At 70.4% G+C, this 57,671-nt stretch carries 44 protein-coding genes (1 of these 44 only partly in view); 20 read left to right on the top strand and 24 right to left on the bottom strand.

What is annotated here, in order from left to right; genetic code table 11:
• The 5 genes from ACIA6A_RS09300 to ACIA6A_RS09280 all read left to right on the top strand — a co-directional run.
• Positions 1–1,021 carry the 3' portion of a LamG-like jellyroll fold domain-containing protein gene (locus ACIA6A_RS09300; protein ID WP_396096997.1) on the top strand. It extends 935 nt beyond the left edge of the window, so the window shows 1,021 of its 1,956 coding nt (coding positions 936–1,956); its start codon lies off the left edge, out of view; the stop codon is at positions 1,019–1,021.
• Between the two features lie 156 nt (positions 1,022–1,177).
• Positions 1,178–2,938: a protein kinase gene (locus ACIA6A_RS09295; RefSeq protein ID WP_396096996.1), complete on the top strand. Its 1,761-nt coding sequence runs from the start codon at positions 1,178–1,180 to the stop codon at positions 2,936–2,938.
• Positions 2,939–2,989: 51 nt separating this feature from the next.
• On the top strand, positions 2,990–4,762 hold the full coding sequence (locus ACIA6A_RS09290) for a hypothetical protein (RefSeq protein WP_396096995.1): 1,773 nt from the start codon (positions 2,990–2,992) through the stop codon (positions 4,760–4,762).
• A 71-nt stretch (positions 4,763–4,833) separates the two neighbouring features.
• Entirely contained in the window at positions 4,834–5,493 is a 660-nt protein-coding gene (locus ACIA6A_RS09285; RefSeq protein WP_396096994.1) for a response regulator transcription factor, read from the top strand.
• Between the two features lie 2 nt (positions 5,494–5,495).
• Positions 5,496–6,560, top strand: coding sequence for an ATP-binding protein (locus tag ACIA6A_RS09280; RefSeq protein ID WP_396096993.1), 1,065 nt, complete (start codon positions 5,496–5,498; stop codon positions 6,558–6,560).
• 46 nt (positions 6,561–6,606) lie between these two features.
• Here ACIA6A_RS09280 and ACIA6A_RS09275 read toward each other — a convergent pair whose 3' ends face one another.
• From ACIA6A_RS09275 to ACIA6A_RS09265, 3 genes are all read right to left on the bottom strand, one after another.
• Positions 6,607–7,374 (bottom strand): hypothetical protein, encoded by a 768-nt coding sequence (locus tag ACIA6A_RS09275; protein ID WP_396096992.1) that lies wholly within the window; start codon positions 7,372–7,374, stop codon positions 6,607–6,609.
• An 89-nt stretch (positions 7,375–7,463) separates the two neighbouring features.
• Complete coding sequence (locus ACIA6A_RS09270) at positions 7,464–9,542, bottom strand: PQQ-dependent sugar dehydrogenase (protein WP_396096991.1); 2,079 nt, start codon at positions 9,540–9,542, stop codon at positions 7,464–7,466.
• 9 nt (positions 9,543–9,551) lie between these two features.
• Positions 9,552–10,493, bottom strand: coding sequence for a sugar phosphate isomerase/epimerase family protein (locus ACIA6A_RS09265; RefSeq protein WP_396096990.1), 942 nt, complete (start codon positions 10,491–10,493; stop codon positions 9,552–9,554).
• Positions 10,494–10,744: 251 nt separating this feature from the next.
• Here ACIA6A_RS09265 and ACIA6A_RS09260 point away from each other — a divergent pair, with 251 nt between their 5' ends.
• A complete protein-coding gene (locus tag ACIA6A_RS09260; protein ID WP_396096989.1) occupies positions 10,745–10,879 on the top strand; it encodes a hypothetical protein in 135 nt (44 codons plus the stop codon).
• Here ACIA6A_RS09260 and ACIA6A_RS09255 read toward each other — a convergent pair.
• Positions 10,857–13,205 carry a putative bifunctional diguanylate cyclase/phosphodiesterase gene (locus ACIA6A_RS09255; RefSeq protein WP_396096988.1) on the bottom strand — a complete coding sequence of 783 codons (2,349 nt, stop codon included), beginning with the start codon at positions 13,203–13,205 and terminating at the stop codon, positions 10,857–10,859. The two genes, ACIA6A_RS09260 and ACIA6A_RS09255, sit on opposite strands and share 23 nt — an antisense overlap.
• Before the next feature lie 780 nt (positions 13,206–13,985).
• Between ACIA6A_RS09255 and ACIA6A_RS09250 the strand changes: the two genes are divergently transcribed.
• A complete protein-coding gene (locus tag ACIA6A_RS09250; RefSeq protein ID WP_396096987.1) occupies positions 13,986–14,612 on the top strand; it encodes an HAAS signaling domain-containing protein in 627 nt (208 codons plus the stop codon).
• 197 nt (positions 14,613–14,809) lie between these two features.
• On the opposite strand, the gene ACIA6A_RS09245 is transcribed toward ACIA6A_RS09250, so the two are convergent.
• The 10 genes from ACIA6A_RS09245 to ACIA6A_RS09200 all read right to left on the bottom strand — a co-directional run bounded on the left by ACIA6A_RS09245 (position 14,810) and on the right by ACIA6A_RS09200 (position 26,260).
• Entirely contained in the window at positions 14,810–16,282 is a 1,473-nt protein-coding gene (locus ACIA6A_RS09245; RefSeq protein WP_396097617.1) for an ROK family protein, read from the bottom strand.
• Positions 16,283–16,602: 320 nt separating this feature from the next.
• On the bottom strand, positions 16,603–17,706 hold the full coding sequence (locus ACIA6A_RS09240; RefSeq protein WP_396096986.1) for a substrate-binding domain-containing protein: 1,104 nt from the start codon (positions 17,704–17,706) through the stop codon (positions 16,603–16,605).
• A 58-nt stretch (positions 17,707–17,764) separates the two neighbouring features.
• Positions 17,765–19,090, bottom strand: a complete 1,326-nt coding sequence (gene mmsB, locus ACIA6A_RS09235; protein ID WP_396096985.1) for a multiple monosaccharide ABC transporter permease — start codon at positions 19,088–19,090, stop codon at positions 17,765–17,767.
• The gene (mmsA, locus tag ACIA6A_RS09230; RefSeq protein WP_396096984.1) at positions 19,087–20,637 is read right to left on the bottom strand and encodes a multiple monosaccharide ABC transporter ATP-binding protein; all 1,551 of its coding nucleotides are present in this window, start codon (positions 20,635–20,637) and stop codon (positions 19,087–19,089) included. Before mmsA ends, mmsB begins: the two co-directional genes overlap by 4 nt.
• A 201-nt stretch (positions 20,638–20,838) precedes the next feature.
• The gene (locus tag ACIA6A_RS09225) at positions 20,839–23,004 is read right to left on the bottom strand and encodes an MMPL family transporter (RefSeq protein WP_396096983.1); all 2,166 of its coding nucleotides are present in this window, start codon (positions 23,002–23,004) and stop codon (positions 20,839–20,841) included.
• Position 23,005: 1 nt separating this feature from the next.
• Positions 23,006–23,554: a TetR/AcrR family transcriptional regulator gene (locus tag ACIA6A_RS09220; protein ID WP_396096982.1), complete on the bottom strand. Its 549-nt coding sequence runs from the start codon at positions 23,552–23,554 to the stop codon at positions 23,006–23,008.
• A 78-nt stretch (positions 23,555–23,632) separates the two neighbouring features.
• A complete protein-coding gene (locus ACIA6A_RS09215; protein WP_396096981.1) occupies positions 23,633–24,208 on the bottom strand; it encodes a styrene monooxygenase/indole monooxygenase family protein in 576 nt (191 codons plus the stop codon).
• 94 nt (positions 24,209–24,302) lie between these two features.
• The gene (locus ACIA6A_RS09210) at positions 24,303–24,581 is read right to left on the bottom strand and encodes an FAD-dependent oxidoreductase (RefSeq protein WP_396096979.1); all 279 of its coding nucleotides are present in this window, start codon (positions 24,579–24,581) and stop codon (positions 24,303–24,305) included.
• A gap of 10 nt (positions 24,582–24,591) precedes the next feature.
• Positions 24,592–25,335, bottom strand: a complete 744-nt coding sequence (locus tag ACIA6A_RS09205; protein ID WP_396096978.1) for a phosphatase PAP2 family protein — start codon at positions 25,333–25,335, stop codon at positions 24,592–24,594.
• A gap of 517 nt (positions 25,336–25,852) precedes the next feature.
• Positions 25,853–26,260 (bottom strand): MarR family winged helix-turn-helix transcriptional regulator, encoded by a 408-nt coding sequence (locus ACIA6A_RS09200; RefSeq protein ID WP_396096977.1) that lies wholly within the window; start codon positions 26,258–26,260, stop codon positions 25,853–25,855.
• Positions 26,261–26,391: 131 nt separating this feature from the next.
• Between ACIA6A_RS09200 and ACIA6A_RS09195 the strand changes: the two genes are divergently transcribed.
• Both ACIA6A_RS09195 and ACIA6A_RS09190 read left to right on the top strand, forming a co-directional pair.
• Positions 26,392–28,143, top strand: a complete 1,752-nt coding sequence (locus tag ACIA6A_RS09195; protein ID WP_396097616.1) for an ABC transporter ATP-binding protein — start codon at positions 26,392–26,394, stop codon at positions 28,141–28,143.
• A 69-nt stretch (positions 28,144–28,212) separates the two neighbouring features.
• Entirely contained in the window at positions 28,213–28,923 is a 711-nt protein-coding gene (locus ACIA6A_RS09190) for a response regulator transcription factor (RefSeq protein ID WP_396096976.1), read from the top strand.
• Here the strand turns inward: ACIA6A_RS09190 and ACIA6A_RS09185 are convergent.
• Positions 28,920–30,320: an NAD(P)/FAD-dependent oxidoreductase gene (locus ACIA6A_RS09185; RefSeq protein WP_396096975.1), complete on the bottom strand. Its 1,401-nt coding sequence runs from the start codon at positions 30,318–30,320 to the stop codon at positions 28,920–28,922. The genes ACIA6A_RS09190 and ACIA6A_RS09185 overlap by 4 nt on opposite strands.
• A gap of 194 nt (positions 30,321–30,514) precedes the next feature.
• On the opposite strand from ACIA6A_RS09185, the gene ACIA6A_RS09180 reads away from it, so the two are divergent.
• Positions 30,515–31,876: a class I SAM-dependent methyltransferase gene (locus tag ACIA6A_RS09180; protein WP_396096974.1), complete on the top strand. Its 1,362-nt coding sequence runs from the start codon at positions 30,515–30,517 to the stop codon at positions 31,874–31,876.
• Between the two features lie 169 nt (positions 31,877–32,045).
• Here ACIA6A_RS09180 and ACIA6A_RS09175 read toward each other — a convergent pair whose 3' ends face one another.
• Positions 32,046–32,804, bottom strand: coding sequence for an endonuclease/exonuclease/phosphatase family protein (locus ACIA6A_RS09175; RefSeq protein WP_396096973.1), 759 nt, complete (start codon positions 32,802–32,804; stop codon positions 32,046–32,048).
• Positions 32,805–33,277: 473 nt separating this feature from the next.
• Positions 33,278–34,537, bottom strand: coding sequence for an MFS transporter (locus ACIA6A_RS09170; protein WP_396096972.1), 1,260 nt, complete (start codon positions 34,535–34,537; stop codon positions 33,278–33,280).
• Between the two features lie 17 nt (positions 34,538–34,554).
• Here ACIA6A_RS09170 and ACIA6A_RS09165 point away from each other — a divergent pair, with 17 nt between their 5' ends.
• Positions 34,555–35,640 (top strand): LacI family DNA-binding transcriptional regulator, encoded by a 1,086-nt coding sequence (locus ACIA6A_RS09165; protein ID WP_396096971.1) that lies wholly within the window; start codon positions 34,555–34,557, stop codon positions 35,638–35,640.
• Positions 35,641–35,827: 187 nt separating this feature from the next.
• Here the strand turns inward: ACIA6A_RS09165 and pulA are convergent, their stop codons facing one another.
• Positions 35,828–41,179, bottom strand: coding sequence for a pullulanase-type alpha-1,6-glucosidase (gene pulA / locus ACIA6A_RS09160; RefSeq protein WP_396097615.1), 5,352 nt, complete (start codon positions 41,177–41,179; stop codon positions 35,828–35,830).
• Positions 41,180–41,331: 152 nt separating this feature from the next.
• Here pulA and ACIA6A_RS09155 point away from each other — a divergent pair, with 152 nt between their 5' ends.
• A complete protein-coding gene (locus ACIA6A_RS09155; protein WP_396096970.1) occupies positions 41,332–42,744 on the top strand; it encodes a dihydrolipoyl dehydrogenase family protein in 1,413 nt (470 codons plus the stop codon).
• Between the two features lie 22 nt (positions 42,745–42,766).
• Here the strand turns inward: ACIA6A_RS09155 and ACIA6A_RS09150 are convergent, their stop codons facing one another.
• Complete coding sequence (locus ACIA6A_RS09150) at positions 42,767–43,594, bottom strand: siderophore-interacting protein (protein ID WP_396096969.1); 828 nt, start codon at positions 43,592–43,594, stop codon at positions 42,767–42,769.
• A gap of 438 nt (positions 43,595–44,032) precedes the next feature.
• Here ACIA6A_RS09150 and ileS point away from each other — a divergent pair, with 438 nt between their 5' ends.
• Positions 44,033–47,146: an isoleucine--tRNA ligase gene (gene ileS, locus ACIA6A_RS09145; RefSeq protein WP_396096968.1), complete on the top strand. Its 3,114-nt coding sequence runs from the start codon at positions 44,033–44,035 to the stop codon at positions 47,144–47,146.
• 79 nt (positions 47,147–47,225) lie between these two features.
• Complete coding sequence (locus tag ACIA6A_RS09140) at positions 47,226–48,050, top strand: hypothetical protein (protein ID WP_396096966.1); 825 nt, start codon at positions 47,226–47,228, stop codon at positions 48,048–48,050.
• Between the two features lie 254 nt (positions 48,051–48,304).
• On the opposite strand, the gene ACIA6A_RS09135 is transcribed toward ACIA6A_RS09140, so the two are convergent.
• Complete coding sequence (locus tag ACIA6A_RS09135) at positions 48,305–48,919, bottom strand: SRPBCC family protein (protein WP_396096965.1); 615 nt, start codon at positions 48,917–48,919, stop codon at positions 48,305–48,307.
• Between the two features lie 84 nt (positions 48,920–49,003).
• Entirely contained in the window at positions 49,004–49,585 is a 582-nt protein-coding gene (locus tag ACIA6A_RS09130; protein ID WP_396096964.1) for an SMI1/KNR4 family protein, read from the bottom strand.
• A 100-nt stretch (positions 49,586–49,685) separates the two neighbouring features.
• On the opposite strand from ACIA6A_RS09130, the gene ACIA6A_RS09125 reads away from it, so the two are divergent.
• Positions 49,686–50,069, top strand: a complete 384-nt coding sequence (locus tag ACIA6A_RS09125; protein WP_396096963.1) for a VOC family protein — start codon at positions 49,686–49,688, stop codon at positions 50,067–50,069.
• Positions 50,070–50,184: 115 nt separating this feature from the next.
• On the opposite strand, the gene ACIA6A_RS09120 is transcribed toward ACIA6A_RS09125, so the two are convergent.
• Entirely contained in the window at positions 50,185–52,524 is a 2,340-nt protein-coding gene (locus tag ACIA6A_RS09120) for an FdhF/YdeP family oxidoreductase (protein WP_396096962.1), read from the bottom strand.
• A 133-nt stretch (positions 52,525–52,657) separates the two neighbouring features.
• On the opposite strand from ACIA6A_RS09120, the gene ACIA6A_RS09115 reads away from it, so the two are divergent.
• The 3 genes from ACIA6A_RS09115 to ACIA6A_RS09105 all read left to right on the top strand — a co-directional run bounded on the left by ACIA6A_RS09115 (position 52,658) and on the right by ACIA6A_RS09105 (position 55,412).
• Complete coding sequence (locus ACIA6A_RS09115; RefSeq protein WP_396096961.1) at positions 52,658–54,208, top strand: alpha-amylase family glycosyl hydrolase; 1,551 nt, start codon at positions 52,658–52,660, stop codon at positions 54,206–54,208.
• 255 nt (positions 54,209–54,463) lie between these two features.
• Positions 54,464–55,162 carry a hypothetical protein gene (locus ACIA6A_RS09110; RefSeq protein WP_396096960.1) on the top strand — a complete coding sequence of 233 codons (699 nt, stop codon included), beginning with the start codon at positions 54,464–54,466 and terminating at the stop codon, positions 55,160–55,162.
• Between the two features lie 16 nt (positions 55,163–55,178).
• Positions 55,179–55,412, top strand: a complete 234-nt coding sequence (locus tag ACIA6A_RS09105) for a zinc-ribbon domain-containing protein (protein ID WP_396096959.1) — start codon at positions 55,179–55,181, stop codon at positions 55,410–55,412.
• Between the two features lie 17 nt (positions 55,413–55,429).
• Here ACIA6A_RS09105 and ACIA6A_RS09100 read toward each other — a convergent pair whose 3' ends face one another.
• Positions 55,430–55,858 (bottom strand): class I SAM-dependent methyltransferase, encoded by a 429-nt coding sequence (locus tag ACIA6A_RS09100; protein ID WP_396096958.1) that lies wholly within the window; start codon positions 55,856–55,858, stop codon positions 55,430–55,432.
• A 12-nt stretch (positions 55,859–55,870) separates the two neighbouring features.
• Complete coding sequence (locus ACIA6A_RS09095) at positions 55,871–56,134, bottom strand: hypothetical protein (protein WP_396096957.1); 264 nt, start codon at positions 56,132–56,134, stop codon at positions 55,871–55,873.
• 130 nt (positions 56,135–56,264) lie between these two features.
• On the opposite strand from ACIA6A_RS09095, the gene ACIA6A_RS09090 reads away from it, so the two are divergent.
• Positions 56,265–56,432: a hypothetical protein gene (locus tag ACIA6A_RS09090; RefSeq protein ID WP_396096956.1), complete on the top strand. Its 168-nt coding sequence runs from the start codon at positions 56,265–56,267 to the stop codon at positions 56,430–56,432.
• Positions 56,433–56,439: 7 nt separating this feature from the next.
• The gene (locus ACIA6A_RS09085; RefSeq protein WP_396096955.1) at positions 56,440–57,510 is read left to right on the top strand and encodes a sialidase family protein; all 1,071 of its coding nucleotides are present in this window, start codon (positions 56,440–56,442) and stop codon (positions 57,508–57,510) included.
• Positions 57,511–57,671: the final 161 nt, after the last annotated feature.

The following is a 57,671-nucleotide window of genomic DNA, read 5'->3' as shown; positions in this document are numbered from 1 at the left end:
CTTCGGCCTCGGCGCCACCGGCGGTAACTGCCTCGCCGCCGCGTCCACCCCGGCGAACGGGGTGGCGGTGAAGACCAACCTCTGCGCGCCCGGTGCGCTGAACCAGGTCACCGTCACCGGCGGCCTGCTGATGATCGGTGGCCGGTGCCTCGACGTGCAGAGCTCGGGCCTGGTCCCGGGCACCCCGGTCCAGATGTACAACTGCAACGGCACCGGTGCCCAGCAGTGGCGGATCGAGTCCAACAGCTCCCTGGTCAACCCGCAGTCCGGCCTGTGCCTGTCCGCACAGAACAAGAACAAGCTGGTCGTCGACCACTGCACGAACGACAAGCACACGTACGAGGCCTGGTCGCCGCCCGCACCCCGGCAGGTCTCGGCCACCTGGCCGGTCGACGAGAAGGCCGGCACCGCTCTGCGGGACACCACCGGCGCCCACACGCTGACCTGCACCGGCGGCACCTCGTGGGCCGTGGACGGCGCACATCTCAACGGGCAGTACCAGGCCTGCTCGGCCGCCGATCCGATCATCACCACGACGTCGGCGTACACGGTCGCGGCGTGGGTGCGCCCGAACACCGCGCCCGGCTCCGTGGACTGGGCCGTCGCCGGGGTGGACGGCACGAACGTCAGCGCCTTCTACCTGGAGTACAACCATCTCTCCGGCACGTGGGCGATGAACCTCCCGGGCACCGACGCCACCACGGCGGTCTTCCGCAGCACCACGGGCGGGCCTGCGCCGAAGGCCGGCGACTGGACGTTGCTCACCGGCCGGGTCGAGCCGGCTACCGGCGCGGTGACGCTGTTCGTCGACGGGCTGCCCAAGACGTCGATGACCGTACCGACGTCGTCGTTCTGGAAGGCCGAGGGCAAGCTCTCCCTCGGGCGTGGACGCTGGGCCCGCGCGGACGCCACGTTCTTCCCGGGCCGGATCGGCGCCGCGAGGACGTGGAACCACGCCGCGGAGGACGCCGACATCCTGGCGTTCTACAACGCCACGAAGTCACGCTACGAGACCGCGTAGGCACCCGCTGGCGGGCCGGCCATGTTACTCACGGGTCGGCCCGCACCTGGTTCGGCGGATCGGGGCGCGGCCTGATATACCAGACGAATTCGCTGCCATGGATCATGACTGCCACAGCTCATGGCGGTGGCGTCGCCGACCCGGGGAGAAACACACGTGGACACCGCAGGTCGCGTTCGCCCGCTGACCCCGCTCGACCCGCGACAGCTCGGTGAGTACCAACTCCTCGGGCGGCTGGGCTCGGGCGGCATGGGCGTGGTCTACCTCGCCGAGAACGGCGACGGCACCCCGGTGGCGGTCAAGCTGGTGCACGCCGCGCTGATGGAGGAGGCCGAGTTCCGGGCCCGGTTCCGCAGCGAGGTCGAACGGGCCCGCGAGGTGCCGCCGTTCTGCACCGCCGAGGTCCTCGACGCCGACCTCGACCACGTGCCGCCCTATGTCGTGTTCGAGTACGTCGACGGCCCGGACCTCGCCGAGGTGGTGGAGAACCGCGGGCCGCTGCGGGCCGCCGCGCTGCAGTCGCTCGCGGTCGGGGTCGCGACCGCGCTGCGCGGCATCCACGGTGCCGGGGTCATCCACCGCGACCTCAAACCGGAGAACGTGCTGCTCGCGCTCGGCAGCCCCAAGGTCATCGACTTCGGCATCGCCCGCGCGTTCGACCCCACGAGCCGCTACACGGGTACGGACGACCTGGTCGGCACCGTGGCCTACATGGCTCCGGAACGGTTCACCGACGACCCGGACACCGACCCGGCGACCGCGGCGTCGGACGTGTTCGCCTGGGGCTGTGTGGTGACGTACGCGGGGCTCGGGCGTACCCCGTTCCGCGGTGACTCCCCCGCCGCGACAGCCGGCCGCATCCTGACCCAGGAACCCCAGCTCGACGGCCTGCCCCCGGCGCTGCGCGAGGTCGTGGCCCGGAGCCTCGACAAGGATCCCACCGCCCGGCCCAGTGCCCGCGCCCTGGTCGACATGCTGCTCGGCGACCACCCCGCACCCGCAGCCGTCGCACCCAGCCCTGTCTCCACGCCCGCCGCCGCCACTCCCGCCGCCGCCACGCCCGGCCCCGTCGCCGCACCCGGCGCACCCGCACCCGCCGCGCCGCCGCGGTCCGCCCGGCCGGCGCTCTCCCCGCCGGGCGGCCCGGTCGCGGCACCACCGGCCGCCGCCCCGGCACCCCGGCGCCCCGACCGGCCCGCGCGGCGCCGGCTGCTGGTCGGTGCCGTCGCCGTGGCCCTGGTCGGCGGTGCGGCCGGCACCGCGATCGCGGCCTCGCGCACCGACGAGACCACCGCCGGGAGCGCCACCGCAAGCACGGCCGGGACCATCGACGGCGGGCCCCTGACCAGCTCGGGATCACCGGTCGCGGAGCAGACCACGCTCTCGCCGGAACCGTCCCGCTCGGCCCGCCCGCCGGCCGCCGGGGACCGCCCGTCCGGCAAGCCCACCGCCTCGAGCGCCAAGCCGTCGAGCAAGAAGCCGTCCGCCGGCGCCTCGGCCAAGGCGGGCCCGGCCGCGTCGGCGAACCCGGGCGGGCGCAACCTCGCGCTGGACGCCACGGTCACCGCCTCCAGCTCGGAGGGCGACCCGTGGGCCCCGGCGAACGCCGTCGACGGCGACACCACCACCCGGTGGGGCAGCGGGTTCAGCGACCCGCAGTGGCTCATCGTCGACCTGGGCGCCCGCTGGCAGATCTCCGAGGTCCAGCTGCGCTGGGAGAACGCGTACGGGGTCGCCTACCGGGTCGAGGTGTCCGCCGACAAGAAGAAGTGGACCCCGGTCTACCGTACGACCGCCGGCACGGGTGGCACCGTGTCCATCGACGCGGACAAAGCGTCCGGCCGATATGTCCGGGTCTACGGCACGAAGCGGATCAATCAGTACGGGTACTCGCTGTACGAGGTCGAGATCCGCTGATCCCGGGGGCCTTATCGCGGCTTCACGCGAGGGTCCGTACCATGCGCGTGCATGACCTCCCCCCTGACTATCGAGCAGCCGACCGCCGGTGCCGGAACACCGCCGGCCCGGGAGCCGGGGCCCGGCCGTCCGTACCTCTGGCATGTGGTTGCCGGGATTGTCTACCTGGTCCTGGGGCTGGTGGTGATGGCGGGGTTCGTGGTGAACCCGAACGGCCGGATCTCCGGGCACCTGCCGATCGACAACACGTGGTTCGAGTGGCTGCTCTCGCACGGTGCCTACACCGTGCGGCACCTGGAGAACCCGTTCTTCTCGATGCGGCAGAACGTGCCCTACGGGGTGAACATGATGGCCAACACCTCGGTGCTCGGCGTGACGATCCCGCTGGCCCCGGTGACCATGTGGTTCGGGACCAAGGTCGCCTACCTGGTCTGGATGGTCGGCGCGCTGGCCGGCACCGCGTTCACGACCTACTGGGTGCTGCAGCGCTACGTCGTGCGGTCGCGGACCGCCGCGATCGTGGCCGGGGCGTTCGCCGGGTTCGCGCCGGGCTTCGTGCACCACGCGAACGGTCAGCCGAACTTCGTGTCGAACTTCCTGCTGCCGCTGATCGTGGCGCGGGTGCTGTTGCTGGGCTCGAACGGGCGCTGGATCCGCGACGGGCTGCTGCTCGGTGGTCTGATCACCTGGCAGGTGCTGATCAACGAGGAGATGCTGCTGGTCACCGCGCTGGGGTCCGCCACGGCGGTGCTCGTGTACGCGCTGATGCGTCCCTCGGTGGCGAAGCAGCGGGGGCTCGACTTCCTGCGCGCGATGGGCCTGACCGCCGCGGTGGCGGGGTCGCTCTGCGCGTACCCGCTGTGGTTCCAGTTCGCCGGCCCGCAGACCTTCCGCGGCATGCCGGCGTTCACCACCTGGGGCGAGGACCCGATCACCTGGCTGACGTTCTCCCGCGACACCCTGGCCGGCGGGGTCGACGACGAGATCCGGCAGGGCCTGACCGAGCAGAACAGCTGGTTCGGCTGGCCGCTGGTGCTGCTCACGCTCGTGCTCGCGGCGGTGTGCTGGCGCCGGTCGGTGCCGGCCCGGGTGGCCTCGGTGGTGGCGATCGTGTTCGCCGTGCTGTCGCTGGGCCCGGTGCTGCGCATCGGCGGGCTGCTCACCGAGCACAAGGGCCCGCTCGCGTTCATCCCCGAGCACACGCCGATCTTCAACCTGATGATGCCCGCGCGGCTGACGTTCGCGGTGGTCGGCGCGATCACGCTGCTGGTGGCGCTGGGCTGGGACCGGGCCGCCGCCAACGGCTGGGGATTCACCGGCGTCGTGCCGCGGATCGCCATCGCCGCGGCGCTGATCCCGATCATCCCCACCCCGGTCCCGGCGGTCGACGAACGCCCGCCGCCGGCGTTCATCACGGCCGGCACCTGGAAGGAGTACGTCCCCGCGGGCGGCACGCTCGTGTCCGTGCCGCTGCCGAGCAACTCCCTGGGCCGCGACCAGCTCGGGTGGAGCGCGTGGGCCGAGCACGAGTTCACGGTGCCGGAGGGCTACTTCCTCGGGCCCGACAAGGACGGCGCCGGCAAGATGGGGACCACCACCACCAGCCGCACCACGGTGCTGGTCGGCAAGACCCTCCGCGAAGGGGTGGCACCGGTGCTGACCCAGGCCGACAAGGACGCGATCCGGGCCGACGTCACCCGGTGGAACGGTTCCGTGGTGGTGATGCGGGCCGAGTCCGGCACCGACGCGCTGCGCGATCTGATCACCCAGGTGTACGGCCCGGGCACCCAGGTCGGTGACGTGTGGTTGTGGGATCAGCGCTGACAGCGACTTTATCCCGCGCTTACCCTCCTCTCTGACATGCTGGCCCGGACGTCAACCTGCCGGGAGTACGAGTGCGTGTGCTGGTCGCGGACGATGAGCGGCTGCTCGCCGACATGATCGCCGTGGGTCTCCGCCGGGAGTCCATGGCGGTCGACGTCTGCTACGACGGCGAGCAGGCGCTGGAGAAGCTCGGCGTCAACCCGTACGACGTGGCGGTCCTCGACCGCGACATGCCGGGCCGCACCGGCGACGACGTGTGCCGCTGGGTGAGCGGCGCGGGCCTGCCGACCCGGGTCCTGCTGCTCACCGCCGCGGCCGGCGTCTACGACCGGGTCGCCGGCCTGGGCCTGGGCGCCGACGACTACCTGACGAAACCGTTCGCGTTCGCCGAGCTGGTCGCCCGGGTCCAGGCCCTGGCCCGGCGCACCGCCCCCGCGCTGCCGCCGGTGCTGCGCCAGGAGGGCCTCGAACTCGACGTGGCCACCCGCACCGCCAGCCGCGACGGTCAGCCGCTGCCGCTCACCGCCAAGGAGTTCGGCCTGCTGCACGCGCTGATGCGGGCCCGCGGCCAGGCGGTCACCACCGAGGAGCTGCTCGACCAGGTCTGGGACGAGCACACCGACCCGTTCAGCAACGTGGTCCGGGTGACCGTGAGCACGCTGCGCCGCAAGATCGGCGAACCGCAGCTGGTGCTGACCGTGCCGCGCGCGGGCTACCGGATCGGCCGGTAACCGTGCGCATCAGGTCCCTGCGTGGCCGGGTGCTGGTGCTGCTCGTGCTGGCCATGACGTTCGGCATGGTGGTGGACCGCTTCTACGGCCAGCTCCCGATGTACGTCCTCGACCTGGAACCCGACTGTCTCACCACGTCCCAGCCGGTCGAGGATCCGTGCGACTTCGTCCGTACGCTGTCCCCGGTCTTCTCCACCGGCGCCTGGGCGCTGGGCGCCGTCCTCCTGGTCCTGCTGGCCCTGCCGGTCGCGAAGTGGCTGCTCGCGCCGATCGCCGACCTGGTGCCGGTGATCGACAAGGTGGGCCCGCAGAACCTCGGCTACCGGGTCCGCCCGGCCGGCCCGCGCCACGACGAACTGACCCGCCTCGGACACTCGCTCGACGACATGATGGACCGCATCTCGGCCGGCTACGAGGGGCAGCGCCGGTTCGCCGCCAACGCCTCCCACGAGCTGCGGACCCCGCTCGCGCTGCAACGCACCCTGATCGAGGTGGGCATGGCCGAGCCGCTCACCCCGGAACAGTCGGCTCTGCTGGCCAGTCAACTGCTGCAGACGAACGTACGCAACGAGCGGCTCGTCGAAGGTCTCCTGGTCCTGAGTCAGGCGGACCAGGGTCTGGCCGCCCGCACCCGGTGCCGCCTCGACACGATCGCCGCCGAGACGGTCACCGCCCACCAGGGCCTCGCCGCCGGCGCCGGGGTGACTCTGGCCACGGACCTGCACCCGTGCACCGTCCCGGGCGACGCGGTCCTGCTGGAACGCCTGGTCCGCAACCTCGTGCACAACGCGATCAAATACAACCACCCCGGCGGCACGGTGACCGTGCGGGCCGGCGGCACCCCCGCCCTGACGGTGACCAACACCGGCACCCCGGTCCCGGCCGAGGACGTGGCCCGCCTCTTCGAACCCTTCACCCGCCTCGCCACGGACCGCATCGACCACAGCGGCGGCAGCGGCCTGGGCCTGGCGATCGCCCGCTCCGTCGTCACCGCCCACCACGGCACCATCACCGCGACCCCGGCCCCCGGCGGCGGCCTCACCATCACCGTCGACCTCCCCACCTGATCGCTCACCCGCCGGGTGAGCGGTGCGGCTTACCCGCTGTCGGCGGTCAGAGCGAGCCCAGGCGGGCGGCCAGGGCCACCGCGTTGAGGTCGCCGTCGCGCAGGCGGGCGGCGGCCTCGGTCTCGCCGAGGCTGGCCAGGCGTTCCGCGGCCGTCGAGATCAGGCCCTGGTTGCCGGACAGCAGCTTGCGGGCCAGGTGGGCCTGGGTGGGACTGAGTTCCGCGTACGCGCACCGGTCCAGCGCCGCGACCGTGTCCTCGTCGAGCGTGCCGTCGAGGGCCTTCTCGGTCACCACCCGCAGCAGCCAGGTGGGCCACCAGCTGTAGCGGCCGATCAGGTGGCCGGAGCGGACCGCCTCGTGCGGGGTCTGGCCGCCGTCGAGCAGGCGCAGGGTGAGCGGGATGTCGAAGCGTTCGAGGCGCAGCGCGGTGACGAACAGCCGTTGCAGTTTCGCGGCGCCGACCAGCGGGGTGGCCGCCGCGGCCGCCGCGGCATAGTCGCCGCGCATGGCCAGCAGGATCATCTCGGCCTCGGTGGTGGAGATCGCCGAACCGGTCGAGCGGTCCTCGATACGGCGTAGCGTGCGGTTGAGGCGTTCGGTCGCGTCCCGGGCGTATTCCGCGCGCTCCTCGCTGGAGGGGCGTTCCAGGTATCGGATGACCGTGTCCAGCGCGATCTTGACCTCACGGCGCAGCAGCGGTGCCTGCACCCGGGGGGAGACCAGGTCGCCGTAGCCTTCCAGCAGGTAGGCGCGGTCGAACCGGTCGGACGCCTCGGGGAACTGCGCCCACCATGCCTCGCCGTGCGCCTCCACACCTCTCACATTGGCGGACGGGTGGCGTTCTTGAGTGAAAACGCCGCAGATCCCGGCCGGGCCCGGTGACGGACCCGGCCGGGGTGCGTTCAGCCCGCGGTGGGGGTCAGGACCACCTGGTCCGAACCGCTCTGCGGCGGGTTGCCGGTGTCGGTGTACTGCGCGACGAACACCGCTGTCAGGTTCCCCGCGCCGGCGTGGCCGGGGTCGAGGAACGTGGTGATGGAGCCGGAACAGCCGGACGCCGTGGTGAGCGGGTGCCCGTGCTGGTCGTGGCCCAGGATGTAGGTCACGGTGACCCGGGCGCAGTCGACCGGCTGGTCGTCCTCGACGGTGACCTGGAAGTCGACCGTGTCGCCGAACTGGAACGGCTGGCCCTCGGTGGGTGCGACGAGCGTGACCACCGGTGCCGCCGTGCCGACCGGGAGGATGACCTCGGCGGCGGCCCAGCGGCCGGTCGGGTCGGTCACCTTGAGGGTCGGACGGTAGTTCCCGTTCTGGGCGTACGTGTAGACCGCGTTGGCCTGACGTGAGTCGATCACGCCGTCGTTGTTGAAGTCCCACGCGTAGCGCAGCGTGTCACCGTCGGGGTCCGACGTGCCGGTGCTGGTGAACGTGACCGTCAGCGGCGCCGCACCGCTGGACGGGTTGGCCTGCACCGCGACGATCGGCGACCGGTTGCCGCGCACGTAGTCGATCCGGGCGAGCTGTGCTTCCGGGTTCTCGCTGAAGTAGCCGTCGCCGTACTCGAGGACGTAGAGCGCGCCGTCCGGGCCGAACTCGAGGTCCATCGGGTTGTCGAACGCGATCGACGGCAGCACCGATTCGATCTTCGTCACCTGGTTGTCGCTGTCGAGCGTCAGGGCCTTGACCCAGTCCCGGGTCCACTCGGCGAGCAGCGGCTTGCCGTCGTAGAACCGCGGCCACTTGGTCTGCGACGTGTTCTTCGCGTCGTACTTGTAGGTGGGACCACCCATCGGGCCGATCCCGCCGGTGCCGAGCTCGGGGAACTCCGCGCTGGCGCCGTACCCATAGATGATCTCGGCCTTCTCGACCGGCGGCAGCTTGCGCTTGCCGGTGTTGTTGGGCGAGTCGTTGACCGGGGCGGCGCAGTTGAACGGCGCGCCCGAGGTCTTGGTGGCGAAGTCGTAGTCGACGTAGGGCTGATCGGGGGCGACGCAGTACGGCCAGCCGTAGTTGGCGGGCTTGTCGATCGCCGCCCAGCGTCCCTGCCCGGCCGGGCCACGACCCGGGTTCGCCGTGTTCGCGTCCGGCGAGTAGTCACCGACGTAGACGACGCCGCTGGGCGAGACGGTGAAGCGGAACGGGTTGCGCAGGCCCATCGCGTAGATCTCGGGACGGGTCTTCGCGGTGCCCTTCTTGAACAGGTTGCCCTTCGGGATCGTGTAGGCGCCGTTGCCGGTCACCTTGATCCGCAGGATCTTGCCACGCAGGTCGTTGGTGTTGCCCGCGGTGCGCTGGGCGTCGAAGACCGGGTTGCGGTTGGCCCGCTCGTCGATCGGCGCGTACCCGTCGGACTGGAACGGGTTGCTGTCGTCGCCGGTGGACAGGTACAGGTTGCCGGCCCCGTCGAAGTCGATCTTGCCCCCGACGTGGCAGCACATACCGCGGTCGGTGGGCACGTCGAGGATCTTCTGCTCGGTGGTGAGCAAAAGTGAGTTGCCACTCAGCTTGAAGCGGGACAACCGCATCACGCCCTTGAAGCGCGCGAAGTCGGCGGCCGTACCCGTCTCGGGCGCGTCCCCCTCGTTGACGGTCGGCGTGGCCGGATCGTCGACCGGGGTGTTCAGCACCGGCGAGTAGTAGACGTAGACCCACTTGTTCGACGCGAAGTTCGGGTCGATCGCGATGCCCTGCACGCCCTCCTCGTCGTGCTGGTACACCGGGATCGTGGCGGCGAGCACGTTCTGGCCGGTCTTCGGGTCGTTGACGCGCACCTCCCCCTTGCGCTCGGTGTGCAGCACCCGCTTGTCGGGCAGCACCGCGAGGGCGATCGGCTCGCCGGGGAAGTCGTTGAGGGTGACCTTCTGGAAGTCGGAGTCGGGCGGCGGGGTGGCCGCGGGCGCGGCGGAGACCCCGCCGGACGGCACCATCAGGGCGGTCGCGACCAGCGCGAGCGCGGGTACGGCGGTCAGCAGACGTTTCATGGACTCTCCTCAGAACCGCAGGGTGTCGAGGAAACGGAATCCGACCTGCGCTGTGCTCAGCGCGTCGGCGGGGGTACGCGGCGGGCTGCCCGCGTCGTCACGCTCCACGATGTACTCGACGAGGCCGGCCTCGTGGGAGTGCTCGAAGATGCGGGCGAAGTCGATGAACCCGTCGCCCGGGTCGGCGAACGTGCCCGACGGTGCCAGGTCCTTGACGTGCACCTGACGGATCCGGCCCCGGTTGCGGCCGATCAGGTCGACCGGGTCGGCGGCACCGCGGTAGGCCCAGAACAGGTCCACCTCGAGGTGCACCAGGCCCGGGTCGGTCTCGCGGGTCAGCACGTCGAAGCCGGTGAGCTTGCCGCCGTCCTGGCGGGCGAACTCGTTGTGGTGGTTGTGGTACCCGAAGCTGAGACCGTGCTTGCGGGCCAGGGCCCCGGCCTTGTTCAGGTCCTTGGCGAACGCCTTCCAGACCGAGCTGTCGCGGATCGGCGCGCCGGTGGAGGTCGTCCCGAAGTACGGATGGACGATGTACTTGTTGCCCACGATCGCGGCGTCGGCGAGCGCGGCTTCCCAGGTGGCCGCGTTGAACGGCTGCGGGATCCCGACGTGCCCGGAGGTGGCACGCAGCCCGGCCCGGTTGAGCGCGGCCTTGAACTCTGCGGCTGTACGCCCCACGAAGCCGGCGTGCTCGACGCGCCGGTAACCGATGCGGGCGAGCTCGGCGAGGCTGGCGTCGAGGTCGATGGCGAGCTGGTTGCGCAGCGTGTAGAGCTGCACGCTGATCTGGTCACGGGGGACGCGGCTGAGTCTGCCGTGCCCGCCGTGACCGGGGCCGCCGGCCTGGGCGGGTGACCCGAGCAGCGCGGAGGTGCCGATCGCGGCGGCACCGGCGGTCACGGCCGCGGCGCCGAGGAGATTTCTGCGGCTGAGGTTGGACTCGTTCTGCATCGCTTGCACTGCCTCCCGATCGGTGGTGCGGGATGGACATGGGCGCACGGAATCGGCCGACGCGCGCCACGCCGGAGCACTTGGGGCATCGAGGTTGTTCGCTAGCTGATGTTAATCACAGGTTTCGGTGATGTGGCGGAAAGAATCTTCGAAATATGCAAAAGTTTCTCTCGCCCGGTGCATAAGTCCATGTCAACACGGACAGGCCGGACATCGACAGGCTCTGCCACTCCGGAGGCGTACTCCTGAGCGTGTCCTCTTTGGTGGTTTCGGTCCTCGCCCTGCTCGTCCGCGCCGGGGACCGGGTCGCCACGCCACCGCTCACCCACCTGGAGCACGTGCCCGGCAGCTGGAGCTTCGAGGTCACCCCGTACGTGCGGCCGTGACCTGTCCGGCGAGCAGTTTCGCGAGGTCCGCGGCCGGCATCGGCCGGGCCAGATGGAAGCCCTGACCAAGGGTGTAGCCCAGCGCCCGCAACAGCTCGGCCTGCTCCTCGTTCTCGATGCCCTCGGCGACCGCGTCCAGGCCCAGCGCCCCGGCCAGCTGGATCACCGCCCGGGCCACCGCCTGCCGCGCGTCACTGGCCGCCGGGTCCGCGTCGTCGATCTCGATACCGTCCACGAACGACTTGTCCAGCTTGACGATCGCGGCCGGGAACGCACGCAGCAGGCTCAGCGACGACTCACCGGTGCCGAAATCGTCGAGCGCGAGCTTGATCCCCCGCCCGTCGAGCTCGCGCAGGGCCCGCGACACCTGGTTGCCGCGCAGCACCGCCGACTCGGTCAGCTCCAGCACCAGCCGGGCGGCGGGCAGGCCGTTGTCGTCGAGCGCCGCCAGCACGTCCCCGACGAAACCGGGATCGTGCAACTGCCGCGCCGACACGTTCACGGCCACCTTCTGCAACGCGTCCGGACCGAATTCGGTCAGCCACGCCGACGCCTGCCGGCACGCCTCGCGCAGCACGAACCGGCCCAGCTCCACGATCAGCCCGGTCCGCTCGGCGGCGGGCACGAACTCGGCCGGCGAGACCATCCCCCGCTCCGGGTGCTGCCAGCGCACCAGCGCTTCGAGACCGATCACCCGGCCGTCACGCAGATCCATCACCGGCTGGTAGAAAAGCTCGAACTCCCGCTCGTCCAAGGCCCGCCGAAGCTCCCCGCCGAGCCGCATGTGCGCGAGGACCGGTTCGGCCATCTCCGGCAGAAAACGAACGTACGCGGCCTTGCCCCGCTGTTTCGCGGCGTACATCGCGACGTCGGCCTCACGCAGCACGCTGTCGACGGTCGCGCCGGGCCCAGCGGTGGCGATGCCGATACTCGCCTGCACGAGCAGCCGATGCGCACAGATCGGCGCGGTCAGCACCTCGAGGACACGCTGCGCGACGGTCTCCCCCACCGTCGTGCCCCCGGTCAGGAGCAGGGCAAACTCGTCACCCCCGATGCGTACGGGAACAGCCCCGCCCCCATCCCCCGACGCCGCACCGCCCCTCGGCGTCGCGGCTTCCCGCAGCGTCGCGCCGTCCCGCGGTGTCGCGCCGTCCCTCGGTGTCGCGCCGTCGCTCGGTGTCACTGCCTCCCGCAGCGTCGCGGCGAACGAGACCAGCAGTTCGTCGCCGACGTCGTGGCCGAGCGAGTCGTTGACCGTCTTGAAGTCGTCCAGGTCGACGAGCAGCACCGTCACGCCGCGCCCCGCGGCGAGATCCCCGGCGAGCCGCTCGCGGAACCACGCCCGGTTGCGCAGCCCGGTCAACCCGTCGTGCGTGGCCTCGTGCTGCAGGCGCACCTCCTGCGCGCGGACGCTGTCGAGCAGTCGCACATAATCCCGGAACGCCAGATATTGACGAATCGTCACCAGCACGCTGACCAGCACCGCCGCCACGACCGCCACCCGGCCCGGCCACTCCAGCCGGCCTGCCGCGACAGCGAGCAGCGGAAGGTCGACCGCGGCGATGGCAAAATACGCCAGCAACGACGACGACCGGCGCGAAGGCCTGCGGTGACCGAGCACGGCGTTCCACTGCGCCCGTACGGCGAGCACGATCAGCACCGGGGCCAGCGGCAGCACCACCGACTGGGCGGGGGCACCGCCGTCGTCGCCGAACGTTCCGGCGAGCACGGCCACCCCGGCGGCAGTCAGCCCGACCGCGGCGACCAGGCGGACCGCGGTCCGGTCGACCGGCCCGTCCCCCAGGTACGAGACCTTGGTGATCCCACCCAGTGACACCACGAGCGCCAGCGCGACCAGGGCCAGCGTCTGCGGGGCCCACCGCTCCTCGGCGGTGAGCATCGGCGCGAGCCCGAACTGCCACAGCAGCGTCGCGCACCCGAGGAACGCGATCGCCCGGTCGAGATACATTCGGCGGCGCTCCCGCGGCCCGGTGAGCGGCACCGGCACCCGCGCCACCGACACCATGATCAGCACGAATCCGAGGGCGACACAGACGGCGGCGGAGATCGGCATGTCCGGTGGCACGGAACCCACCGAGAACCGGAACGCGTTCCCGGCCATCAGCGCGAATCCCACGGTCATGACCACGGCCCCGGCTAGCAGCCCCAGCCAGAAGCGCCGGGCGACCGGATCCGCGCGCACCACGGCCCGCAGCCGGTACAGCGAGACGACCGCGACGACCCCACCGGCTGGCACGGCCAGATATGCGACCGCGACCGTCCCGGCCCCGGAAACGGCCCACACCGCGAACCAGAACCAGCTCACCACGGCCAGGCCACAGGCGGTCCACACATAGCGAACCGGCGCACGGCGATCCTGGGCCACGTCAGTCGCATCGGCCCCGACACCGGACGTCTGAGGAATTTCAAGATCCCCTGAGGTCACGACCCCACGTTGCCCGACGACCGAGGGTTCAGCCATCCGCGAAACGGACCATCGACGCCATCGATGCCCAGACCACCCCGGACCGCCCGCATCCTCCCTCCGCCCAACTGCCCAGCTGCTCAGCTCACCGTCCCGTCCGTCCCGTCCGTCCCGTCCCGTCCAGCCCGCCCAGCTGCCCAACCGCCCAGCCCGTCCAGCCCGCCCAGCTGCCCAACCGCCCAGCTGCCCAGCTGCCCAGCTCACCGTGTCTCTCCGCTACCCCCACCCCGCTCACCACCTCACCCCACCGCTTCCCACCCCGCCGGCTCACCGCATTCACCGGCCCGCCACCTCGCCGGTCCTACCGGGTCGCCGTGCGGACCAGCCCACCGGCCACAGATCCATCCGGCCCTTGTGCCTCGCCCGCCTTCCAGCGCCTTGCCTCGGACCGCTGGCAGCCGTCCTCGGCCGGCTCACCGCGATGCCGCCGAGAAGGGAACAGTCGGAAGCGGACAATCCGGAAGCGGATGGCCAGGGCGCGCCACTCAGCCTGGGCCGGCTCCGGGTCGGCCGAAAGGTGGAGGTGGTGCGGGCAAGGCCGGTCCGTGGCCGGATGCGGGGCCGATGCTCCGGTCGCGATGCTGAGAGCCGTTGTCAAATGGCGAATCTCAGGGGGAGTCGATGACGTCCGGTCCCGACAGTGCCACGCCGCTCGTGCACACCGATGTTCTCGTTCTGGACTATCTGGCCGCGCTCTGGGCCGCGTCCGACGATCTCGAGCCGGAGCTGCGCGACGAGCTCATGACGACGGTGGCCGACTACATCGCGTTGCGACGGCACACTCCCGGCGATCGCATCGACGACCCGGAGCCGATCCTGCGCCGGCTCGGACCGCCCGAGGCCCTGGCCGCGGCGGCACGGCGTGGCCGGATGCCCGTACACCTGCTGCGCCCGGACCGGCAGGTGATGGTCCCGGACCAGGGTAGTAATCATTCAATAGCATCCGAGTGCGCGGCCATGGCGCTGTTGACCGCGGGCGCCGTGGTCCTGCCCGGCGCCGGACCCTTGGCCGGCCTGGCACTGGTCTCGGCTTCACCGCGATGGAATCCGGCGCAGAAGGTCGCAGCCTGGATGCTCGCCGCCGGCCCCATGCTGCTCGGCCTGGTGATCGTGTTCGCCGCGGCCGTCCTCGGCTCGGGCGCCGACATCCTGCTGGTCGTCTACGCGCTGATGGTCGCGGGCGGTTTCCTGGCCGGCCTGACGCTGCTCCCCGGACTCAGCTCTCGGCGGATCCCCCAGCGCGGCTGACCCGGGCCCGGCGCGATCGACCCGGCATGATCGGTTCCCGCCCGGTCCCAGCACAGGTGCACCCGGCACGGCCGGGCCCGGAGTGATCAGCTCTCGGCCGGTCCCGGCACGGGCGAATCCGGCGCGGCCGGGCCCGGAGTGTTCAGGTCCCGGCCGGTCCCAGCACGCACGAATCGGCACGGCCGGGCCCGGAGTGATCAGCTTTCGGCGGGCCCGGCGGCACGGCTGTCCACGGCCGCGGTCAGTGGGTCGTTGAGCAGCGGGTCGAAGGCGAGCTCGGCGGCGCCGATCAGGGCCGCGTTCTCGCCCAAGCCGGTGGCGCGCAGCTGCAGGTGCTCACGGGAGGCCGGCAGCGCCATCGTGTCGAGGCGGCGGCGGATCGCGGGGGCGGCCGCCTCGTACACCTCGGCCAGGGTGCCGCCGAAGATGACGATGTCCGGGTTGAACACGTTGACGAGGTTGGCGACACCGAAGCCGAGCCAGTCGCCCACCTCGTCCAAGGATGCGAGCGCGGCCTGGTCACCGCGCGCCGCCGCCCGTACGACGGCATGGGGTCCGTCCGGCGAGTCCGGTGGCAGGCCGGCGAGCTGGAGCAAACGCCCGGTCCCGATCTCGGTCTCCCAGCAGCCGCGCGAGCCGCAGCCGCACCGGCGCCCGGTGGGGTTGACCACCATGTGGCCGACCTTGCCGCTGTGGCCGCGGTGGCCGATGACCAGCCGGCCGCCGGTCACGATGCCGGCGCTGACGCCGAGGTCGCCGTGCAGGTAGAGCAGGTCGTCGATGCCGGCGGCCACGCCCCGGGTGTGCTCGGCGAGGGCGGCGATGTCGGCCAGGTCCCCGGCGACGAATCCCCGCTGTCCGGGCGCGACCAGTGCCGCGTCGAGAGCTTCGACCAGCCCGCCCTCAGCGCCGAAAGCCCGTTCGCCGTAGACCCCGCCCTCGAGAGCCCTACCAGAGAGAGCCCCACCAGAGAGAGGGCCAGCCCCGCTGGGAAGAGCCCCGCCAGGCAGAGAGCCGCTGGCGGGAGGGCTGCCGGGTAGAGGGCCGCCGGGGAGAGCCGAGCCTTCGAGAGCCCGATCAGCGGAAACCCGGGTGTCGGCAGCCGGGCCACCCCCCAGCCGGCCACCGGGATCCCGGCCGGCGGCGTCGCGGCCGCCTGATTCACGGGAGTCCGATTCGTGGGCGGTTGGCCGATGGAGGGTGTGGGTGGTGTCGGCGACCGCGACCGCGCCGCCGATGCAGAAGGCGTCGTCGCCGGCCGGTCGCATCGCGTGGACGAGTTCTACCAGGGCGGCGACCGTCGCGGACAGGCCCGCGCCGGGTGGGCGGGGGGCCTCGCGGACGTCGAGGAGGTGGCCGCCGAGACCGACCCGGGCGGCGCGGAGGCGGTCCGGCTCGATGCTCAGCGCGTTCGCGTAGATGGCGGCGGAGCGGGGGCTGACCACCAGCGAGGGGCGGCCCGCACGGCGGGCCGGGGCGGCCGGCAGGGGTTCCTCGGTCACCAGGCCGGAGGCGGCGAGGTCGGCGGCGAGGGCGCCGATGGTGCTGCGGTTGAGACCGAGGTGGCTGGTCAGTTCGGCGCGCGATGTCGGGCCGTGCACGTGCACATATCGAAGGACGGCGCCGAGGTTCTGGCGGCGGATCTCCTCCTGGCCGGCGGCGGGGGCCAGGGGTGCCCGCTGCTCGGGGGCGGGGGTTCCGGCGGTCGCGGCTTCTGCGGGGGTTCCGGCGGCAGCGCGCAGCCCGCGGTGGCGCAGAGGGCCGACCACCAGCGGGCTCCTTCCTGGACCGAACGGACGACGAACGGACGGGCTTCGAACGGACGGGCTTCGAACGGACGGAACGATGAAACGGCCGGGACCATGAAACGGCCAGGACCATGAGACGGCCATGACCATGAAACCGGTGGAACCATTGAAACGAGTGGACATGAACGGCGAAAGGGTCCCCGGAGCGGACTCCGGGGACCCTCAGGTGCCGATGGTGCTGATTACTTGGTGAGGGCCGACAGCTTCGGGTCGCTCGCGTAGGCCTCGGCCACGTTGGCCTTGGTCACCGCGACCGGCGGGAGCAGGTAGGTGTCGACGACCTTGCTGCCGTTGTTGTACGACTTGGTGTCGTTGACCTCGGGGGTCTGACCCGCCTGCAGCGCCTTGACCATCTTGATGCTCTCGGCGACAAGGGTGCGGGTGTCCTTGTTGATCGTCATGTACTGCTCGCCGGCGACGATCGACTTGACCGACTCGACCTCGGAGTCCTGGCCGGTGACGACCGGGACAGCCTTGTTACGGCTCTTGACGGACTGGATGATGGCGCGGCCCAGGGTGTCGTTCGGGGACAGGACGCCGTCCAGCTCCTTGCTGCCGTACGTGGAGGTCAGCAGCTGGTCCATGCGGGCCTGCGCACCCTCGGGCTTCCACCCGGTGATGGCGACGGCCTTGAAGTCCTTCTGGCCCGAGCCGACAACGATGTTGCCCGACTCGATCTCCGGCTTGAGGATCGACATCGCGCCGTCGAAGAACACGGTGGCGTTGTTGTCGTCCGGCGAACCGGCGAAGAGCTCGATGGTGTACGGGCCGGCCGGCTTCTTGGCCTTCATGCCCTCGAGCAGGGCCTGCGCCTGGAGCACGCCGACCTTGAAGTTGTCGAACGCGACGTAGTAGTCGACGTCCGGGGTGCCCGTGATGAGGCGGTCGTACGCGATGACCTTGGCACCGGCGGCGTGCGCGGCGGTGACCTGGGTCGACAGCTGCGCGGCGTCGGTCGCGCCGATGATGATGACCTTGGCGCCCTTGGTCGTCATCGCGGTGATCTGGGCCTGCTGGTCGGCGACCGTGGTCGACGCGCCGGCGTACTGCACGTCGCTCTGGAAACCGGCCTCCTTGAGACCGTTGGTGAACAGGTCACCGGCGAGGACCCAGTTCTCCGAGGTCTTCGCGGGCAGCGCCACACCGATGAGCGAGTCGGCCGCGAAGCCGGACTTGCTGTCGCCGCTGCCGCTGTCGCTGTCGCCCTCGCGGCCGGAGCCACAGGCGGTCAATGCCAGCATCGCGATGGCGCCAACCGCCACCGTCTTGCCGAAGAAGTTCCGCATTTGGGGGTTAACCCTTCTTGTGAGAGTGGTGTTACGGGTGAGAGGGGGGTGGTGGCCGTCAGCCGGCCACCGTCGTCGTGGCGGGCTTGTCGCTCGCGTCCGACTGCTTTGTCGGGTCGGATGGTTCGTCCCGACGGAAGGGGCGCGTCAGGCTTCCGATGATCGAGAAGCGCCCCTGGCTCTTGTTGTAGACGTCCAGTGCGACCGCGAGCAGCAGCACCAGGCCCTTGATGATCTGCACCCGGTCGGAGCCGACGCCGAGCAGCTGGAGGCCGTTGTTGAGCACGGCCATGACTAGACCACCGACGATGGAGCCGGAGATGGTGCCGATACCGCCGGAGACCGCGGCGCCACCGATGAACACGGCCGCGATCGCGTCGAGCTCCCAGCTCAGGCCGTCCTGCGGGCCGGAGGCGGCGGAGCGGGCCACGAAGATCATGCCGGCCAGCGAGGCCAGGATCGACATGTTCATCATGACGAAGAAGTTGACCCGCTTGAGCTTCACACCGGACAGCTCGGCGGCCCGCGAGTTGCCACCGACGGCGTAGATGTGCCGGCCGCCGGCGGTGTTGCGGGTGTAGAAGCTGTACGCGATCACGAGGACCACGAGGATCAGACCGGAGACCGGGAAGCTGGTGCCGACCCGGCCACCGGCGAAGCGCAGCGTCACGAAGACCAGCACGGCGACCATGACGGCCATCCGGAAGACCGAGACCCACAGCGGCGCCGGCTCGGCGTTCATCTCCTTGCGGACCTTGCGGGCCTGCAGCTCACGCCACACGACGGCGAGGCAGGCGGCGAGGCCGAGCAGCAGCGTCAGGTTGTTGTAGCCGGTGTTCGGGCCGACCTCCGGCAGGAAGCCCGCGCCGATGTCCTGGAAGCCCTTGGGCACCGGGATGGTGTCGGCGTTGCCGACGTACTGGTTGGCACCGCGCCACAGCAGCATGCCGGCCAGCGTCACGATGAACGCGGGCACTCCCACGTACGCGACCCAGAAGCCCTGCCAGGCACCGATGGCCGCGCCGATCGCGAGGCCGAACAGGATGGCGACCGGCCAGGGCAGGTCCCAGTCCGCCATGGACTTGGCGACCAGGATGCCGGTGAACGCGGCGACCGAGCCGACCGAGAGGTCGATGTGGCCGGCGACGATCACCATCAGCATGCCGATGGCCAGGATCAGGATGTAGGAGTTCTGCTGGAACAGCGCGATCAGGTTGTCCGACCGCAGGGTCAGGCCGTCACCGAAGCCCACGCCCAGGTTGTTGGCGGTGAGGCCCTGGAACAGCAGGACGATCGCCACGAGGGTGAAGATCATGCCGAACTGGCGGGCGTTGGAGGTCGTGCCTCCGAACAGGTTCTTCTGAAGGTCCTTGAATCGGCTCATCGCGTCTGCATCTTCTTCGTCGAGGTCATCTGCTTCATGAGGGTCTCCGGGTCCGCCTGCTCGCGGGCGAGCTCGCCCGTGATCTGGCCTTCGAACACGGTGTAGATGCGGTCGCAGAGCCCGATCAGCTCAGGCAGCTCCGAGGAGATGACGATGATGCCCTTCCCCTGGTCGGCGAGCCGCTGGATGATGCCGTAGATCTCGTACTTGGCACCCACGTCGATGCCGCGGGTGGGCTCGTCGAGGATCAGCAGGTCGGGGTCGGTGAACATCCACTTCGCCAGGACGACCTTCTGCTGGTTGCCGCCGGAGAGCTTGGAGACGCCCTCGTCCACGGTCGGCGCCTTGGTGCGCAGTTCCTTGCGGTAGGCCTCGGCGGCCTCGTACTCCTCGACCTCGCTCAGCACGCCGCGGTGCGAGATCTTGGACAGCTTCGCGGCCACCGTCGACGTCTTGATGTCGTCGAGCAGGTTGAGGCCGATCGCCTTGCGGTCCTCGCTGACGTACGCCAGGCCGTGGTCGATGGCGTCGGCGACGGTCTTGAGCTTGATCTCCTTGCCGTCCTTGAAGATCTGCCCGGACTCGTAGACGCCGTAGGAGCGGCCGAAGATGCTCATCGCCAGCTCGGTGCGGCCGGCGCCCATCAGGCCGGCGAAACCGACGATCTCGCCCTTGCGGACGTTGAAGCTCTCGTGCTTGCAGACCTGGCGCTCGGCGGAGATCGGGTGGCGCACGTTCCAGTCGCGGACCTCGAAGAACACCTCGCCGATGGTCGGCGTGTGGTCGGGGAAGCGGCTGCTCAGCTCGCGGCCGACCATGCCCCGCACGATGCGGTCCTCGTCGACGCCGTCGGCCTTGACGTCCAGCGTCTCGACCGTCCTGCCGTCGCGCAGGATCGTGATCGAGTCGGAGATCGCCTCGATCTCGTTCAGCTTGTGCGAGATCATGATCGAGGTGATGCCGCGCTCGCGGAACCCGCGCAGCAGGTCGAGCAGGTGCTGCGAGTCGGCCTCGTTCAGCGCCGCGGTGGGCTCGTCGAGGATGAGCAGCTTGACGTCCTTGGCGAACGCCTTGGCGATCTCCACCAGCTGCTGCTTGCCGACGCCGATGTCCTTGATCAGGGTGTCGGGGTCCTCGCTGAGGCCGACGCGGGCCATCAGGTCGAGGGCCTGGCGCTGCGCGGACTTCCAGTCGATCGCACCGCGCTTGCGCGGCTCGTTGCCGAGGAAGATGTTCTCGGTGATCGACATGTCCGGGATGAGCGCGAGCTCCTGGTGGATGATCACGATGCCGGCGCGCTCGCTCTGCCGGATGTCCGAGTAGCGTGCCTCGGCGCCTTGGTAAACGATGTCACCCGAGTAGGTGCCGTACGGGTAGACGCCACTGAGCACCTTCATCAGTGTCGACTTCCCGGCGCCGTTCTCGCCACAGATGGCGTGGATCTCGCCGGCCTTCACGACCAGGTTGACATCGGAGAGCGCCTTGACTCCGGGGAACTCCTTGGTGATGGAACGCATCTCCAGGAGGATCGGGGCGTTCGTCGTCATCGCACGCACCCCCTCACGAACGTCATGGATGCCTCCGGGTCTGCTCTTCATCGAAGTTTGTTGCCGACGGCAACCTATTCCGATGAGAAGATGATTCGCAAGTTTCGAGATCACCCGTCAGGTAACAATCCTGCAATGAAGAACCGGGACGCCCTGGGGCGTCCCGGACCTCAACCGGTTAACCCGGTTTTGTTAACGCTCTCAAGCGCCGACCGGCACCTCGGCGGGACGTTCGTCCAGCTCCTCGCGCAGTTTCTCGCCCTCGATGTCGACGTTCGGCAGCGCCTTGTCGAGCCAGCGCGGCAGCCACCAGGATGCCCGGCCGAGCAGTGACACGACCGCCGGGACGATGGTCATCCGGACGATGAACGCGTCGATGGCGATGCCCAGCGCGAGCGCGAAGCCCATCGACTTGATGATCGGATCCTCGATCAGCGCGAAGCCGGCGAAGACGCTGATCATGATCAGCGCGGCCGCGGTGACCACGCGCGCACCGTGGCCCGTACCGCTGATGGTGGATTCCTGGACGCCGGCGCCGTGCACGAAGTCCTCGCGCATCCGCGAGACGAGGAAGACCTCGTAGTCCATCGCGAGCCCGAACAGGATGCCGATGAGCAGGATCGGCAGGAAGCTGACCAGCGGGCCGGGGGTGTCGAGACCGACGAGCCCGGCCAGGTGCCCCTCCTGGAAGATCAGCACCGTGACGCCGAACGTCGCACCGACGGTGAGCAGGAAGCCGAGGGCGGCCTTGAGCGGCACGAGGATCGAGCGGAACACGAGCATGAGCAGCAGGACCGACAGGCCGACGACCAGCAGCAGATAGATCGGCATGGCGTCGGAGAGCTTCTCGGAGACGTCGATGCCGACCGCGGTCTGCCCGGTCACCGACACGTCGGCACCGCCCAGTCCATGGGTCTTGTCCCGCACGTCGTGCACCAGCGCCTCGGTGCTCGCCGTGGTCGGGCCGTCCTTCGGGATGATCGCCAGCAGCGCGGTCTTCTTGTCCTGGCTGAAGTTCGGCGGGGTGACCGCGAGCAGGTTCTCGGTGCCCTGCAGCACCTGGATGGCCTGCTGGGAGGCGGCGGCGGTCAGCTCCGGGGTGTCACCGGAGACGACGAGCGCGAGCCGGCCGTTGAAGCCGGGACCGAAACCGGCGCTGACCAGGTCGGCGGCCTCGCGCGCGGGGGTGCCTTCGGGACCGGCGCTCGCGCCGGGCAACGCGAGCCGCATGTCGGCGGCGGGCAGCGCCAGCGCGCCGAGGCCGAGGATGCCGACCACGATGACGGGTACGCGGAACCGGGTCACGATCCGCGCCCAGCGGAAGCCGAAGCCCTCGGCCGGGACGACGCGCTCGGTGCGCAGCTTGCGGGGCAGCACCTTGTCCCCGGCGAAGCCGAGCAGTGCCGGGAGCAGCGTGAGGGCGACCAGCACGGCGACCGCCACGGTGCCGGCGGCGGCCAGACCCATCACGCTCAGGAACGGGATGCCGACCACGGACAACCCGGCCAGGGCGATGACGACGGTCAGGCCGGCGAACAGGACGGCGGAACCGGCCGTACCCACCGCGCGGGCGGCCGCGGCCTCCGGCTCGAGACCTTCGAGCAGGTGCTGACGGTACCGGGACGTGATGAACAGCGAGTAGTCGATGCCGACGGCGAGGCCGAGCATCAGGGCCAGCACCGGGGTGACGCTGGTCAGATGGAAGACGCTGCTGAGCGCGTACAGGCCGGCCATGCCCGCGCCGACGCCGATGAGCGCGTTGAGCATGGTCATGCCGGCCGCGACGAGCGAGCCGAACGTGACGACCAGGACCACCAGCGCGATGACCACACCGATGCCCTCGGTGCCACCGACCTCGGGCGGGGCGTTGAGCACCTCCCCGCCGTGCGCGACGGTCAGACCGGCTTGCTCAGCCGCGGCGCCGCTCTTCTCGTACGCGGAACGTTGCTCCTCGGTGATGTCGTCGGCCGCGCCGGTGAACTGCACCTGGATCAGCGCGTACCGGTTGTCCTGCGACAGGGCCTTGGTGGTGAACGGGTCGAGCGCGCCGACCACGCCGGGCAGCTGGTTGGCCTCCTGGACCAGGCCCAGCACAGCGCTCTTGAGCGGTTCGTCGGAGAGGGTCCGGGCCTCGGGCGCGCGCACCACGATGGTGCCGGTCGCGCCGCTGGCCTCGGGGAACTCGGTCTTGAGCGCGTCGATCGCGCGCTGCGACTCGGTGCCGGGCATGGTGAAGTCGCTCGAGGTCGGGCCCATGAAGGCCACCGCCGCGCCACCGAGGGCGGCGAGCAGCACGAGCCACAGCGCGACCACCGCTCTCCGGCGGCGGAACGAGGCCCGGCCGAGCCTGTACAGCAGGGTTGCCATGTCAGTCCTTGTCTGGAGGTGGGGGGAACAGGGCCCGGCGGGCGACCCCGGTGAGCGCGGGGCGCAGCTCGGCCGCGTCCCGCTGGTCGTCGATGACCACGCCGGCGATCCCGCCCAGCACCACCTCGGCGGCGATGAAACGGGCGGGATCGGGCGAGTCACCGGCGAAGATGGCGCAGAGCCGGTCGGTCATGGGCCGCACGGTGTCGAACGCCGGTTCATGCAGGAACTGCGGGATGACGTCGTAGATCAGGGCCACCTCGCGCCGGAAGCGCAGCACGAGATCGACAAAGCCGTCGATCGCCGCGGCTTGGACGTCGGCATTGTCCAGACCATCCAGGTACGTCATGAGCTCGGTGAGCGCTTGCACGGCGGGAGCCACCAGGGCGTGCAGGATCGCGTCCTTGGTCGCGAAGTGGTACAGCAGGGTGGCCTTCGAGCACCCGACCGCCGCGGCGATCTCCTGCAGGGACGTACCTTTGTAGCCGGTGCGGGTGAACTGCTCCGCCGCGACGCGGAGGATCTCGTCGCGGGTGCTGACGCGAACCATGATCGCCATCATGCCTGACCGATCGGTCAGAGACTGTCCGATCGGTCAGTAAAGTGGCTCAGGTTACACAGCGGTGAGCTACCGATCGACTGCGGACGGCGTCATGAACCAGTGGTCAAAATCGGACGGATCCGAGAAACCGTCCGCGAACCGCGTTGCGACCTGGGCATTCGCGGCGGCTGCAGCATCGCGTTCGTCCACTCCGTCGCGGCGCGCGCCGTCGACCACCGCGACGGGCTCACGCACGACCGGCGTGAACCGGCCTTGCAGCGTCGGCCGCGCGCCGGCGAGCCGCACGGACCCGGCCCGCGACGCCGCCCAGGGCACATACGTGCCGGCCAGGTCGAGCATCAGGGGCAGGTGCCGGGCGGGCTCCATCGGCTCACGCGCGGTCCACAGATCGGCCGGCCCACCGGGCAGCGCCTCCCAGAACAGGATGTCGCAGAGCCCGTCGAGGGTCAGGGCGGGAATGACGAAGAGCCCACCCACACCGGGTACGGCGTCGAAGCTCACGTGCGGTGCGGTGAACTCCGGATCCGGGCCCAGACCCCGCACGTACGCGATGGACAGCGCCCGTTGCGGGGCGGCGAACGCCGTACGCGCCGGGTCCGGCTCGACGATCGTCGTCAGGTCGCCCTTGCCGGCCGCGACCACCGTGAGCGGTAGCGCACCTCGGCCCCGCGCTGCTCCGCGAGCTCCAGCCAGGCGGCCATCTTGACCCGCTGGTCGACGCTGATCCCGGGGTGGGTCAGGCGCGCGCCGAACGCCGGCGCCCGCTCCCCCGGCGGCGCGGACAGCGAGAACCGCAGGCCCTCGAACGCGAGCGCCTGGGCGTCCAGAGGTTCAGGCCGTACGCCCGCTCGGTCTCGAGCGCGTCATGGAACATCGCCTGGGTGCTCAGCGGCGGCCCCTGCCGCAGCTCGCCGGGGGTGCGGGCGGAGACGACGGTGACCTCGAACCCCTCGGCGAGCAATCCCAGGGCGAACTGCAGCCCGGCCTGACCGGCCCCCACCACACAGACGCGCATGGCGACCATATCAGGACGAAGTGGACTCCGCGGGCTGTCGGTCGTGTGACCACGGAAGGATGAGAAGCACGGCGGTGAGCAGGGCACCCACCACGATCGCGTCGAGCCAGTAATGATTGCCGCTCGAGACGACCACCAGCAGGGTGATCAGCGGATGGGCCAGCCACAGCCACCGCCACCGCGACCGGGTCGCCACGATCAGCGCGATGGCGACGGCCAGCGCCCAGCCGACGTGCAGCGACGGCATCGCCGCATACTGGTTGCTGACCTGGTCGGTGTCGGGCGGCCCGTAGACCGCCGGGCCGATCAGGTGCCCGCTGTCGGCGAGCCCGGTGAACGCCATCATCCGCGGCGGGGCGAGCGGCAGCCCCAGGTGGATGAGCAGGGCCACCCCGGTCAGCGCGGCCAGCGTCCAGCGCATCCAGCCGTACAGCGCCGGGCGGCGGACGTACATCCACACCAGGGCCAGCGCGGTGGCCGGGAAGTGCACGTACGCGTAGTACGAGTTGATCAGCCGCATCAGCGAACGGTGATCGATGAACAACCCCTGCACGGCCGCCTCGGACGGCAACCGCAGGGCGCGCTCCAGGTCCCAGACCCGCTCGGCGTTCGCCATCGCGACCCCGGCATGCCCGGTGGCCAGCAACCGGGCCAGCTCATAGGCCAGGAACAGCCCGCCGACCAGCAGTATCTCCCGAACCGCCGCGAGCACGGCCGCCCGGCGCCCGTCCCTGGCGGACTCCACCACCGTCACGACGGCCCCCGTCCCCGCGCCGCCGCACGCGCCGCGCCCCGGAGATCTTGGCCCCCTGACATCGAGGTGTCACAATCCGGATACCCAGATGTGATCAGCCGCTCAACCCGGTGCCACCCTCTGGACACCCGCCCAACTCTCTGCTTCACCCCCGGGCCGGCCGGTCGAGCGGCACCCACCCACGCCCGCGCCCGCTCACCCGGGGCCGCCCACCCGGCAGCCCCACGCCTCGCAGCCCACGCCTCGGCAGCCCCGCGCCCTGCAGCCCGCGCCCCGCAGCCCCACGTCCCGCAGCCCCACGCCTCGCAGCCCACGCCTCGCAGCCTCACGCCTCGCAGCCTCACGCCTCGCAGCCCCAGGCCCCGCAGCCCCAGGCCCCGCAGCCCCAGGCCCCGCAGCCCCACGCCTCGCAGCCCCAGGCCCCGCAGCCTGCACACCGCACCCGGCAACCACGGCCGAGGCGGCCCCACCCCGGCGATCTCACCCCGAAGTGACCGCGGCGCGGCGGCGGGTCCGGTCAGTCGCGGAGTTTGCCGAGGATGCGGGCGAGCTCGTCGCGATCGGCCGGCTCGAGCGCGCCGAAGAAGCGTTCCGCCTCGGCCCGCCGGGTCGCCTTGATCCGCTCGGCGGCCGCCCGGCCGGCCGCGGTCAGCGACACCAGGGTGGCGCGCCGGTCGGCCGGGTCGTGGTCGCGCTCGACGAGGCCGCGGTCCTGGAGGTCGTCGATGACCTCGGTGGCGGAACGCGCGGCGATGCGCAGGTGCTCGGCCAGCACCCCGGGCCGCATGGAGCCGTGGCGGGTCAGCTCCCCGATCGCCCGGGCCTGGGACGGCGAGATCTCCAGCGGCTCGAGTGTCTCCTTGCTGAGGTGACGCAGGCGGCGGGCGACGGCCCAGAAGAGTTCGGAGAGTGTGCTGTCCTCCACAGGGAATATCGTACCAGCGGTTGCTGTTGTTCCCTCATGTTGAGGTAACCTCAGCAATATCGCGTTCCCGTGGAAAGAAGGCCCACTTGGCAGCCCCATCCGACACCGGCTCCCGCCGCTCCCCCAAGAAATTGACCGCCGCCGAGAAGAAGCAGGCGAAGGACGTCTCCCTGCGCCGCATCGGCCGGCTCTTCACCGCCCACCGGGCCCAGCTCACCGTCGTCGTCGCCATCATCGTGGTGTCCTCGGTGCTCGCCATGGCCTCGCCGTTCCTGCTCCGCGAGGTCATCGACGTCGCGCTGCCCGATCAGAACCTCACGCTGCTGGCCTGGCTCGTCGCCGGCATGGTCGCGGTCGCCGCGGTCACGTCCGCGCTGGGCGTGGTCCAGACCTGGATCTCCACCAAGGTCGGCCAGCAGGTCATGCACCGGCTGCGCACCGACGTGTTCACCCACCTGCACCGCCAGTCGGTCGCGTTCTTCACCCGCACCCGTACCGGTGAGGTGCAGTCCCGCATCACCAACGACATCGGCGGCATGCAGTCGGTCGTCACCTCGACCGCCACCTCGATCGCCTCGAACCTCACCACCGCCGTCGCCACCGCGGTCGCCATGGCCGCACTGAGCTGGCAACTGTCGCTCGTGTCGCTGGTCGTCCTGCCGCCCGCGATCTTCCTGACCCGCCGGGTCGCCCGGATGCGCCGCGAGATCACCGCGCAACGGCAGCGCGAGCTCGCCGACCTCAACGTCACCGTCGAGGAGGGCCTCTCGGTCAGCGGCATTCAGCTGAGCAAGACGATGGGTACGGGCGCCGCCCTCGTCGACCGTTTCACCGCCTCGTCGCAGCGCCTCATCGACCTGGAGCTGCGCTCGGAGCTCGCCGGCCGCTGGCGCATGGCGTCGATGAGCATCATCTTCGCCGCCATCCCCGCGGTGATCTACCTCAGCGCCGGCCTGCCGTTCACCGCCGGGACGCTGAGCATCGGCACCCTGGTCGCGTTCACCGCACTGCAGACCGGCCTGTTCCGCCCGCTGATGGGCCTGCTCGGCGTCGGCGTGTCGCTGACCAGCTCACTGGCGCTTTTCGCGCGGATCTTCGAATACCTCGACCTGCCGGTGGAGGTCGACGACCCGGCCCACCCGGTGACCGCCGACCCGGCCCGGATCGCGGGGCACCTGCGATTCGAGGACGTCACGTTCGCGTACCCGGGCAGCGAGACCGCCGCGGTCGCCGGCGTGACCCTGGACGTCCCGGCCGGCACCTCGCTGGCCCTGGTCGGTGAGACCGGTTCGGGCAAGAGCACCCTCGCCGCGCTCATCGCCCGGCTCTACGACCCCGGTTCCGGCCGGGTCACGATCGACGGCATCGACGTCCGCGACCTGCGCCTGGCCGACCTCGCCGGCATCGTCGGCGTGGTGAGCCAGGAGACGTACCTGCTGCACACCACGATCCGGGAGAACCTGCGCTATGCCCGCCCGGACGCCACCGACGAGCAACTGGAGCAGGCCGCCCGTGCCGCGCAGATCCACGACCTGATCGCCGCCCTGCCCGACGGTTACGACACCGTCGTCGGCTCCCGTGGCCACCGCTTCTCCGGTGGCGAGAAGCAGCGCATCGCGATCGCCCGTACCCTGCTGCGCGACCCTCGCATCCTGGTGCTCGACGAGGCGACCAGCGCGCTGGACACCGAGACCGAGCGCGCGGTGCAGCGCGCCTTCGACGAGCTGGCGAAGGGCCGCACCACGGTGACGATCGCCCATCGCCTCTCCACGGTCCGCGACGCCGACCAGATCGCCGTCGTCGACCACGGCCGGATCCTCGAGTCCGGCACGCACGATGCCCTGGTCTCCTCCGGCGGCCGCTACGCCACGCTCTCTGCGTGACGACGCGGTCACAGCTCATCCACATGTGCTGCTCAGGGTGGTCACAACGCCCCGGCCGAAGCTTTCCCCATGACGATGGCAACCTCAGCCGCTCCCGGCAGCCGCTACGGCGCCGCGGAACGACCCGCGCGGATCCTGGTGGTGGACGATGAGCCGTCGCTGGCCGAGCTGCTCACGCTGACGCTGAGCTACGAGGGCTGGGACGTCCGTAGTGCCTGCCACGGCGCGACGGCCCTGACCACGGCGGCCTTCTTCACCCCCGACGCGGTCCTGCTCGACGTGATGCTGCCCGACCTCGACGGTGTCGAGGTACTGCGCCGGCTGCGCAGCGAGTGGCCCGGGCTGCCGGTGCTGTTCCTGACCGCCCGCGACTCGGCCGAGGACCGTGCGGCCGGCCTGCTCGCCGGCGCGGACGACTACCTGACCAAGCCGTTCAGCCTGGACGACGTGGTGTCGCGGCTGCGCGTCGTTCTCGGCACCTCCGAGGTTGCCCCGGCCGGCACGGTGCTCAGCGTCGGCGACGTCGAGCTGACCGTGGAGAGCCGCAGCGTGCGCCGCGGGGGCGTGCCGGTGCCGCTGACCGGCGCCGAGTTCGAGGTGCTGCACCGCCTGATGCGCAGCCCGGGCCAGGCCGTGCCGGACCCGGAACTCGGCGAGCAGCTGCCCGCCGGGCTCCGAGCCGTGGTCACGTTGTGCCTGGCGTCACTTCGGCGCAAGTTGGGCGTACGGATAACCGTCGTGCCGGACGGCCCGGGACCGGCGCACCGCCTGGAGCTCTAGCTCTTCGCCTTGACCGGCTCTTTCACCGGCTCTTTTTTCAGCGCGGCCTCGGCCTCGGCCTCGGCCCGGCGGCGCTCGAACGGGTCACCGTATTCACGGACCGCCATCCGGGCGTAGGACTGCTGGAACGTCGCCACCCGTTCGGAACGGCCCCGGCCCAGGAAGCTGACGAACCAGTGCACCACCGCGGTGAACCTGTTCTTGAAGCCGACCATGTAGAGCAGGTGGACGGCGAGCCACATCAGCCAGCCGATGAAGCCGGACAGGTGGATCTTGCCGATGCTGGCCACCGCGTGGAACCGCGACACCGTCGCCATGCTGCCCTTGTCGAAGTACTCGAACTTCTGACCGGTCTCCTGCCGCTTGAGGCGGCGCTTGATCTGGTCGGCCGCGTGCCGGCCGCTCTGGATCGCGACCTGCGCGACGCCGGGCAGGCCGTTGAGCGCCATCATGTCGCCGACCGCGAAGATCTCCGGGTGACCGGGCAGCGAGCAGTCCTGCTCGACCATGATCCGGCCGGCCCGGTCGGTCTCGGCGCCCGCCGCGGCCGCGAGCTTGCGGGCCAGCGGCGGTGCGGCGACCCCCGCGGCCCACATCTTGGTCATCGACTCGATGCGCTCGGTGCCGCGCTTGGTCTTGACGTCGATGCCGGTCGCGTCGACGCCGGTCACCATGGTCTCCAGCTCAACCTCGACGCCGAGCAGGTGCAACTGCCGCAGCGCCCGGGTGGACAGCGCGTCACCGAACGTCTTGAGCACCGCGTCCACGGCGTCGATCAGGATGACCCGGGCCCGCTTGGGGTCGATGTGCTTGTACTGCCCGGCGAGGTTGCGGTGGGCCAGCTCGGCGATCTGCCCGGCCATCTCCACCCCGGTCGGGCCGGCGCCGACGACCACGAACGTCATCCAGCGTTCCTGCTCGGCGGGATCGGTCTGCAGGTCGGCCAGCTCGAACGCGCCGAAGATCCGGGCGCGCAGCTCCAGCGCGTCGTCGATGCTCTTCATGCCGGGCGCGTGGTCGGCGAACTGGTCGTTGCCGAAATACGACTGGGACGCGCCGGCACCGACGATCAGCGTGTCGTACCCGACCTCGTAATCGATGCCCGGCGCCGAGACGGAAACCTTCTTGGCCTCGACGTCGATGTCGGTGACCCAGCCGAGCTTCACGTCGACGTTGTCCTGCCGGCGCAGGATCTCGCGGATCGGCGGGGCGATCTCGCCCTCGGAGAGGATGCCGGTCGCCACCTGATACAGCAGCGGCTGGAACAGGTGGTAGGCGGTGCCGTTGATCAAGGTGATGTCGACATCGGCGTTCTTGAGCGCCTTCGTCGCGAAAAGACCGCCGAAACCGGCACCCACGATCACCACACGATGCCGGTGAGCAGTGCGATCAGCCATTTTCCGGGCCTCCGGTCCTCATGGTCGTGTTCTCGTACGGTATCAACGACCCAATGGAATCTCAGTTCGTGTTGTTCCCTGGACGTCACCATGTACTAACCCGATTCCAGGCCGGGTATCTGGCTGATTTCCCGGACTCGACGATCATATGGGCGGTAACCTCCGCAAACCACGCGAACACCAAGCGCAACCCGGTGCCGTTCCACCGCCGGGAAGCCGCGATCGAGCGCTTCAGCGTGCTCGCCGGCCTGCGCTCGCTGGTCGTCCCGGTCTTCGACACCGCGCCCACCGACCGCTTCGCCGAGGTCACCCTCAAGAACGTCGCGGTGGCCACCGGCATCACGCTGACCCCGGAGAACACCGTGGTCGCGTGCTCCACACCCCAGGTCGCCGCCCTGTACGAGCTGCTCGGCTTCCGCATCGCCGGCGTCGAGGCCGCGCTCAGCCCCGTACCGGAAAGGCCCTGGGATGTGCTCCTGCGCCTTGCCGCCGGGGACGAGACGTGGCGTGAGCTGGCCCACCCGGCCACAGCCGACGTCTTCGACCGCTACCGGCTGGTCGACACGGTCCGCACGGTGATGAACGACCCGGTCGTCGGCGACGAGGGCGGCCTGACCACGACCCGTGACTACCGCACCTACGCGGAGGCGTTCGCCGACGCGGCCGAACGCAAATGGGACCTGGTCCGCCCGCACGTGCGACCGGGCCGGATCGTGGACATCGGCTGCGGCGCCGGCGCGGTCCTCGAACGCGCCGACCAGGAACCGGCCCTGCGCGAGAGCGACCTCATCGGCGTCGAGATCGCCCGGCACCTCTACGACGAGTGCGTGCACAAGAAGGCCCAGGGCTTCTTCCGCAACGCCAACGTCTACTTCTACCGCCGCAACGTGCTCGGCGGCGCCATCTTCCCGCCACGCTCGGTCGACACGACGCTGACGTTCGCGCTCACCCACGAGATCTGGTCCTACGGCGACCGGGCCACCTCACTGCGGGCGTTCGCGCAGGCCATCTACGACCACACCGCGCCCGGCGGCGTCTGGATCAACAGCGACGTCTGCGGCCCGGACGGCCGCGACCGCACGATCCGGCTCACCCTGAGTGACACCGACGGCAACAACCCCGCTTCGGTACGACGTGAGCTCGCGTCCCTGTCGACCCCGGAAGTCGCGGAGTACGTCGGCGGCCTGTCCACCCGGGCCCGCCTGGACCAGTTCGCCACCGACTACCGTTTCCCGTTCTCGTTCACCCCCGTCGACGCCACCACCGTGGAACTCCCGTTCGGCGACGCGATGGACTACCTCACCCGCAAGGACTACCCGGACAACTGGCTCTCCGAGACCCAGGAACAGTTCTGCGGCTTCGAGTTCGCCGACTGGAAGTCCCTGCTCACCGACATCGGCTTCGAGATCGACCCGGCGTCGGAGACCCTGCGCAACGAGTGGATCGTCGACAACCGCCTGGCCCCGGTCGCGTCCCTGACCACCCCGTCCGGCACCCCGGTCGACTGGCCGGTCACCCACGTCTTCCTGGTCGCCCGCCGACCCCTGAACACCTAGCGGAGCCGGATCTTCACATAACCCGAGTTGCGATGACTCCAGTCACGAGAACGGAGAGTAGTCGTAGTTTCTGACTCGCCGACGGTCTTCCGTCTTGCCGCACCGCCACCTGATCCTGATCCGTGCCAGCTGCCGCCCGTCTCCGGGAGCACCCGCCGGAGACCCGCCCCTAACGTCCGGACGCGGCAAGGATCCGGGGCGGCTCCAGGGTGGCCGCGGGCACGGACACCGTGAGAGTCGCGCGGACCGGAAGATGGTCCGAGCCGACCGCCGGACCGACCCCGGTCTGCGTGGCGGTGACTCCCGGCCCGGTCAGGATGTGGTCGATCTGAGCCACCGGACGATGCGCCGGCCAGCTGCGCCCACGGACCGAGGGCCGGTGGGCGCCACCCAGCCAGACGGTAGGACGGCACATGTTCAGATCGCCGGCGATGACCGTCGGGACCGAGGAACCGGCCAGACCCGCGAGCAGACGGCGCATCTGAGCCGGGCCGTGGGCCAGCCGGTGGGTCAGGTGGACGTCGACAACCCGAAGCACACCGGTCTCGCCGACGGGGATCTCCGCGACCAGCGCCCGGCGAACGCCCACCACGTCACCGGGGGCCGCACCGAGGGGGATCGTGCCGAGGCTGCGCCACGGGATCCGGCTCATGACGGCCAGCCCCCAGGCCCCGGTCTCGGTGTCGTCATCCGCGACACCGAGACCGGCGAGGGTACGACCGGTGATCACGTCGATCTCCGCGTACGCCCGGTAGCCGCACACCTCCGCGGCCCGTTCGGCGACACTCCGCTCCCCGACCGGACGCCAGTTCTCCTGCACCACGATGACGTCGGTGTCCAACGAGGCAACGGCGGCCTCCACCGAATACCGCCCCGACGCACGGTCGCGGCCGGCGTGCAGGTTCAAGCTGGCCAGACTCAGGCTCACCGGTGTTCTCCGTCCGCTCCGTCACTCGGCTGATCTATCGCGAGCTTGGGCCCGGAATCTGAGGAGAACGTGTGCCCGTCCTGAGAGATCGAGGGCACAGCGTGTGGGGCGTCCTAGGATCCTAGAAGTATTTCCGGATGCTCTGCGGGCCCGATCCGGCCGACAGTGCCGCCTGCCGCCTGCCGCGTTCCCCTTCGGCGTGGGCTTATGACAACAGACCTCCGCGGACGAGGCCGCCCCATGAATGGCGACGGGCATCGAACGCGGGGCCCCTGGCTCACTAGAAGTTCGGCGGGTGTGATCGACAGGGCTACAAGCCCGTCAGACACGCGAGGTCGTGCGGCCCTCACGACCGGCGCAAACGCCCGACCTCACGACCGGCGCAGCGCACGGCCTTCACGACTGGCGTACTGCCCAGACCCCCACAGCTGGCGTACTGCCCGGACCCTCACAGCTGACGTATCGCCCGGCCTTCACGGATGGCGTATCGCCCGGCCCTCACGGCGGGTGAGTGAGACAACCGGGGCTGCGAGGCAGGTGAAGAGCCCAGCAACGGCGGCGACGGCCAGGAACGCGGTACGCAGGCCATCGGCGTCGGCGAAGAAGCCGACAAAGACCGGACCCGCCAGAAAGCCCAGGTAGGCCGTGGTCGCGACCCGCGAAGTAGCCCGGCCTCGTCGCGTACCGTCGATGCCGGAAAGCGCCGCGCTGATCAGTGTTGGATAGAGGATCGCGGTCCCGCCGGCCGCAACAGCGAGTCCCACCAGCGCCACGACGAGATGATCTGAGACAGCGACGAGCGCCGTACCTGCCATGGCGGCGGCCCCGCCGCCGAGCAACATGCCTCTCGGATGGCGGCGGCTCAGGTCTCCCGAGACGAACCGGGCCACACTGGCGACAGCGGCGAACACCGCCGGGGCGGCGGCACTGAGCCCCGCCCCCGAACCGAGGACGTCGTGCAGGAACACCGCCGACCAGCTCTGGTGGGCGTTCTCTACCGCGAACGCAAGCGCCGCCACCATCCCGACCGTGACCAAGGGCAGGACCGCCAGTCTCCCGGCCTGTCTGGCGACCAAGGCCACCCGCTGGCTGCCTCGCTCAGGCAACCCCGATCCGTCACTCAGTCCGTCCCCCTCACCCAACCTGGCCCCCTCACCCAACCTGGCCCCCTCGTCCGGTCCGGCCCACTCCCCCAATACAGGTGCATGAGTCGGGTGACGACCGACAAGGAAGAAGCCGGCGGCCAGGGCTCCGACCAGGACCAGGGCGAAAGGTAGAACGACAGGAGCATCCACAGCCGTGGAAAGGCCCGTCAGAACGCTGCCGCCGACGACCGCCGCCGAGAATGTCGCATGGGAGCGAGCGATCACCGGTTTGGCCGCCTTGTTCTCCGCATCCGCGGAGAGGGCGTTGATGGCAACGTCCGCGGCGCCTGAGGTCGCGCCGATGACGAGCAGGCCCCCACACAGCGCGGGAAGATTGTGGGCGGCCAGGATCGCCGCCGGCCCGGTGAGGCCCAACAGGATGATGGTGACGGCGGTGACGCGGACACCCCAGCGGTCGATCGCCCTGCCGACAAAGGCCATCGCTGGCAGAGCTCCGAGGCCGATGAAGAGCAGGGCATATCCCAGCTGGGCGTCGGTGACTCCGGCTTGGTCACGCACCGCGGGGATCGACGCGCCCCAAGCACCCCAGAACGCGCCGAAGACAATCCAGGGACTGTAGACCTTCATCTGTGTATCGTTACACAATGGCTGTGACGATGGCGGAGGTCGCCGCCCGGGCGGGAGTCTCGGTGATGACGGTTTCCTATGCTTTCAGCAGGCCGGAACGGGTTTCTGCCACAACGCGTGATCTCGTGCACCGGACCGCGCAGGAGATGGGATACACCGGCCCCGACCCCGGCGCTCGGGCTTTGCGCACCCGGCGGGCCGGGGCCATCGGGGTCGTGCTGGGTGAGCACCTGACCTACGCGTTCGAGGATCCGCAAGCGACCAGGTTCCTGGCCGGGGTGGCCGCGGTCTGTGTGGAGGCCGGGCTGGGGCTGACGCTCATCCCCGTGACCGGCGGCCCGGGTGACGCGGACCGGGTGCGTGAGGCGGCGGTGGACGGCTATGTCGTCTGGACCACCGCTGATGACGACCCGGTGCTGGAGGTGATCGGCCGCCGACCCGCGGTGGTGGCCGGCGGACCGGCGGTGCCCGGTGCCGGCCTGGTGACGATCGACGACCGGGCCGCTGCCCGGGCGGTCGGATTGGCCGTCTTCCGGGGAGCCCGCTCCCCCGCCGTCCTGTCGTTCCCGATGGGGCGCGACCGGATCCCCCGCTTGGTGTCGGGGCCTGACCCGGAAAGTGCGCTGTTCCCGGTCACCAGGCTGAGGCTGGCCGGATACCGGGACGCGATCACCGAACTCGGCGGAGACTGGGCGACCGTGCGGGTCCTGGTGCTTGCCCGCAACGATGCCGCGGAGGCACGGGCCGCCGCGTCCGCGATCGAGGACGCCGATGCTGTCGCGGCGATGAGCGACCAGATAGCGCTGGCCCTGCCGGACTGGCAGGACGGAAGAGCCGCCGGACGACGGGCCACCGACGCCGGAAACACCAGCGAACCGACGGGGGCGAGCCATGCGGTGAGCCGGCGGATCTCCGGATGGGATGACACTGCGGCCGCGGCCGTAGCCGGGTTGACCACGGTTTCGCAGTCGTTGCGGGATCAGGGGAAGGCTTGTGCCCGGCAGGTGGTGTCAGGTGTCGTCGGTGTGGAACAGGCGCGGTGGAGGCTTGTAGAGCGGGCCTCCACCGCGGGGCCTGCCGACGAGGTGAGCGCAGACGGATGAGCGGCAACTCCAAACGGATCCGGGATGTCCTGAAACTGCGAGCCTGGCCGGGTCCGGCCGGGACGGGCGGACTGGGCGGGTTGGGCTGGGCGGGTTGGGCTGGGCGGGTTGGGCTAGGCCACGCTGGGAGGTGTTGGGCCGCTGTCGGAGGGGGCGTTGATTGCGGTCCTGGCTCGCCGGAGCGGTCTCAGCTCTGGACGAATACCGAGACCGAGCGGGCCGGGACGGTGAAGGTGCCGGTTGCCGGGGCGAACGTTGCGGTTCTGAGGATCGGGTCCGCTGAGGCCTGCTGCTCCGGATGGAGGGTCACCCGGGCTCCGCGAAGGGAGCTGACCGTCTGGGTTGCTGTCGACGGGGTGGCGTTGAAGACCACGGTCACCGACTTCCAGCGGCGGTCCACGCCCTGGCTGTCCAGTTTCATCGTTATGACGCCGGGGGTCTCGTCCGCGCCGGAGAGCGGGAACGACAGTCGCTGCTGGATCGACTCGGCGGTGGGCAGGGCGAAGACCGGGGACGAGTTGCGGATCCTCAGGAGTTCCAGGTAGCGGGCGTTGGCCAGTCTCATCGCCGCGCAGCCTGGGACCAGGGACGGGTCCGCGAGCAGGGGCTTCGCGTACGGCCACTTGGTCTCGTTGTCGGGCGCGGGCGGCAGGCCCTTGCCGAAGCCGTTGCCCTGATCACAGTTCCAGTTGATGCGGTTGAACCAGTCGCCGGAGTTGAAGGAGTTGTCGTCCAGGGACTTCGAGCGGAGCTGCTCACTGCCGGTGGTGACAAAACCCGGACCCTGGCCCAGCGCCGTGGTGGCGAGGGCCACGGACTGCTGGCGGGCCCGGTCGATGGGCGAGGTCGCCTGCGGGAGCTTGTAGGCCAGCGCGTCGTACAGGATCTCGTTGTCGTGGGCGTCCACGTAGGCGATCGCCTCGCCGGGTGCCGCTGTGTACCCGGCCGGGGCTCCGTTGTAGTCGATCTGGGCTCCGGTGTGGGACTTGCCGTCGGTCCCGACGAAGGTGTAGCCGGCCAGGTTCCCGGTGAGACCGACCTTGATCAGGTCCTGGTCGTGCAGCAGGCGGGCCCGCTGCTCCGCGGGTGTGCCGTTGACGGGGTCGCCGTTGGGGTCGGTGTAGAGCCCCGACCCGAAGCCCTGGACGCGGGGATTGTCGTCGAAGGGGCCGCCGCCCCGGACGGCATCGCGCTGGCGGTCGTTGAAGGTCGCCACGCCGGTGCCCGCCATGTTGGCCTGGCTGGCCTGCTCGAAGCGTGCGTCGCCCACGACCTCGCCGAAGTCCCAGCCCTCGCCGTACAGGAGGATGTTCTTGCCGTCGACGCCGTCCTTGGCGGGTGTGAGGCGGTCGAGGGCCGCCCGGACCGCCAGGATGTTGTCCCTGGGGTGGTGGCCCATGAGGTCGAAGCGGAAGCCGTCGATCTTGTAGGCGCGGGCCCAGGTGACGATCGAGTCCACGACGAGTTTGCCCATCATCGTGTTCTCGGGGGCGGTGTTGAAGCAGCAGGTGGAGTTGGCGACGGCGCCGTCCCCGAGCAGCCGCTGGTAATAGCCGGGAACGATCTGATCGAGCACCGAGTACTGCGCGGTGCCCGCGGCCGCGGTGTGGTTGTAGACGACGTCGAGCACCACGCGCAGGCCCGCGTTGTTGATCCCGGCCACCATCTGCCGGAACTCCTTGGTACGGCCGGCGCCCTGCGGATCGGTCGCGTAACCGCCCTCGGGCGTGGTGTAGTGCAGCGGGTCGTAGCCCCAGTTGTAGCCGTCACCCTCGGCCACCTCGGCGACACACTTCTGCTGCAGATCCGAGTCGGGTGGCAGCGAGGCCAGGTCGCAACGCGGCTGCAGCTGGTCGGCGTGACGTTCCGGGGTGGACGCGAAGTCGAAGACCGGTAGCAGGTGGGCATGGGTGGCCCCGGCGTCCGCGAGCTCTTTCAGGTGCCTCATGCCCGGTGTCCGCGGGTCGTGGAACGCGCGGTACGTGCCTTCGGGCGAGAAGTCGCGTACCGAGAGCTCGGTGATCTGAGTGTTACCTTTCTTCGCGACGGGTTTGCGCAGGGACGCCCAGCCCGCGGGGATCAAATCCGGATCGGCGAGATCCGCGATCTGGCTGTGTGTGGAGTCCGCCGACAGCGCGATCGAGTAGGGGTCGGTGACGCTCGCGGTGACCACTCTCTGTTCGGTGGGCTGCCATGCGGTCACGCGATAGCGGTAGTACTTGCCCTTCCAGTCCTTGGTGCCGCGGACCGACCAGACACCGGTCCGCGCGTCACGCCACATGGCCACGCCGCGCGGCGTCGATGTCGGCGAGTCGAACAGTTCCAGACTCACGGACTGCGCGGTCGGGGCCCAGACGGCCAGTTTGGGGCGTCCCGCGGTGAAGACCGGGCCGAGGGTGGCCCTGGCAGCCGCGGAGTACAGGTCGTCGAGCGCACCCGCGAGCTGCACACCGGTCGCGGACAGGAGCTTGCCGGCGGCATCGCGTTCGGTGACCGCGATCTGGCCTTTGAGGATCTCGCGGACGTCGCTGCGGGGCAGTTTGAAGGTGTTGTACTGCCACAGATGGGGGAATCTTCCCCGTTGCGCCTCGGTGAGCCCGTTGCGTTGCGCGCTCAGGCGCAGGCTGTGCTGGGGCGCGGCGGGGTCGAGCCCGCCCTGCGAGGCCCAGACCAGGTCGTAGACCCGGCCGTCGGTGCCGGCGCCGGTCGGCTCGAGCGTGCTGCCGGTGCCGGTCTTCCAAGCGATGGTCGAGCGGTCGAGCCAGATCGCGGCCGACTTCGTGACATCGGTGGTGCCACCTCCCGCCGCCTTGCGGACCGGGGGCACCAGCCTGTCGGGGACGCCCGAGAGCGTCCATATCTCCCGCCCGGCGGTGGCGAAGTCGACGCGCTGATCACCGGGCAGGTCTTTGGCGTCACCGTTGTGCACGATGTAGTTGAGGCCGGTGGCACCGGAGGCGAGCGGCACCCGGAACGTCACGCCGAACGCGTCCGAGGCGGCGGGCTGCAGTGGAGCGGCCCAGTCGGTCGGATTCGCGGCGCCTTCCCAGACGTGCAGTCCCCAGCCGGTGTAGTCACCGCCGGTTCGCCGGTAATGGATGATGGCGGTGGTGGGGTCCTGCGGCGAGCCGGGCGGCGAGGTGCCGACTGCCGGATCACCCTGTTTCAGCCACACCTCAGGATTGACCGTGGGGTCGAGGAAGCGGTCTGCTGCCACGTCTTTCACCCCGTTCTTGTCCACGACGACGAGACCGACGCTCTTCGCGCCGGGCTTGAGCTTCACCCAAGCAAAGCGACCGTACGCGTCCTCGCCCGCGAAAATTTGGCCCTGTGGATAACTCGTCTGCGCGGACGGATCGATGTCCCCGAAGGCGTAAAGTCCCCAGTCGTCGTAGTCGCCGGCCGGGCGTTGATAGTGGATCACGGCATAGTCCGGACCTGCGGTGATGGCCGGTGTCCCGACCTTGATGCCGCGTGTCGCCATGGCTGTCCGGCCCCGGCTGTCTCGCACGGTCGCCCGGTAGGTGACCTCGGTCCCACCGGCCAGCCCGGCCAGGTCGTGGTGGACGGCCGGGCCGGTGCCGAGGCTCTCCCAGCGGCCGCGACCGGTGCGGGCCTCGACCGTCACGGTGGCGAGCGGGTCGCCGGTCGTGGCCGTCGTCACGTCGGCCCGGGTGGGCACGAGCGCACCGGCCTGTGGTGACGTGAAGCCGACAGTCGGGGCCGCTGCGGACAGCGGAACGGTCTTCGCCGCGCGGTAGACGACCGCTGACAGCGCGGGGACGGTCACGGTGAGCTTGCCGTTCGCGCCGGTGACCTTGCCGCCCGCGCCGCCGTAGACGCCCTGGAACGAGGAGCCGGCGGTCCACGTGTCCACGGTGACGGTCTGTGTGGTGGTCGCGTTGTTCACGGCGACGACGTATTCGCGGCGTTCCGCGTCGTTGATCCGGGACGTGGCGAAGATTCCCGGGCCGTCGGCGGCGTACCTGGTGATCTGTCTGCCGTCACGCAGTGCCGGGTGCGCCTTGCGCAGTGCGCCCAGGGTGGCGATGGTCCGGTAGAGGGGGTGGCCGGTCTCGAAGTTGGCCTGGGCGTGGGTGCGGTCGGTGCCGATCAGGTCGTCGTCGAGGTAGTCGGCCGTCCGGCTCGCGAACATGTCCTGGCGGGCGTCCTTGTCGCCGCCGGGGCCGGTGAATCCCTGCTCGTCACCGGAGTAGATCACCGGCTGACCGCGGGTGAGGAACATGAGCTCGTGGGCGAGCTGGTCGCGGCGCAGGTATGTGCCCGGGTCACCGGAGCCGGCTTCGATGAACGAACCGATGCGGCCCATGTCATGGTTGCCGAGGAATGTGGGCAGCCGTCCCGCACTCGTGCTGACGGTGGTGTACAGGCTGTCCTTGGCGTACACGTCGGCGAGGTCCTGGGCCGAGCCGCCGTCGGCGGTGAAGGACTTCGCCGCGGCCTGGAAGGAGAAGTCCAGGGTGGCCGGCAGACCGCCCCGGCGGACGTAGGTGGATTCGACTTCCTGATCGGCGCTGTAGACCTCGCCGAACATGAAGAAGTCCGGCTTGCCGGCCTTGGCGGCGGCGTTCTCGACACCCTGGGAGAACTGCGGCCAGAAGTCGAGGTCGGTGTGCTTGACGGTGTCGAGGCGATAACCGTCGATGCCGGTCGAGCCGATCCAGTCGGCGTAGATCTTGGTCATGCCGCTGACCACCTCGGGACGTTCCGTCCACAGGTCGTCGAGGCCGAAGAAGTCGCCGTACTCGCTGTCCTCGCCGGTGAACGTGGTGTCGCCGCGGTTGTGGTACATCGCCGGGTCGTTGAGCCAGGCGGGGACCTTGACCTTCGCGTCGGCGGGGTCGATGACCGGCGTGTACGGGTACGACCCGTCGTCCACCGCCGGGAACGCGCGCGTGCCGTCGGCGTAGTTGCGGTCCTCGAAGGTCCGGCCCTGGGCGTCGAGGTAGGGCTGGGCCGACTTGTCGACGTACGCGTATTCGTTCTCGGCGTACTTGATGATGTCTGCGGTGTGGTTGACGATGATGTCGAGGTAGATTTTCATGCCGCGCCGGTGGGCGAGCTGGACCAGGCGCTTGAGGTCGGCGTTGGTGCCGAAGTGCGGGTCGACCTGGGTGAAGTCGGTGATCCAGTAGCCGTGGTAGCCGGCCGAGACGTCGTTGCCGCTGCCCTGCACCGGGCGGTTCTTGAACACCGGGGCGAGCCAGATAGCGGTGGTGCCGAGGCCCTGGATGTAGTCGAGGCGGTTGATCACGCCCTGCAGGTCGCCGCCGTGGTAGAACCCCTTGTCCGCCGGGTCGTAGCCGGTGGCGAGCCGGTCCCCGCCGAGGCCGCCGCGGTTGTTCGCGGTGTTCCCGTCGGCGAACCGGTCCGGCAGTGCGAAGTAGAACTGCTCATTGGGCGGGGCAGGTCTCGCGACCGGCGGTGGCGCCGCGGAGACCGAGGAGGCGGCCGTCACCCCCGATCCCGCACCCAAGGACAGAACGACGGCCAGCAGCAACCGGCTCACGCGCGACATCTGCACATCGAGACCTTCCTATGGACGCGGACGACGCACGCTAACCTTCCGGCGAATGTCCATGCAAGACTTTGCAAGACCTGACTTGTCTTTACAACGCATCGCGCCAGAAACGCCGCGGACACCTGCTACCGGGATGGGAGGATCAGGGCATGAGCGAATACGACGTCATCGTCCTCGGGGCCGGGCCGGTGGGCGAGAACGTGGCCGACCGGGCGGTCCAGGGCGGACTGACCGCGGTCCTGATCGAGCACGAGCTGGTCGGGGGTGAGTGCTCGTACTGGGCGTGCATGCCCTCCAAGGCGCTGCTGCGCCCGGCCCAGGCACTGCGCGCGGCCCAGCGCGTCGGTGGCGCCGCGCAGGCGGTCACCGGCAGACTGGACGTGGAGGCCGTGCTGGCCCGCAGGGACTCCTTCACCAGCAACTGGAAGGACGACGGCCAGGTCAAGTGGCTCGAGTCGGCGGGGATCGGCCTGCTCCGCGGGCACGGCCGCCTCAGCGGGGAGAAACAGGTCACGGTCACCGCCAAGGACGGGACCGAGACCGTGGTCACCGCGCGGCACGCCGTGGTCGTGGCCACCGGGTCCGACGCGCTGATCCCGCCCGTCCCCGGCCTCGACGACGCGGACCCCTGGACGAGCCGCGAGGCGACCAGCGCCAAGACCGTGCCGGCCAGCCTCGCGGTCATCGGCGGCGGGGTCGTCGGGGTCGAGATGGCCACCGCCTACGCGAGCTTCGGTACCACCGTGACCCTCATCGCCCGCGGTGGCCTGCTGGCCGGCTCGGAGCCGTTCGCCGGCCAGAAGGTCGCGGCGGCGCTGACCGAGCAGGGTGTCACCGTGCTGCTGAACACCGCGACGAAGAGCGTGACCCGCGGCGACGACGGGGTGCTCATCGAGCTCGGTGACGGCGGCAAGGTGCACGCCGACGAGGTGCTGATCGCGACCGGACGCTCACCGCGGTCCGCCGACATCGGCCTGGAGAAGGTCGGGCTCACCCCCGGCGAGTGGCTGCACGTGGACGACACCATGCTCGTCGACGGCTACGACTGGCTGTACGCGGCCGGCGACATCAACCACCGCGCGCTGCTCACCCACCAGGGCAAGTACCAGGCCCGCGCGGTCGGGGACGTGATCGTGGCCCGGGCGGGCGGCAAGCCGGTCTCGGACCAGCCGTGGGGCACCCACGTGGCGACCGCCGACCACCGGGCCGTCCCGCAGGTCGTCTTCAGCGACCCCGAGGTGGCCTCGGTCGGCCTGACCGCCGAGGCGGCGAAGAAGGCCGGGTACGACACCCGCGTCGTCGACTACGAGATCGGCAACGTGTCCGGGGCGAGCGTCTACCAGGACGGGTACTCCGGGACCGCCCGGATGGTCGTCGACGAGAAGCGCAAGGTCGTGCTCGGCGTGACGTTCGTCGGACCCGACGTCGACGCACTGCTGCAGGCGGCGACCATCGCCGTGGTCGGCGAGGTGCCGCTGGACCGGCTGTGGCACGCCGTCCCCGCGTACCCGACGATCAATGAGATCTGGCTGCGCCTGCTGGAGACGTACGGGCGGCCGTGACCCGGCCGGGGCCGGGCAGGAGTCAGCTCTTCTCCTGCTCGGCCTCGATCTGCTTGTTCCACTCGGGCTTGCTGGACTGCCAGCCGTCCTCGTTCATGCCTCGGCGCCAGTACCCGGAGACGGACAGCTGCGACATCGGCAGGCCCTTCTCCACCCGGAGCAGTTTGCGCAGCTCCTTGACGAAGTTGGCCTCGCCGTGGACGAACGCCTGCACGTCGCCGTCCGGCCAGACCAGACCGCGGACAGCCGCCACGAGCTGCTCACCGACCGGGCTCGCGCCGCGGTGCAGCCAGGTGAGCTCCAGGTCAGCGGCGGTCTCGAGCTTCTGCTCCTCGTCCGGCCCGGAGACCTCGACGAACGCGTGCACCCGGGCACCGGCCGGCATGCCCTCGAGCGCCGCGGCGATCGCCGGGATCGCGCTCTCGTCGCCGGCGATCAGGTGCCAGCCGGCGGCCGGGTCCGGGGCGTAGCCACCGCCGGGGCCCATGAAACGCACCGGGTCGCCGACCCGGGCGGCCTTCGCCCAGGGCCCGGCGATGCCCTCGTCGCCGTGCACGACGAAGTCCAGCCAGAGCTCGGGCACGTCGGGCAGCCACTTGCGCACGGTGTAGGTGCGCACGACCGGCCACGACTCACGCGGCATCGACTCACGGATCGCCGCCACGTCGAACGGCTCCGGGTACTCGGTGCCCGGCGGCGGGAACAGCACCTTGACGTAGTGGTCGGTGAACTCGCCGGCCTGGACCTCGGCGAGGCCCGGACCGCCCACGACGATGCGCACCATGTGCGGCGTGAGCTGTTCGATCCGGGTGACGACGCCCGCCTTGGCGGCGCGGACTGGCTTCGGCATACGACCACTTCTTCCCAGCGGAGTGAAATACACGGTAAGGCTACCCTTACCGGGACGGTGCGGTGGCCCGCGAACCTCGGACCACCCGCGGACGGCCCTCAACACCATCGCCCATCGCGCATGAGGTCGATGCGGATCCGTCATTGCCAGGATGGCGAGCGGGCCGCGCCGGTAATGCGCCCGGGGTACGGGGAGGCTTTGCGGTAGCATTGCCCACCGCAAGGTGCAGACGGGGACGAGTAACGCCGCACGCAGCGCGGAGCGAGCCGGGGATGGTGTGAGCCCGGAGGCGTGCGCGGCGCGAAAATCACCCCCCGAGCCTCGCGAGCCCTGAAATGAGGGGGCCACGGATCTCTGCGTGGTCAAGGAGGGTGGTACCGCGGGGCTGAAAGGCCTCGTCCCTCCGTTGGTGAACGATCCCGACGGAGGAAGGACCCGATGTACAAGCCCGTTCCCGCCCAGGTCGACCTGGCCCAGGTCGATCACGAGGTGCTGCACTTCTGGCACGCGAACAGCGTGTTCAACCGCAGCCTCGAGCAGACCGAGGGCCGCCCCGACTGGATCTTCTACGAGGGCCCGCCGACCGCGAACGGCATGCCCGGGACGCACCACATCGAGAGCCGGGTTTTCAAGGACGTCTTCCCGCGCTACAAGACGATGAAGGGGTTCCACGTCGCCCGCAAGGCCGGCTGGGACTGTCACGGCCTGCCCGTCGAGCTGGCCGTGGAGAAGGAACTCGGTTTCACCGGCAAGCAGGACATCGAGGCGTACGGCATCGCCGAGTTCAACGCCCGGTGCCGCGAGTCTGTGACCCGGCACACCGACGCGTTCGCCGAGCTGACCGAGCGCATGGGCTACTGGGTCGACATGGACGACGCCTACCGGACCATGGACCCCGAGTACATCGAGTCCGTGTGGTGGTCGCTCAAGCGGATCTTCGACAAGGGCCTGCTGGTCGAGGACTTCCGGGTGGCGCCGTGGTGCCCCCGTGACCAGACCGCGCTCTCCGACCACGAGCTCGCCCAGGGCTACGAGACGGACATCGACCCTTCGGTGTACGTCCGGTTCCCGCTCACCAACGGCCCGCTGGCCGGCACCGCGTCGCTGCTGGTCTGGACGACGACGCCGTGGACGCTCGTGTCCAACACCGCCGTCGGCGTGCACCCCGACTTCACGTACGTGGTCGCCACCGACGGCAACGAGCAGCTTGTCGTCGCCGAGCCGCTCGTCGAGCAGGCGCTGGGTGAGGGCTGGACGCTGACCGGGCAGAGCTACACCGGCAAGGAGATGGAGCGCTGGACCTATCAGCGCCCGTTCGAGCTCGTCGACATCCCGGACGCCCACTTCGTCGTGCTGGCCACCTACATCACCGCGGACAGCGGCACCGGCCTCGTGCACCAGTCCCCCGCTTTCGGCGCGGACGACCTCGCGACCTGCCGGGCGTACGGACTGCCCATGGTCAATCCCGTGCGCCCCGACGGCACGTTCGAGGCCGACGTACCCCTCGTGGGTGGTCTTTTCTTCAAGGCCGCGGACGCTCCCCTGGTCCTGGACCTGCAGTCGCGGGGTGCGCTCTTCCGGGAGCAGCAGTACGAGCACAGCTACCCGCACTGCTGGCGCTGCCACACGCCGCTGATCTACTACGCGCAGCCGTCCTGGTACGTGCGCACCACCGAGGTCCGCGACAAGCTGATCCGGGAGAACGAGAAGACCAACTGGCAGCCCGAGACGATCAAACACGGACGGTACGGCGACTGGCTCAACAACAACGTCGACTGGGCGCTGTCGCGGTCGCGGTACTGGGGCACCCCGCTGCCGATCTGGCGCTGTCCCGAGGGGCACCTCACCTGTATCGGCTCGCTGGCGGAGCTCGGTGAAAAGGCCGGCAAGGATCTGACCCACCTCGATCCGCACCGGCCCTACATCGACGCGATCACGTTCGGCTGCTGGTGCGGCGCGACGTCCACGCGCGTGCCCGACGTCATCGACGCCTGGTACGACTCGGGCTCGATGCCGTTCGCGCAGTTCGGCTACCCGTACAAGAACAAGGAGCTGTTCGAGCGCAGCTACCCGGCACAGTTCATCTCCGAGGCGATCGACCAGACCCGTGGCTGGTTCTATACCCTGATGGCCGTCGGCACGCTGGTCTTCGACGAGTCCGCGTACGAGAACGTGGTCTGCCTCGGGCACATCATGGCCGAGGACGGCCGCAAGATGTCCAAGCACCTGGGCAACATCCTCGAGCCGTTGCCGCTGCTGGAGCGGCACGGCGCGGACGCGGTGCGCTGGTTCATGGCCGCGGTCGGCTCGCCGTGGGCGCAGCGCCGCGTCGGGCACAACACGTTGCAGGAGGTCGTGCGCAAGACGCTGCTGACCTACTGGAACACGGCCGCGTTCCAGGCGCTGTACGGCCGTACCGCGGGATGGACGCCGTCGGACGCGGACCCGGCGCCGGCCGATCGTTCCGTTCTGGACCGGTGGGTGCTCTCCGAGTTGAACACGCTGGTCAAGCGCGTCGATGCGGCGATGGCCGCGTTCGACACCCACGAGACCGGCAAGCTGCTCGCCGCGTTCGTCGACGACCTGTCCAACTGGTACGTGCGCCGCAGCCGGCGCCGTTTCTGGCGTGGGGACCCGGCCGCCCTGGCCACCCTGCACGAGGCACTGCGCACGGTGACGCTGCTGATGGCCCCGCTCACGCCGTTCATCACCGAACGGGTGTGGCAGGACATGATCGCGTCGGTCGATCCGACCGCCGCGCAGTCGGTGCACCTGGCCGCGTACCCGTCACCGGACGAGACCTTGATCGACGCCCGTCTGGGCGAGCAGATGGAGCTGGTGCGCCGCCTGGTCGAGCTGGGCCGCACGGCCCGGGCCGAGTCGGGCATGAAGACCCGGCAGCCGCTGGCCCGCGCCCTCGCGTCGGGCAAGGGTTTCGAGTCGCTCGACGCCCCGCTGCTGCAGGAGATCGCGGCCGAGCTCAACGTCGGTGTCGTGCTGAACGTGGCAGCCGCCGGCGGTTCGCTCGTGGACACCACGGCCAAGGCCAACTTCCGCCCGCTCGGCAAGCGGTTCGGCAAGGGCGTCCAGGACGTGGCCAAGGCGGTCGCGGCGGCGGACGCCGCCGCGCTCAAGCAGGACCTCGCGAAGGGTACGGCGTCGGTCACGGTCAACGGTGAGCTCGTGACGTTGTCCCCGGAGGAGGTCATCATCACCGAGACGCCCCGGGAGGGGTGGGCGGTGGCGTCCGAGCAGGGTGCGACGCTGGCCCTGGACCTGCACCTGACCCCGGAGCTCAAGCGGGCCGGCCTGGCCCGCGACGCGATCCGGCTGATCCAGGAGGCCCGCAAGTCCAGCGGCCTCGAGGTCTCCGACCGGATCGTGCTGCGCTACGCGACGACGGAGCAGGAGACGGACGCGGCGCTCTGGGAGCACCGTGACCTGGTCGCCGACGAGGTGCTGGCCACCGACTACGCGCAGGGCACGCCCGACTGGGGCACGCCCTTCACGGAGGAGCCGATGGGTCTCACGTTCTGGCTGAAGAAGGCCTGACGTTCTTCGTGGCCCGGGCATCCGTGCCCGGGCCACCCCTCGCCGACAGGAGATCTCCATCGACAACGTCGAGTGGATCATGGCCGGGCCGCAGCACGCCGCGAGCCTCGTCGCCATGAACCCGAGCTGGGCGTCGCGCGTGCTCGACGCGGACGCCCCGGCCGAACCTGAGCGCGACTCCCGGATCGAGGATCTGCGGCTCTACGCACCGGCCACCGACCCACTCACCCGGCTCTTCCCCCGGGTCCGCGATCTGGGCAACCTCGTCCGGCTCACCATCGGCCCGAACGCCGACCGGGCGCTCGTGGCCGGGCTCGACGAGGAGTCGATACCCCCGTCGGTGACGACGCTCAGCGTGTTCACTGGTGGTTCCGCCACCACGTGGCCGCGCGGCCTGGTGCTGCCGCACGTGGCCGGCCTGCGAACCGACGGACCGCTGATGTTCCCGGCCGGCACCTTCCCCGGCCTGCGGGCCGTGTCGCTGAAGCCGGCCCGCAACGGCCAGAACCTCGACGCCGCGCTGGCCGCACCCGACCTGCGCGAACTCCACCTGATGACGGTCCCCACCGGCATCTTCGACCGGATCGGCCACCTGCCGCTGACCGGGCTGGGCCTGCTCGGCGGCGGGCTGCCCGCCCTCGACGGCATCGAGACGATGACCGGGCTGGCGTCGCTGCGCCTGCACAACCTGCGCTCGCTGCGGTCGATCGCGGCGATCACCGCACTGGAGAACCTCGAGGAGCTGCAGATCCGTTACTGCGGGGGCATCAAGGACATCGGGTACGTGGCCCGTCTGCCCCGCCTGCGCCGGCTGCAGGTCATCGGCTGCGCGGACATCGGCCTCGCCGGCATCTCCGACACGCTCGCCGGCCTCGACGACGTCCAGATCAGCGCCTCGTCCTGACCCGCGCCCCTCCTGACCCGCGCCCATACTGACCCGCGCCCGTCCTGACCCGAAGCAGCATCCCCGCCGGGCGTCCACTCCGGGCGTCCACTCCGGGCGTCCTCGGCCGGTTGCTCGCTGGACGGGCGTCCTCGGCCGGGCGTCGCCTCTCGGGGTTCTCTACGGGCGTCGCCTCCCCGGGGTTCTCTCCGGGCGTCGCCTCCCCCGGGGTTCTCTCCGGGCCTCGCTTCAGCTCGCGGCCTCGATCACGTGCTTCAGCTCGCGGCCTCGATCACGTGCTTCATCTCGACGATGCCGCGCTCGACCCGGGCTCGTACCGTGTCCGCCATCGCGTGCGGGAGCACATCGGTCAGCCAGACCACGCGACAACGGTCACCCTCGTCGAACACCTGGAACGACGCGTGGTGGTAGGTGATCGGGAGACGCTGGCCATCGGTGACCGAGTAGGCCAGCCGGCGCACATCGTGGTCGACCGCGAGGATGAGCTCCCGGACCTGCCACCCGTCCGGCATCGTCAGGATGCGCACGTCACCCTCGATCCGGGCATCCGCGACCCGGCCCGGCAGGAGTCGCTCATGGACGGCACCGACATCCGCGATCGCCGCCCAAGCTTGTGCGGCCGCGACGTCGACAACCGCCTCGACACAGATCGTGGCCATGACGTGGGAGCTTATCGGTACTCGTGCAGCGGCCGAGCCCTCCCCGAGCCGCTTGTCCCCGGGCCGCTCGCTGCCGGCCACGTGGCAGACATGTAGCCGCCTGGGCACCGTCCCGGCCTGACCGGCCGCGACGGCGGATCGCCGAGGCCCGTGCCCGAGCACGGCGTCGAGCACGGCGTCGAGCACGGCGTCGAGCACGGCGTCGAGCACGGCGTCGAACGCGGCGTCACGACGGAGACACGGGCCTGCCGCGGCCGTTCCGCGTGGCTGCGGCGACGACATCGCTGTTCCGGGCTAGCTCAGGTGCAGATCCGCGATGTCGACGGTGCCGTGGCAGGCTTCCGCCAGGGTCGGCGCGACCGGCCAATGGTCGTCAGCTGCCCAGCCCGAACTTCCGGCGTGCGCCGCCACCACCGGGTATTCGCCCGTGTCATCCGCGGCGTCGCGCATGTCGAACAGGTAGAAGACACCACCACCGTTGAACGCGAACGGCAGGGCGCCCGGCATGGAGGCGGGCAGGTGGTAGGCAAACGTCATGGCCCGGACCCCGGCGGGACCGTCCGTCGGGAAGAGTTGGATCAAGCGATCGCCGTTGCCGAACGAGCCGCCGTCGGAGAAGGCCAGAAGTGCCAGGTAGGACCGCGGCAGGTCGCGGTCGGGCAGCAACCAGCCGGATGGGTCGAGCGGTTGGTACAAGGGGTGGGACGGGTCGCCCGGAGGGAAAGGGTTGCGCTGCTGACCGATGATCTCGGCCGTCTCGACGGCGTCCGGGCCGCCGCGAACCCGCCGTGCGAACTCGTCGAGCGCGCGGGTCCCGGCGCCGGGACAGGGCTCGCTGTGGGCGAATACCGTGCTCCACTCCGGATGAGAGGTCATACCGCTTGTCCGGTCCCGTCGGCCGGGCCGGACCCGGCGACGTCCCGTGGGGCATCGGACTTCGCGTTCTGCTTCCCTGTCACGAGAGGATCATCGCAGTATGGTCACCCATTGGACGCTCGGTTGCGACGCGGCCGAGCCACGGCGGATCGCCGCGTTCTGGCAGCAGGCCCTCGGGTACGTGACGGAACCGGGTTTCGACGGCCCGGACGTGGCCTCGATCATCGATCCGGACGGCCGGGGTCCGGCGATCAGCTTCCTGCGGGTGCCGGAGGCCAAGACCGCGAAGAACAGGATGCACATCGACGTACGGCCAGCCGGCGAACCGCCCTGGGATCCGGCCGAGCGGGAGCGGCTGATCCGCGCAAAGGTGGCGGATCTGCTCACGCTGGGTGCGACGGTGGTCCGGGAGGACCGGTACGACGGGGACTTCGGCCACGTCGTCATGCTCGATCCCGAGGGCAACGAGTTCTGCGTCGCCTGATCACGGCGACGGGCGGCACCTGGGGCCGGTGATCATCCGCGGTGAAAGACGACAGCCGCGTAGGAGACGGTCCCGCCCCGGCATGCGACGGGGTTCAGGGCGGGACCGGTGCCGCTCACGCGGTCTGGTGCGGGGTCACCTCGACGATCAGGTGCTTGGTCAGGGGCTGCTCGCTCTGGATGCTGTTGTCGCTCAGCGCGCACAGGATGTTCAGCTCCGGCATGTAACCCGTGACGCTTCCGCGCGGGGTGTCGTAGCCGATGGCCTGGTAGCCGTAGACCGAGCGGGTGCTGCCGTCGCGGGCGTAGCTGGTGATGTCGATCAGGTCCCAGTCGTTCATGCCCCGCTCGGCCATGTCGTCGCGGTTCATGAACAGGACCGTGCGGGTGTTCTTGACGCCCCGGTAACGGTCGTTGTCCGAGTAGATGGTCGTGTTCCACTGGTCGTGGGAGCGGACCGTGGACAGCATGAGGCGACCCTCGGCCGGGACCACGTCGGGCAGCGGTGAGGTATGGAACTCCGCCTTGCCCGAGGAGGTCAGCCAGATCCGTTCACGGGCCGGCTGCGGGAGCCGGTATCCGATGCCGTCACCGTCGCGGAGCAGGGCGTTGTAGTTCTCGAAGCCGTCGATCGCCGCGGCCATGGTGTCGCGGATCTTGTCGTAGTCCTCGGCATAGGCCTCCCACGGCGTCGCCGAGTCGGGGAGGGTGGCGCGGGCCATGCCGCACAGGATGGCGTTCTCCGACTCGAGGTCCGGTGACGGGGGCTTGCGCTTGCCGTACGACAGGTGGACGTAGCTCATCGAGTCCTCGACCGTGACGCCCTGCTCCTTGCCGCCGCGGATGTCCTCCTCGGAGCGGGCCAGGCAGGGCAGGATCAGAGCGTCCTTGCCGTGCACCAGGTGGCTGCGGTTGAGCTTGGTGCTGACCTGGACGGTGAGCTCGGCGTTGCGCAGCGCCGCGAACGTGTGCTCGGTGTCCGGTGCGGCGAGGGCGAAGTTGCCGCCGACGCTGACGAAGACCTTGACCCGGCCGTCACGCATGGCCTCGATGGTCTCGACGGTGCCGAAGCCGCGTTCGCGGGGCGAGACGATGCCGGTGGCAGCGTCGTTCTTCGCGAGCCAGGCCTCGGTCGGGTGGTGGTTGATGCCGCAGGTGCGGTTGCCCTGTACGTTGCTGTGGCCGCGGATCGGCGACGGGCCGGCGCCCCGGCGGCCGATCATGCCGCGCATCAGCAGCACGTTCATGATCTCGCGCATCGTGTCGACGCTGTGTTCCTGCTGGGTGAGACCCAGGCACCAGGCGATGACAGCGCGACGCGACGTGGCGTACCTCTCGCCCAGGTCGCGGATCTCGGCCTCCGGGACACCGGACTGGTGGATGATGTCCGCCCAGTCGGTCTCGTCGACGAGCTTGCGGTAGGCCTCGTACTGGTCGGTGTGCTCGGTGATGAAGTGCTCGTCGACGGCGCCCTTCTCGAGCACCACCTTGGCGATGCCGCGCAGCAGGGCCAGGTCACCGCCGATGCGGGGCTGGATGTTCATGGTGCCGGTCTTCGTGGCCTTGAACGTGCCCATGGCGACGAAGTCGTGCGGCACGATGGTGCGCCGGCTCGCCGCTTCGATCAGCGGGTTGACGTGCACGATGTCGGCGCCCTTGGCGGCCGCGTGGGCCAGGGCGGTGAGCATCCGCGGCGCGTTCGAGGCGGCGTTGACCGCCATCAGCACGATCAGGTCGGCGGACTCCCAGTCCTCCAGGTCACAGGTGCCCTTGCCGGTGCCGATCGCGGCGGTCAGGGCCCGGCCGCTGGCCTCGTGACACATGTTGGAGCAGTCCGGCAGGTTGTTGGTGCCGTACTCGCGGGCCCAGAGCTGGTAGAGGAATGTGCCCTCGTTGCTGAGCCGGCCGGAGGTGTAGAAGGACGCCTCGTGCGGGCTCGGGAGCGCCCGGAGCGCGTCACCGACCACCGCGTACGCGTCGGCCCACGAGATGGGCTCGTACGTGTCGGTCCGCGGGTTGTAGCGCATCGGCTCGGTGAGCCGGCCCTGGTTCTCCAGGTCGAAGTCGTTCCAGGTGTTCAGCTCGGCGACCGTGTGGGCGGCGAAGAAGTCACGATCGGTGCGCTTGCGGGTCATCTCCCACGTGACGTGCTTGACGCCGTTCTCGCAGAAGTCGAGGTGAAGGCCCTTGCGGTCGTCCGGCCAGGCGCACCCGGGGCAGTCGAAGCCCTTGCCCTTCTTCGCCATCTTGAGCTGGTTCATCTGCAGCACGGCCCGTGGCGCGGCGAGCGGCTCACGGGAGTGCGCGACGATCTGGCCGACGCTGACGGCGGCACCCCAGCCCGCGGACGGGTGATCATAATCGGCCTGAGAGGGCTTGCCGCCTCTGTTCGGACCGCGGCCCTTGGCCGGAATGCCGGGTGAGCCCTGCCCCTGACGATCGCCTTCGCGTGCCATTTTGCCTCCGAACCTACCGAAACTTCCTCATGATCACCGTCCCACGCCGAGGTCAAGAGCGCCACCCGGGTTCGTCATCTGCACACGGCGCGAGGTCTGCGGAAGGACCGCGACCATGGTTGAGTGTCTCGGTATGCCGGACGCTTGGTGGAGAGACGCCGTCGTTTACCAGATCTATCCGCGCTCGTTCGCCGACGCGGACGGCGACGGGGTCGGCGACCTCGCCGGGATCACCGATCATCTGGATTACCTGGCCGGGCTGGGCGTCGGCGCACTCTGGCTGACGCCGTTCCAGCTCTCACCCCAGGCCGATCATGGGTACGACGTGAGCGGCTACACGGACGTCGATCCACTGTTCGGGGACCTGGCGGCGTTCGACGCGCTGGCGGCACGGGTACATGAGTGCGGACTCAGGTTAATCATCGACATCGTGCCGAACCACTGCTCGGACCGGCATCCGCTGTTCCAGGAGGCGCTCGCCGCCGCGCCGGGCACCGCCGCGCGGGCCCGGTTCCATTTCGCCGACGGGCGCGGACCGGACGGGGACGAACCACCGAACAACTGGCTCAGCGTCTTCGGCGGCCCGGCCTGGACCCGGGTCACCGGGCCCGATGGGCGTCCCGGGCAGTGGTACCTGCACCTGTACGCGCCGGAGCAGCCCGACTGGAACTGGACGGATCCGCGGACCGGGGACTTCTTCGCCGACGTGCTGCACTTCTGGTTCGACCGCGGGGTGGACGGACTCCGCGTCGACGTCGCCCACGGGCTGTTCAAGGCCGAGGGCCTGCCCGACCTGGACGACGACGGTCTCGCCGAGGTCACCCGGCGGCGCGGCCGGGGTAACACGCTGGCCACCGACCAGGACGCGGTGCACGACGTCTACCGGCGCTGGCGGAAGCTCGCCGACGGGTACGACCCGCCGCGCGCCCTCATCGGCGAGGTCAACCTGAGCCCGGAGCGGGTGGCCCGCTACGTCCGCCCGGACGAGTTGCACCAGGCGTTCGCGTTCGCGCTGGTCGGTGCGCCGTGGGACGCGCAGCGATGGGCCGACGTGGGCGACCGGCTGCTGTCCACCGCGGGCGGCGCCCCGGTGACCTGGGTGGTGGAGAACCACGATGTCGTACGCACCCCGACCCGCTACGGCACGCCGGCCCGGGCCGCGGCGGCGTTGCTGGCGATCCTGGCGTTACCGGGTGCCGCGTACGTGTATCAGGGTCAGGAACTGGGTCTGCCGCAGGTCGACGTGCCGCCGGAGCAGCGCCAGGACCCTGCCTGGATCCGGTCCGGCCGCAGCCGCGACGGTTGCCGCGTGCCGATCCCCTGGCAGCGTGACCCGGCCGGGACCTACGGCTTCTCCCCCGCGGACACCGCACCGCCGTGGCTGCCGGTGCCGCAGGACTGGGGTTCCTACGCGGGCCCGCCACCGGCGTTCTTCCTGGAGGCGATGCGGCTGCGGACCGCGCTCACGGACGCGGGCGAGTGGTCCGGTGACGACCCGGTGACCTGGACGGCACACGACAACGGTCTGCTCACGGCCGTACGGGCATCGGGGTTCGCCCTGGTCGTCGCCATGGGTGACGAGCCCGTCGAGCTGCCGCGCGGATCGGTCCTGGTCAGCAGCGGACCGCTGACCGCCGAAGGCCTGCTGCCGCCGGACACCGCCGCCTGGCTCACTGTGCGCTGACCGCCGCCCCGGCTCATGCCGCGCCGGCCGCCGGCCACCGGCTCACCCTGCACCGACTCGCCCGGTGCCGGCTCACCCTGCGCCGGCTCACCCGGTGCCGGCTCACCCTGCGCCGGCTCACCCGGTGCCGGCTCACCCTGCGCCGGCTCACCCGGTGCCGGCCGCCCGCTCCGGTGACCGCCCGTCACCTTCGCGGGCGCTGTCGCGTTGTGCTCGTGGTCCGGCCTCCCCGCGCCGGGCGACGAAGGGACGGCCGTGTCTCAGCCATCACCACCGACCCCGGCGTCGCGGTCCCGCAACCTGCTGGCCGCTGTCGCCGTCGTCGCCGACCTCACCGCGGTGGTCGCGCTCTTCTCCGCGACCTCCGGTGCGATCGTCGCGGTGCTCGCCGCGCTGGCCCTGCTCGCCGGGATCTACGTCATGGTCCGCGGCTGGGGTGAGACGTTCGGCCGGCGGCTGCTGCTCGGCGTCGTCGCGGTGGTCGCAGGGGCGTCCACCCTCTCGGCCGTGGTGATCCCCGGGTTGCTGCCCACGGAACCCGCTCCCGATCCGGCCCCGGGGCCCTCGCAAAACGGCACCGCGCCGGCCGCCGCGAAATCGGTCGCGGTCCGCCTGGACGAAGGCACCGCGGCCGACCTCGACGAGGGAAAGAATCATGAACCCGTGGAGACCGACGGGCCGAACGGCGACGTGGACCTGTGGTTCGGGCTCGGCGTGGTCGGCAACGAGGTGCGCGCCAACAACAGCGACTTCGCCCGGGACACTGAACTCGAGAAGGGGTGCGCCAAAGCGATGAGCGGGACGGACCTGGCTCCGAAGCTCTATGCCAACTCACTCAGCCCCGGCACGCACTTCTGCTTCCGGACGTCGGCCGGCAGCCTTGCCATGGGCCGGGTCAACGATGTGGGCGGCGACTACCTGGTCCTGAACGTCACAGTGTGGTCTGGCGCCTGATGGGTACCGTGACCGCATGTTCCTCTTGTTCGGTCTGCGCACCAAGGACCACCTGATCGCATCCGGCGTCATGACCTGCGCGATCTGCGGGTGGGAAGCGGCACAGGCGTTGTACAAGCGGTCCACGAAGTTCACGCTGTTCTTCGTGCCGCTGTTCCCGGTGCGGTCCAGCCGTTACCTCATGCGCTGCTCGCACTGCCAGGGACTACGCGACGCCTCCGCCGACAGCCTGGCCACCGCGGTCCGCTGACGTCCGGCGGGACGCTCTCACGCCGGTTTGGTGGCCGTCACCATGCTGGTGGCGAACCACGGCCCGCCGTACCAGCAGCGGGGGCCCAGATCACGGACACCGACATCCTCGGCGCCGAGGTCGCGCAGCGTGTCCGCGTACGCGCCGGTGTGCAGCAGATCGGCGATCCGGATCCTGCCGCCCGGCCGCAGCACGCGGTACGCCTCGGTGACCGCGGCGGCACGGCCGTCGGTGGTGCCGATGTGATGGATCGCCACGCTCGACGTAACCAGGTCGAACACCGCGTCCGGCAGCGGCAGCGCGCGTAGGTCCCCGGCGATCAGCGGGGCCGGGGCGACAGCGGTCCGGACCGCCTCGGGCGTGTTGCCGCTCTGATCGTCCTCGCGCCACCGGTCGAGACCCACGGCACGGCCGGTCGTCAGCCCGCGCGCGGTCAGGGCGAGCACGAGGCCGCGACCTCAGCCCAGGTCGACGGTGGTCTCGTCGCCGCGCAACGCGAGCAGGACGATCTCCCGCCGCCAGAGCAGAGCCTTGCCGATCAAGGTCGCATACGCGTACGACGCCGCGGCCGCCACCAGCACGACCGCGACAACGGCGATCCCGGTCCCGGGTAGCCAGCGGCCCGACAGGAACGCGACCAGTGTGGCGAACACCGCCGTCACCGCGCCGAGGCACAGCCCGATCAGGATCTTCGGGGCGTCCACGGCGTACCCGTCGGTCATGTCCGGTCCTCTCCGAGCGGCGGCGCGGCTTCGGCTCGCCGGCCGGTTCCGCCGGCCCGAGCGCCTCCGCACCCATCCCCGCAGCCTAGGGGACGCCCGGCCGGTTGCCCGCGGATGTAAGCATCGACTGATGCATAGGGGACCGTTGACCGGCATGCTGCTCACCGCCACGATGATGCTCGCCGGTTGCGGCTGGTCCGGCGACGTCCCCGAATCCGGCTCCGGCCTGGGCTTCACCCGGCACGCCGGCGCCGTGGACTTCCCGTCCGCGTGGGACTACGTGCCGGCCGGCACGTAGTCCCACGATGCTGGTGCCCGAGGGCGGATGTGCGCGGGGCATCGGCACCTACGCGAACGGTTACCGCGACGTCGGCGCCAACTGGCTCGGCACCGAGGTCTGCGACCGGCTCCGGCTCGACCCGGCACCGGACGCGGGCGGGATTGTGGGCGCGGGCGGGACGGTGGGTGACGGGCCACCGGACGTGGCCAACGGGTGGCGCGGCGGCGGCATCAGCGCGCAGGCGGTCGCGGTCGAACCGGACGGGGCGCTGCTCACCGCCGATGACACCGGTCTGGCCCGCTACCGCGACGGCAAGCGGGAACAGCTGGCCCGCTCCGAGCTGTCCACCGAGGGTTTCGAGGGGCAGGGCACCCGAAGCATGGTGCGTGGACTCGCGGTGACCGGCAGCGGTGTGATCGTCCTGGATGCCGGTCTGAGCACCGCGGCCAGGACCGCCCCGGCCCTGCTGCTCTCCACCGACCGGGGCCGCACCCTGCGCCGGGTCGACCTGCCGATCGATCCGGACCGGACGATACTCCCGGACGGGACCCGCGAGGTGGTCGGCGTGATCGCCGCCGCCGGCGACACGATCGTGGCCATCGGTACGCAGTTGCGGCGGGCCACGGTGTGGCGCTCCGCCGACGGCGGGGACACGTGGGCGGTGTCGTCGATCGACGGCCTCCCGGGCAACACGCAGATGATGCGGCTGGTCCGTGCCGGCGCGCACTGGATCGCCCTGGCCGGCGTGGCGAGCGAAGGGGCCGGCCGGCAGGACACCACATTCGTGCTGACCAGCGACGACGCGCGGCATTGGGCACCGGGCGACATGCGGGGCCTGGGCGAGGGCCGGATCTGGGACGCCACCGTCGACGCGGCCGGGGACGTCGTGATGGTCGGTGTCACCTACGACTACGAGCACCGCGACGGTGACCTGCCGCCCGACCCCTGCGGGGTGGTCTGGACCGGCGACGGGGACGGCCCCTGGAAGCGCGGCGGGCTCGGCTGCGGCGACTCCCCTCCGCAGGCCGTCACCACCCTGCGGGACGGCCGGGTGCTGATCGCCGGCAACCGGGACCTCTGGCTACGACCGGCCTGATCGGACCGGCCCTGATCGGACCGAGCCAGATCGGACCGGCCCAGATCGGACCGAGCCAGATCGAACCGAGCCAGATCGAACCGAGCCAGATCGAACCGAGCCAGATCGAACCGAGCCAGATCGAACCGAGCCAGATCGAACCGAGCCAGATCGAACCGAGC

The sequence above is a fragment of the Actinoplanes sp. NPDC051494 genome, from assembly GCF_044454705.1.
Taxonomy (GTDB): domain Bacteria; phylum Actinomycetota; class Actinomycetes; order Mycobacteriales; family Micromonosporaceae; genus Actinoplanes.
This window is presented reverse-complemented; position numbering and strand designations above follow the sequence as displayed.

What these genes read in the sequence shown, in the direction of transcription:
- ACIA6A_RS09170 (WP_396096972.1), bottom strand. Translation starts at nt 34,537, where the DNA reads ATGAAGGTCTACAGTCCCTGGATTGTCTTCGGCGCGTTCTGGGGTGCT.
- ACIA6A_RS09155 (WP_396096970.1), top strand. Translation starts at nt 41,332, where the DNA reads ATGAGCGAATACGACGTCATCGTCCTCGGGGCCGGGCCGGTGGGCGAG.
- ACIA6A_RS09115 (WP_396096961.1), top strand. Translation starts at nt 52,658, where the DNA reads ATGCCGGACGCTTGGTGGAGAGACGCCGTCGTTTACCAGATCTATCCG.
- ACIA6A_RS09090 (WP_396096956.1), top strand. Translation starts at nt 56,265, where the DNA reads ATGCATAGGGGACCGTTGACCGGCATGCTGCTCACCGCCACGATGATG.
- ACIA6A_RS09085 (WP_396096955.1), top strand. Translation starts at nt 56,440, where the DNA reads ATGCTGGTGCCCGAGGGCGGATGTGCGCGGGGCATCGGCACCTACGCG.
- ACIA6A_RS09290 (WP_396096995.1), top strand. Translation starts at nt 2,990, where the DNA reads ATGACCTCCCCCCTGACTATCGAGCAGCCGACCGCCGGTGCCGGAACA.
- ACIA6A_RS09190 (WP_396096976.1), top strand. Translation starts at nt 28,213, where the DNA reads ATGACGATGGCAACCTCAGCCGCTCCCGGCAGCCGCTACGGCGCCGCG.
- ileS (WP_396096968.1), top strand. Translation starts at nt 44,033, where the DNA reads ATGTACAAGCCCGTTCCCGCCCAGGTCGACCTGGCCCAGGTCGATCAC.
- ACIA6A_RS09125 (WP_396096963.1), top strand. Translation starts at nt 49,686, where the DNA reads ATGGTCACCCATTGGACGCTCGGTTGCGACGCGGCCGAGCCACGGCGG.
- ACIA6A_RS09140 (WP_396096966.1), top strand. Translation starts at nt 47,226, where the DNA reads ATGGCCGGGCCGCAGCACGCCGCGAGCCTCGTCGCCATGAACCCGAGC.
- ACIA6A_RS09265 (WP_396096990.1), bottom strand. Translation starts at nt 10,493, where the DNA reads ATGCAGAACGAGTCCAACCTCAGCCGCAGAAATCTCCTCGGCGCCGCG.
- ACIA6A_RS09150 (WP_396096969.1), bottom strand. Translation starts at nt 43,594, where the DNA reads ATGCCGAAGCCAGTCCGCGCCGCCAAGGCGGGCGTCGTCACCCGGATC.
- pulA (WP_396097615.1), bottom strand. Translation starts at nt 41,179, where the DNA reads ATGTCGCGCGTGAGCCGGTTGCTGCTGGCCGTCGTTCTGTCCTTGGGT.
- ACIA6A_RS09120 (WP_396096962.1), bottom strand. Translation starts at nt 52,524, where the DNA reads ATGGCACGCGAAGGCGATCGTCAGGGGCAGGGCTCACCCGGCATTCCG.
- mmsB (WP_396096985.1), bottom strand. Translation starts at nt 19,090, where the DNA reads ATGAGCCGATTCAAGGACCTTCAGAAGAACCTGTTCGGAGGCACGACC.
- ACIA6A_RS09185 (WP_396096975.1), bottom strand. Translation starts at nt 30,320, where the DNA reads ATGGCTGATCGCACTGCTCACCGGCATCGTGTGGTGATCGTGGGTGCC.
- ACIA6A_RS09095 (WP_396096957.1), bottom strand. Translation starts at nt 56,134, where the DNA reads ATGACCGACGGGTACGCCGTGGACGCCCCGAAGATCCTGATCGGGCTG.
- ACIA6A_RS09165 (WP_396096971.1), top strand. Translation starts at nt 34,555, where the DNA reads ATGGCTGTGACGATGGCGGAGGTCGCCGCCCGGGCGGGAGTCTCGGTG.
- ACIA6A_RS09220 (WP_396096982.1), bottom strand. Translation starts at nt 23,554, where the DNA reads ATGGTTCGCGTCAGCACCCGCGACGAGATCCTCCGCGTCGCGGCGGAG.
- ACIA6A_RS09130 (WP_396096964.1), bottom strand. Translation starts at nt 49,585, where the DNA reads ATGACCTCTCATCCGGAGTGGAGCACGGTATTCGCCCACAGCGAGCCC.
- ACIA6A_RS09270 (WP_396096991.1), bottom strand. Translation starts at nt 9,542, where the DNA reads ATGAAACGTCTGCTGACCGCCGTACCCGCGCTCGCGCTGGTCGCGACC.
- ACIA6A_RS09250 (WP_396096987.1), top strand. Translation starts at nt 13,986, where the DNA reads ATGACGTCCGGTCCCGACAGTGCCACGCCGCTCGTGCACACCGATGTT.
- ACIA6A_RS09105 (WP_396096959.1), top strand. Translation starts at nt 55,179, where the DNA reads ATGTTCCTCTTGTTCGGTCTGCGCACCAAGGACCACCTGATCGCATCC.
- ACIA6A_RS09240 (WP_396096986.1), bottom strand. Translation starts at nt 17,706, where the DNA reads ATGCGGAACTTCTTCGGCAAGACGGTGGCGGTTGGCGCCATCGCGATG.
- mmsA (WP_396096984.1), bottom strand. Translation starts at nt 20,637, where the DNA reads ATGACGACGAACGCCCCGATCCTCCTGGAGATGCGTTCCATCACCAAG.
- ACIA6A_RS09225 (WP_396096983.1), bottom strand. Translation starts at nt 23,004, where the DNA reads ATGGCAACCCTGCTGTACAGGCTCGGCCGGGCCTCGTTCCGCCGCCGG.
- ACIA6A_RS09210 (WP_396096979.1), bottom strand. Translation starts at nt 24,581, where the DNA reads ATGCGCGTCTGTGTGGTGGGGGCCGGTCAGGCCGGGCTGCAGTTCGCC.